General features: G+C 45.6%; 56 protein-coding genes, 1 tRNA gene and 1 riboswitch (1 of these 58 running past the window's edge). Of the genes, 43 read left to right on the top strand and 14 right to left on the bottom strand.

Annotated features, from left to right (window positions below; all coding sequences use genetic code 11):
- A protein-coding gene (locus tag AC438_RS10790) for a glycoside hydrolase family 26 protein (RefSeq protein ID WP_053981267.1) crosses the window boundary here: on the top strand, positions 1 to 994 show its 3' portion. It extends 26 nt beyond the left edge of the window; only the last 994 of its 1,020 coding nucleotides appear in the window; its start codon lies off the left edge, out of view; the stop codon is at positions 992 to 994.
- Between the two features lie 242 nt (positions 995 to 1,236).
- Positions 1,237 to 1,914: a class I SAM-dependent methyltransferase gene (locus AC438_RS10785; protein ID WP_053981266.1), complete on the top strand. Its 678-nt coding sequence runs from the start codon at positions 1,237 to 1,239 to the stop codon at positions 1,912 to 1,914.
- 57 nt (positions 1,915 to 1,971) lie between these two features.
- On the opposite strand, the gene AC438_RS10780 is transcribed toward AC438_RS10785, so the two are convergent.
- Together AC438_RS10780 and AC438_RS10775 are read right to left on the bottom strand one after the other, a co-directional pair.
- The gene (locus AC438_RS10780; RefSeq protein WP_053981265.1) at positions 1,972 to 3,429 is read right to left on the bottom strand and encodes a DUF3482 domain-containing protein; all 1,458 of its coding nucleotides are present in this window, start codon (positions 3,427 to 3,429) and stop codon (positions 1,972 to 1,974) included.
- A complete protein-coding gene (locus AC438_RS10775; protein ID WP_053981264.1) occupies positions 3,426 to 4,814 on the bottom strand; it encodes a DUF2868 domain-containing protein in 1,389 nt (462 codons plus the stop codon). Before AC438_RS10775 ends, AC438_RS10780 begins: the two co-directional genes overlap by 4 nt.
- 135 nt (positions 4,815 to 4,949) lie before the next feature.
- On the opposite strand from AC438_RS10775, the gene prmB reads away from it, so the two are divergent.
- The 8 genes from prmB (at position 4,950) to ilvA (ending at position 13,799) form a co-directional block, all read left to right on the top strand.
- Positions 4,950 to 5,873 (top strand): 50S ribosomal protein L3 N(5)-glutamine methyltransferase, encoded by a 924-nt coding sequence (gene prmB / locus AC438_RS10770; protein ID WP_053981263.1) that lies wholly within the window; start codon positions 4,950 to 4,952, stop codon positions 5,871 to 5,873.
- Between the two features lie 4 nt (positions 5,874 to 5,877).
- A complete protein-coding gene (locus AC438_RS10765; RefSeq protein WP_053981262.1) occupies positions 5,878 to 6,168 on the top strand; it encodes a SemiSWEET transporter in 291 nt (96 codons plus the stop codon).
- A 65-nt stretch (positions 6,169 to 6,233) separates the two neighbouring features.
- On the top strand, positions 6,234 to 7,961 hold the full coding sequence (locus AC438_RS10760; protein WP_053981261.1) for a monovalent cation:proton antiporter-2 (CPA2) family protein: 1,728 nt from the start codon (positions 6,234 to 6,236) through the stop codon (positions 7,959 to 7,961).
- 228 nt (positions 7,962 to 8,189) lie between these two features.
- The gene (locus tag AC438_RS10755) at positions 8,190 to 8,771 is read left to right on the top strand and encodes a prepilin-type N-terminal cleavage/methylation domain-containing protein (protein WP_082354107.1); all 582 of its coding nucleotides are present in this window, start codon (positions 8,190 to 8,192) and stop codon (positions 8,769 to 8,771) included.
- A gap of 447 nt (positions 8,772 to 9,218) precedes the next feature.
- Positions 9,219 to 10,328 (top strand): OmpA family protein, encoded by a 1,110-nt coding sequence (locus AC438_RS10750; RefSeq protein ID WP_053981259.1) that lies wholly within the window; start codon positions 9,219 to 9,221, stop codon positions 10,326 to 10,328.
- 253 nt (positions 10,329 to 10,581) lie between these two features.
- Positions 10,582 to 11,046, top strand: coding sequence for a TIGR02444 family protein (locus AC438_RS10745; RefSeq protein WP_053981258.1), 465 nt, complete (start codon positions 10,582 to 10,584; stop codon positions 11,044 to 11,046).
- A gap of 296 nt (positions 11,047 to 11,342) precedes the next feature.
- Positions 11,343 to 12,146, top strand: coding sequence for a BamJ family beta-barrel-assembly machinery protein (locus tag AC438_RS10740; protein WP_053981257.1), 804 nt, complete (start codon positions 11,343 to 11,345; stop codon positions 12,144 to 12,146).
- A gap of 123 nt (positions 12,147 to 12,269) precedes the next feature.
- Entirely contained in the window at positions 12,270 to 13,799 is a 1,530-nt protein-coding gene (gene ilvA / locus AC438_RS10735) for a threonine ammonia-lyase, biosynthetic (RefSeq protein WP_053981256.1), read from the top strand.
- Positions 13,800 to 13,892: 93 nt separating this feature from the next.
- Here ilvA and AC438_RS10730 read toward each other — a convergent pair whose 3' ends face one another.
- The gene (locus tag AC438_RS10730; protein ID WP_053981255.1) at positions 13,893 to 14,630 is read right to left on the bottom strand and encodes a phosphoadenylyl-sulfate reductase; all 738 of its coding nucleotides are present in this window, start codon (positions 14,628 to 14,630) and stop codon (positions 13,893 to 13,895) included.
- Positions 14,631 to 14,902: 272 nt separating this feature from the next.
- Between AC438_RS10730 and AC438_RS10725 the strand changes: the two genes are divergently transcribed.
- The 12 genes from AC438_RS10725 to flhB all read left to right on the top strand — a co-directional run bounded on the left by AC438_RS10725 (position 14,903) and on the right by flhB (position 25,216).
- Complete coding sequence (locus AC438_RS10725) at positions 14,903 to 15,208, top strand: STAS domain-containing protein (RefSeq protein WP_053981254.1); 306 nt, start codon at positions 14,903 to 14,905, stop codon at positions 15,206 to 15,208.
- Between the two features lie 149 nt (positions 15,209 to 15,357).
- A complete protein-coding gene (locus AC438_RS10720; RefSeq protein WP_053981253.1) occupies positions 15,358 to 17,106 on the top strand; it encodes an ATP-binding SpoIIE family protein phosphatase in 1,749 nt (582 codons plus the stop codon).
- 115 nt (positions 17,107 to 17,221) lie between these two features.
- Positions 17,222 to 17,554 carry an Hpt domain-containing protein gene (locus AC438_RS10715; RefSeq protein WP_053981252.1) on the top strand — a complete coding sequence of 111 codons (333 nt, stop codon included), beginning with the start codon at positions 17,222 to 17,224 and terminating at the stop codon, positions 17,552 to 17,554.
- Positions 17,555 to 17,830: 276 nt separating this feature from the next.
- The gene (locus AC438_RS10710; protein ID WP_053981251.1) at positions 17,831 to 19,291 is read left to right on the top strand and encodes a flagellar hook-length control protein FliK; all 1,461 of its coding nucleotides are present in this window, start codon (positions 17,831 to 17,833) and stop codon (positions 19,289 to 19,291) included.
- Between the two features lie 128 nt (positions 19,292 to 19,419).
- Entirely contained in the window at positions 19,420 to 19,932 is a 513-nt protein-coding gene (locus AC438_RS10705; RefSeq protein WP_053981250.1) for a flagellar basal body-associated FliL family protein, read from the top strand.
- A gap of 14 nt (positions 19,933 to 19,946) precedes the next feature.
- Positions 19,947 to 20,948 carry a flagellar motor switch protein FliM gene (fliM, locus tag AC438_RS10700; RefSeq protein WP_172676681.1) on the top strand — a complete coding sequence of 334 codons (1,002 nt, stop codon included), beginning with the start codon at positions 19,947 to 19,949 and terminating at the stop codon, positions 20,946 to 20,948.
- Positions 20,941 to 21,375 (top strand): flagellar motor switch protein FliN, encoded by a 435-nt coding sequence (gene fliN / locus AC438_RS10695; protein ID WP_053981248.1) that lies wholly within the window; start codon positions 20,941 to 20,943, stop codon positions 21,373 to 21,375. The genes fliM and fliN overlap by 8 nt, the downstream gene beginning before the upstream one ends.
- Positions 21,376 to 21,379: 4 nt before the next feature.
- Positions 21,380 to 22,102 (top strand): FliO/MopB family protein, encoded by a 723-nt coding sequence (locus AC438_RS10690; protein WP_082354106.1) that lies wholly within the window; start codon positions 21,380 to 21,382, stop codon positions 22,100 to 22,102.
- Positions 22,103 to 22,107: 5 nt separating this feature from the next.
- Positions 22,108 to 22,998, top strand: a complete 891-nt coding sequence (gene fliP / locus AC438_RS10685; protein ID WP_394202224.1) for a flagellar type III secretion system pore protein FliP — start codon at positions 22,108 to 22,110, stop codon at positions 22,996 to 22,998.
- A 31-nt stretch (positions 22,999 to 23,029) separates the two neighbouring features.
- Complete coding sequence (gene fliQ / locus AC438_RS10680) at positions 23,030 to 23,299, top strand: flagellar biosynthesis protein FliQ (protein WP_053981246.1); 270 nt, start codon at positions 23,030 to 23,032, stop codon at positions 23,297 to 23,299.
- Between the two features lie 2 nt (positions 23,300 to 23,301).
- On the top strand, positions 23,302 to 24,066 hold the full coding sequence (fliR, locus tag AC438_RS10675) for a flagellar biosynthetic protein FliR (RefSeq protein WP_053981245.1): 765 nt from the start codon (positions 23,302 to 23,304) through the stop codon (positions 24,064 to 24,066).
- Between the two features lie 16 nt (positions 24,067 to 24,082).
- Positions 24,083 to 25,216 carry a flagellar biosynthesis protein FlhB gene (flhB, locus tag AC438_RS10670; protein ID WP_053981244.1) on the top strand — a complete coding sequence of 378 codons (1,134 nt, stop codon included), beginning with the start codon at positions 24,083 to 24,085 and terminating at the stop codon, positions 25,214 to 25,216.
- Positions 25,217 to 25,393: 177 nt separating this feature from the next.
- Here flhB and ppnP read toward each other — a convergent pair whose 3' ends face one another.
- Entirely contained in the window at positions 25,394 to 25,678 is a 285-nt protein-coding gene (gene ppnP / locus AC438_RS10665; RefSeq protein WP_053981243.1) for a pyrimidine/purine nucleoside phosphorylase, read from the bottom strand.
- A gap of 240 nt (positions 25,679 to 25,918) precedes the next feature.
- Between ppnP and AC438_RS10660 the strand changes: the two genes are divergently transcribed.
- From AC438_RS10660 to cobM, 15 genes are all read left to right on the top strand, one after another.
- Positions 25,919 to 26,230: a hypothetical protein gene (locus AC438_RS10660; protein WP_053981242.1), complete on the top strand. Its 312-nt coding sequence runs from the start codon at positions 25,919 to 25,921 to the stop codon at positions 26,228 to 26,230.
- 36 nt (positions 26,231 to 26,266) lie between these two features.
- Positions 26,267 to 26,467: riboswitch (cobalamin riboswitch) on the top strand.
- Between the two features lie 34 nt (positions 26,468 to 26,501).
- Positions 26,502 to 26,687 carry a CbtB domain-containing protein gene (locus AC438_RS10655; protein WP_053981241.1) on the top strand — a complete coding sequence of 62 codons (186 nt, stop codon included), beginning with the start codon at positions 26,502 to 26,504 and terminating at the stop codon, positions 26,685 to 26,687.
- A gap of 96 nt (positions 26,688 to 26,783) precedes the next feature.
- Positions 26,784 to 27,554 (top strand): CbtA family protein, encoded by a 771-nt coding sequence (locus AC438_RS10650; RefSeq protein ID WP_053981240.1) that lies wholly within the window; start codon positions 26,784 to 26,786, stop codon positions 27,552 to 27,554.
- Between the two features lie 13 nt (positions 27,555 to 27,567).
- Positions 27,568 to 29,520, top strand: coding sequence for an ATP-binding protein (locus AC438_RS10645; RefSeq protein WP_053981280.1), 1,953 nt, complete (start codon positions 27,568 to 27,570; stop codon positions 29,518 to 29,520).
- A gap of 6 nt (positions 29,521 to 29,526) precedes the next feature.
- Positions 29,527 to 30,120, top strand: coding sequence for a cob(I)yrinic acid a,c-diamide adenosyltransferase (cobO, locus tag AC438_RS10640; protein ID WP_053981279.1), 594 nt, complete (start codon positions 29,527 to 29,529; stop codon positions 30,118 to 30,120).
- A complete protein-coding gene (locus tag AC438_RS10635; RefSeq protein ID WP_053981239.1) occupies positions 30,120 to 31,448 on the top strand; it encodes a cobyrinic acid a,c-diamide synthase CobB in 1,329 nt (442 codons plus the stop codon). Before cobO ends, AC438_RS10635 begins: the two co-directional genes overlap by 1 nt.
- 3 nt (positions 31,449 to 31,451) lie before the next feature.
- Entirely contained in the window at positions 31,452 to 32,123 is a 672-nt protein-coding gene (locus tag AC438_RS10630; RefSeq protein WP_053981238.1) for a HoxN/HupN/NixA family nickel/cobalt transporter, read from the top strand.
- Between the two features lie 3 nt (positions 32,124 to 32,126).
- Positions 32,127 to 33,419, top strand: coding sequence for a cobalt-precorrin-5B (C(1))-methyltransferase (locus tag AC438_RS10625; RefSeq protein ID WP_082354104.1), 1,293 nt, complete (start codon positions 32,127 to 32,129; stop codon positions 33,417 to 33,419).
- Positions 33,407 to 34,150 (top strand): precorrin-6A/cobalt-precorrin-6A reductase, encoded by a 744-nt coding sequence (locus AC438_RS10620; protein WP_053981237.1) that lies wholly within the window; start codon positions 33,407 to 33,409, stop codon positions 34,148 to 34,150. Before AC438_RS10625 ends, AC438_RS10620 begins: the two co-directional genes overlap by 13 nt.
- A 10-nt stretch (positions 34,151 to 34,160) precedes the next feature.
- Positions 34,161 to 34,802 (top strand): precorrin-8X methylmutase, encoded by a 642-nt coding sequence (locus AC438_RS10615; RefSeq protein WP_053981236.1) that lies wholly within the window; start codon positions 34,161 to 34,163, stop codon positions 34,800 to 34,802.
- Positions 34,765 to 36,258 (top strand): precorrin-6y C5,15-methyltransferase (decarboxylating) subunit CbiE, encoded by a 1,494-nt coding sequence (cbiE, locus tag AC438_RS10610; RefSeq protein WP_082354103.1) that lies wholly within the window; start codon positions 34,765 to 34,767, stop codon positions 36,256 to 36,258. The genes AC438_RS10615 and cbiE overlap by 38 nt, the downstream gene beginning before the upstream one ends.
- Positions 36,255 to 36,971 carry a precorrin-2 C(20)-methyltransferase gene (gene cobI, locus AC438_RS10605; RefSeq protein WP_053981234.1) on the top strand — a complete coding sequence of 239 codons (717 nt, stop codon included), beginning with the start codon at positions 36,255 to 36,257 and terminating at the stop codon, positions 36,969 to 36,971. The genes cbiE and cobI overlap by 4 nt, the downstream gene beginning before the upstream one ends.
- A 6-nt stretch (positions 36,972 to 36,977) precedes the next feature.
- Positions 36,978 to 37,781 carry a cobalamin biosynthesis protein gene (locus AC438_RS10600; RefSeq protein ID WP_053981233.1) on the top strand — a complete coding sequence of 268 codons (804 nt, stop codon included), beginning with the start codon at positions 36,978 to 36,980 and terminating at the stop codon, positions 37,779 to 37,781.
- Between the two features lies 1 nt (position 37,782).
- The gene (cobJ, locus tag AC438_RS10595; protein ID WP_053981232.1) at positions 37,783 to 38,559 is read left to right on the top strand and encodes a precorrin-3B C(17)-methyltransferase; all 777 of its coding nucleotides are present in this window, start codon (positions 37,783 to 37,785) and stop codon (positions 38,557 to 38,559) included.
- Positions 38,556 to 39,371 (top strand): precorrin-4 C(11)-methyltransferase, encoded by an 816-nt coding sequence (gene cobM, locus AC438_RS10590; RefSeq protein ID WP_053981231.1) that lies wholly within the window; start codon positions 38,556 to 38,558, stop codon positions 39,369 to 39,371. Before cobJ ends, cobM begins: the two co-directional genes overlap by 4 nt.
- A 93-nt stretch (positions 39,372 to 39,464) precedes the next feature.
- On the opposite strand, the gene AC438_RS10585 is transcribed toward cobM, so the two are convergent.
- Both AC438_RS10585 and AC438_RS10580 read right to left on the bottom strand, forming a co-directional pair.
- Complete coding sequence (locus AC438_RS10585) at positions 39,465 to 40,625, bottom strand: sirohydrochlorin chelatase (protein ID WP_053981230.1); 1,161 nt, start codon at positions 40,623 to 40,625, stop codon at positions 39,465 to 39,467.
- Between the two features lie 23 nt (positions 40,626 to 40,648).
- Complete coding sequence (locus AC438_RS10580) at positions 40,649 to 41,149, bottom strand: hypothetical protein (protein ID WP_053981229.1); 501 nt, start codon at positions 41,147 to 41,149, stop codon at positions 40,649 to 40,651.
- A 385-nt stretch (positions 41,150 to 41,534) separates the two neighbouring features.
- Between AC438_RS10580 and cobW the strand changes: the two genes are divergently transcribed.
- The 3 genes from cobW to bluB all read left to right on the top strand — a co-directional run bounded on the left by cobW (position 41,535) and on the right by bluB (position 47,550).
- Complete coding sequence (gene cobW, locus AC438_RS10575; protein ID WP_053981228.1) at positions 41,535 to 42,626, top strand: cobalamin biosynthesis protein CobW; 1,092 nt, start codon at positions 41,535 to 41,537, stop codon at positions 42,624 to 42,626.
- Positions 42,627 to 42,651: 25 nt separating this feature from the next.
- The gene (gene cobN, locus AC438_RS10570; RefSeq protein WP_053981227.1) at positions 42,652 to 46,632 is read left to right on the top strand and encodes a cobaltochelatase subunit CobN; all 3,981 of its coding nucleotides are present in this window, start codon (positions 42,652 to 42,654) and stop codon (positions 46,630 to 46,632) included.
- Between the two features lie 219 nt (positions 46,633 to 46,851).
- Positions 46,852 to 47,550 (top strand): 5,6-dimethylbenzimidazole synthase, encoded by a 699-nt coding sequence (bluB, locus tag AC438_RS10565; RefSeq protein WP_238376370.1) that lies wholly within the window; start codon positions 46,852 to 46,854, stop codon positions 47,548 to 47,550.
- A 151-nt stretch (positions 47,551 to 47,701) separates the two neighbouring features.
- Here the strand turns inward: bluB and AC438_RS10560 are convergent.
- From AC438_RS10560 to AC438_RS17350, 6 genes are all read right to left on the bottom strand, one after another.
- Positions 47,702 to 47,776: transfer RNA gene (locus AC438_RS10560), tRNA-Arg, on the bottom strand.
- A 117-nt stretch (positions 47,777 to 47,893) separates the two neighbouring features.
- Entirely contained in the window at positions 47,894 to 48,610 is a 717-nt protein-coding gene (gene hflD, locus AC438_RS10555; protein ID WP_053981226.1) for a high frequency lysogenization protein HflD, read from the bottom strand.
- A gap of 104 nt (positions 48,611 to 48,714) precedes the next feature.
- Positions 48,715 to 49,863: a tRNA 2-thiouridine(34) synthase MnmA gene (mnmA, locus tag AC438_RS10550; RefSeq protein ID WP_053981225.1), complete on the bottom strand. Its 1,149-nt coding sequence runs from the start codon at positions 49,861 to 49,863 to the stop codon at positions 48,715 to 48,717.
- A gap of 43 nt (positions 49,864 to 49,906) precedes the next feature.
- Positions 49,907 to 50,368, bottom strand: a complete 462-nt coding sequence (locus tag AC438_RS10545; protein ID WP_053981224.1) for an NUDIX hydrolase — start codon at positions 50,366 to 50,368, stop codon at positions 49,907 to 49,909.
- Positions 50,368 to 51,171: a pseudouridine synthase gene (locus tag AC438_RS10540; RefSeq protein WP_082354102.1), complete on the bottom strand. Its 804-nt coding sequence runs from the start codon at positions 51,169 to 51,171 to the stop codon at positions 50,368 to 50,370. The genes AC438_RS10545 and AC438_RS10540 overlap by 1 nt, the downstream gene beginning before the upstream one ends.
- A 92-nt stretch (positions 51,172 to 51,263) precedes the next feature.
- The gene (locus tag AC438_RS17350) at positions 51,264 to 51,626 is read right to left on the bottom strand and encodes a cold-shock protein (RefSeq protein WP_082354101.1); all 363 of its coding nucleotides are present in this window, start codon (positions 51,624 to 51,626) and stop codon (positions 51,264 to 51,266) included.
- A 249-nt stretch (positions 51,627 to 51,875) separates the two neighbouring features.
- On the opposite strand from AC438_RS17350, the gene clpS reads away from it, so the two are divergent.
- Positions 51,876 to 52,262: an ATP-dependent Clp protease adapter ClpS gene (gene clpS / locus AC438_RS10530; protein WP_082354100.1), complete on the top strand. Its 387-nt coding sequence runs from the start codon at positions 51,876 to 51,878 to the stop codon at positions 52,260 to 52,262.
- Positions 52,263 to 52,281: 19 nt separating this feature from the next.
- Positions 52,282 to 54,570 (top strand): ATP-dependent Clp protease ATP-binding subunit ClpA, encoded by a 2,289-nt coding sequence (gene clpA, locus AC438_RS10525; RefSeq protein ID WP_053981223.1) that lies wholly within the window; start codon positions 52,282 to 52,284, stop codon positions 54,568 to 54,570.
- Between the two features lie 221 nt (positions 54,571 to 54,791).
- On the opposite strand, the gene infA is transcribed toward clpA, so the two are convergent.
- The gene (gene infA, locus AC438_RS10520) at positions 54,792 to 55,010 is read right to left on the bottom strand and encodes a translation initiation factor IF-1 (RefSeq protein WP_053981222.1); all 219 of its coding nucleotides are present in this window, start codon (positions 55,008 to 55,010) and stop codon (positions 54,792 to 54,794) included.
- 695 nt (positions 55,011 to 55,705) lie between these two features.
- Between infA and AC438_RS10510 the strand changes: the two genes are divergently transcribed.
- A complete protein-coding gene (locus AC438_RS10510) occupies positions 55,706 to 57,097 on the top strand; it encodes an HD-GYP domain-containing protein (RefSeq protein WP_053981220.1) in 1,392 nt (463 codons plus the stop codon).
- A gap of 440 nt (positions 57,098 to 57,537) precedes the next feature.
- Here the strand turns inward: AC438_RS10510 and AC438_RS16600 are convergent.
- The coding region (locus AC438_RS16600) for a transposase domain-containing protein (RefSeq protein ID WP_156317064.1) at positions 57,538 to 57,671 on the bottom strand (134 nt) is incomplete at its 5' end.

Genomic DNA, 57,671 nt, shown 5'->3' with positions numbered 1-57,671 from the left:
TCTCTCAAAAAGGCTATTCGCCTGGGTTTTACTGTTACTTTTGCCTGTTAGCCATGCGGCACTGTCTTATGAAACACTGGATTTTTTAAAGTCAATTGAAGGCCGGCACACCATTGGCGCCATGCATAATCGCCAGCCCAACGCCGACCCCAATTATTACAGCCGGTGGTTTAATCGAGTGACCGGACAGTGGCCAGGCATGTACAGCAGTGACTTTCAATTTGAGCCCCAAGAGATTGCTCAGCGCCAGCGCATGACTGATCAGGTGATCACTGAGTGGAATAATGGTGCCATGGTTCACCTTATGTGGCACGCATGCAACCCCGCTAAAAGCACTCCTTGCCAGTGGAATAAAGAGGGTGTACTTAGCGCTATGACCGATGCGCAATGGAATCAATTGATTACCGATGGTACGCCAATTAATAAAAAGTGGAAGTCGATGATGGATGATATTGCGGTCCATCTTTTGCAAATGAAAAATGCTGGCGTAGAGGTTTTATTTAGGCCTCTGCATGAAATGAATCAAGATATTTTTTGGTGGGGCGGGCGTCCAGGCCCTAAGGGCACAGCAAGGTTGTACCAAATCACCCATGATTACCTAACCCACAAAAAAGGCCTGAGCAATATTATTTGGCTGTGGAATTTACAAGATTTTGCCACTCTAGAAGCTGATTTGCAAAGCTACGACCCAGGCGCTCAATACTGGGACATGTTAACAATGGATATGTACTGGAGCGACGGAACAGGTTATACGCAAAAAAAGTATAACGCGATTGTGAAAAAAGCCGCAGGTAAACCTATTGCGATTAGCGAGTGTGAAGATTTACCGTCACCTAATGTGTTGGCCAGCCAGCCTTTGTGGACCTTTATGATGCCGTGGTCAGAGCTGACGTTTGAAACCAACTCAAATGAAAAAATTCAACAAACCTATTTTTCTGAGCGCGTGTTGATTCTAAATGAGATGCCAGGCTGGCGTGGTTACCAGTTCCCTTAAGTGACGATGTTACTGGCCGAGACAGGCGGCCCGTAGGCTGTGTTTATGAGTCTGCCCGTGGCAGGAGCTACCTAAGGCGGTTATACAGCGCTGTGCGCTTGTAGAAAAACCCGCTTCAATAGCTTGAATGTTGCAGTATGATTGTATTTTTGGCTTTATGCTATTTGTTTTAAAATCATACTGCTTATTGCGGAGTCACACGACTGATTGCACAGCCATACTACCTGTTTTAGAGTCATACTATGAATCAATCACGCGAAATCAGTTCTTCGCAACAAGGGCTACATGAGCATCTTGAGTCTATTGTGCTTAAGCATATGGCGCACCCCTTTCAAAAGCCTGTACAGTTGCATAATCAGCAAGCGTTTGAGGCTTTTTTGCAAGTCAAGCAGCGACTCAATCTCGAGGGCATGCTGTTAGATTCTTGTTGTGGCACCGGCCTAAGTAGTTACCGACTGGCCTGCGCTAACCCCAATAAGCTGGTGGTAGGGCTCGATCAATCGCAAAGTCGCTTAACCCGCGACACTGAGCATTTACACAATTTACCCGCCAATTGCCTGTTGCTTAGGGCCAACTGTGAAGACTTTTGGCGGCTGTGTGTTGAGCATGGCATTACCTTTGATAAGCACTCTATTTTGTACCCCAACCCTTACCCAAAAGCGAAGCATTTTCAGCGGCGTTGGCATGGGCATGCGGCCTTTCCATTACTTAATGCATTGGCGCCTGTGATTGAGGTGCGCAGTAATTGGCTGATTTACATTGAAGAGTTTGCGGCTGCTTGGCAATTGCTGACAGGCCAAAAAGGCACAATAGCCGAAATACACCCCCGCAAAGCCCTGACTTTATTCGAAAAAAAATATGCCGCCAGTGGTCAGGCTTTATGGGGCTTTGGTAACGGTGCTTTTTACACCATAGACTAAGCCCTAGTGCCGCTTTTACGGCGTCTGTGTTGTTGTGTATTTTGTGGCTATGCGTTTTTAGTGGTCTTGCTCTTTGGGGTTGTTGCCATGGGGGCGGTTATGAGTGTTGGCATTGATATTATCGCTTGCATCGCTGATAAGTTGCGTAACTAGCATTTGGCATTGACTGATATCGGCGTCGGTTAATCTTTTGTGTGCCTTTTGCAGTATTTGGGTGAGCTTGAGCTGCTGGGTTTTATTGAGTCCGTTAAGCCAATGCTCGGTGTTATCGTTAACATGCAAGGCATTGCGGTTGGCGTGTGAATGAGTGGCGAGTGCATGCTGATAGTTGAGTGCGCGGCCCAGTAGCACAAAGGCAAATTGCAAGTGTGTAACCGGACCGATTTGCAATTGCTTGCCGCCGATAGGCAGGTTCTTAATGCGAACTTTCTCGGGGTTTTCGGTAAGCCATGTGGTGGCGGCTGCACTACTAATACCGCCTAACAAGGAGCCTGCCATGAGTGAGGCGCCGCCGACTCCCAAATCCAGTAGCGCCCCCGCAGCAGCACCGGCTGAGGCCGATAGTGCAATCAGTTTGGTGCGGCTTAAGCCAAATAAATACCAGTAGCTTTGGTCGAGCAGATCGGGGTAGTTGGTATCAATGGGGGTGTTATATGCATCAAGATTGTTGTGGGCATACAGGCTATGTAGGTCTTGTTGAAGCTGTTGCTCTTGGTTGGTGAGGTAGGCGCTATAGTGTTGGCTTAGGCTATTTTGCGTAACACTTTTGAGTGATTTGTCAATCAAGGGGATGCTGTGTTGGTACGCTAAAATAGTGGCTAAGTAGCGGGCAATTAAGGCGCCAGCTTGTTGCTTTTGTTGTTGGTTTTGGTTTTTGATGGCTTTGCTGGCGGCTTGCAATGCGGGTTGCCACAGTGGGTTGAGTAGCGCAAACGCCTGCAGTATACGCAGCTGCTCCTGCATGGCGGTTTGCATGGGGTTAAAGACTTGTACCACGCTAAAAAATTGCCCCAGCGCGTTGCGCCAATCATCGATATAGTGATCGCCATTAATCGGGTTGATTAGCGCCATACGAGGCTGGCCGGTCCACTGTAGTATTGTCATTTCGGCTTCGTACTCTGGACTATAGGGCACCGAGCCATCCACCACGTAAATAATATTGGCGCCCGCTAATATCGGCTTTAAAAGCTCTATTTCATCTTTAAAGCGGCCCGACTGAGTGGCCACGGGTGTAAAGGTGGTAATAAAGTGCTCAATAGCTGCTAAGCGCTCGGCGGCATTGGGGGTTTGCTGTTGTAGCCACTCGAGCATTTGTCTAGGCCTTTGGAAGCCGGGAGTATCGGTTAGGCTATAAAGTGCATCACCTTGTATGCGCAACTCAAACGCCTGCGATTGTGTCGTGGTACCAGACAATTCAGAAATAGCCACCTGGCCTTGTTGGGTCAGGGCGGCCACAATACTGGATTTCCCCTTATTGGGGTGGCCGACAATGGCAAAGCGGGGTAAGACATTCATAGCTGAGGCTCGGGTGGCGTTGGGCCGCTTGCGATGTGACTGGCGACCTGAAGGGTAAGGTGGTGTTCGCGAGCAAAGTATTGCCAGCTTTTGAGTTGAGAAGCCTGAGCTGCACCGCAGAGTAAGAGCAGTTGTGGTGGTGTTTTAATTAACGCGATTAGGTCGCTCAGCTCGGCGGTGGGTGTTTGTTCGGCGTGTACGACGATAATAATCGGTGTGCTCATGCCAGAGTCTTTCAAGGAAGCCGTATTAAAATCTTGTTGGCTAAGCCATTGCTCATCATGCTGCCAGCTTTGTGTGCCTAGCGTTTTGCTACTAAGGCCTGTGAGCTTCAGCGTGCGCTGCCAGACTAATAAGTGCGCATTTTGTGGCAGCGTAAACACGGCGTTAGGCTCAGTGTCGTGAGTTTGTGCATGAGTGGGCGAATGAGTGGGGGCATAGGATGTGCCGGATAAAACAGGCGTTGATGTGTGCGGGTTGGCTTCTAGGGCGCCAGCACTTTTAGCGTTATGGCTAGTGACTTGATGGCAGGCACGTAAAAAGCGCTGAATGTGAAGGTTATGGTCGAGTTCTAGGCGAAAGGCGCGTTGCGCACGATGCTTAAGCCAAGCACATAAAGCCAAGCGGGGCGCTAACCCATAAAAAAATAGGGCAAATAATAGATGTGGCCACCAGTGCTCGCTGCTGGCGCTTGGGCTGGCCTCTTGACTGTAAAAAAACTGAGTTTGCTCTAATAGCGCTAAAGAGGGCGAGAGGATCAGACCTTGCCACGGCAGACTGATTATATTAAAAAAGCCATGAATGGCCGCGGGGTCGCTAATCAGTGTTGATGACCAGCCAAAGGCAACATCGTTAAATAATAAAATAAGGCTAAAAGTGAGCATGGCGGCAATGTGAAAGCTAGCTGCGCCAAGCTGTAGACGCCACATGAGCCAAGGAGCCAGGGTCGGTGTATGAGGCAGTGGCGAGCTTAGACCAAAGTGCTTAATCATTGAATGGTTAAAATATTTTACCCACCAAGACTGCGCGCGATTGTGCGGGCCTGCCAGCACGTGTTTAACGGTCCATAGCATAGTGATTAATGGTAGCGCACAAAAAACACCCAGCATAAGCCAAATATTGACAGGTTTGGTACCACTGTAGGTGAGGGCGCCTGCCATACTCACTATGCCCAGCACAAAGCCCAATACTTGAGGCATGTGCAGCCACAAACCATGAGGGGTTTGAGTGTGCCGATCGAGCCATTGTGAGAAGGGCGCATTGCCGTGGAGCTGCGCCTGCGCCTGCCAACGGCTGCCGTGCAGCGAAGCAATAAAGGCTAGCCAAAGGGTATAACCTAGGCCTATCGGGTATTGTTTAAAGGTTGCCGCGGGGGTGTTATCCATGATATTTCCTTGGTTTATCGGGCTATTTTAACGCGATTTTGCCCGCTGGCTATGGATGAATGCTGGACTTATGCGGCAGGGTTATTAAGCTAGCGCGCATTATCAATACTTTTCATTTTATCGTTGTGAGTTCACATGCAAAAAGACACCCTTTTATCGCGCTTAGCGCAAGCAAAAACTGAATTATTCACCTTGCAAGACTGGCTGCGCTTTAGCGCTAAGTTACTCGCTGAGGCCGATCTGTTTTATGGTCATGGCACCGACAATGCGTGGGATGAAGCGGTGCAGCTGGTGCTGTGGCAAGCGGGTATTCCCTGGGGTAAGCATGAGCAAGTGATCGCGGCCAAGCTCATCGAAAGTGAGCGCAGTGCTTTATGCGAGGCACTAACCAAGCGTATTACCGAGCGCATGCCGTTACCGTATATTACCGGGCAAGCATATTTTGCCGAGCTGCCTTTTGAGGTGAGCCAAGATACCTTGATTCCTCGTTCGCCTTTTGCTGAGTTGATTGAAAATGGATTTCAGCCGTGGTTAACGCAAGCGCCGTTGAGTGTGCTTGATTTGTGTACCGGCAGTGGCTGTATTGGTATTGCCGCTGCGCTGTTATTTGAAGAGGCAGAAGTGGACTTAAGCGATATATCGGCACCGGCACTGGTGATTGCGCAGCGCAATATTGATCGTTATCAATTGGGCGAGCGCGTAAGCGCGATAGAGTCCGATTTGTTTGCCGGCTTGCAAGGCAAGCGTTATGACTTAATTATGAGTAACCCGCCTTATGTGGATGAGGGCGATCTAAGCACTATGCCAGCTGAGTTTCAGCACGAGCCTGCGCTGGCATTGGGTTCGGGCAGCGATGGCTTAGACTTTACCCGTCGTTTGTTACATGAGGCGCGCAATTATTTGACCGATGAGGGTGTGCTTATTGTCGAGGTGGGAAATAGCTGGAATGCACTCGAAAATGCCTTTGCTGAAGTGCCGTTTACTTGGATTGAATTTGAGCACGGCGGCCATGGTGTCTTTATGTTGACAGCCGCCGATTTAGATATGATGGGCGAGTGACTTTATGACTATAGCGCCCGACACGATAGGTTACTTGGCGGCATGTTTGACGACCTGCTCCTTTGCGCCGCAGGCTGTGCTCACCCTGAGAACGCGCGATACTAAAACGTTGTCGCTTGTCATGTATAGCATGTTTGTTGTGGGAGTTTTTTTCTGGTTGCTTTACGGCATCATTATTAAAGATTGGGTTATTATCGTGGCCAATATTTGCACTGAGCTATTCGCGTTACCTATTTTAGGTATGAAAGTGTTTAACCTACACTGGGGTAATGAATCGGGTAACGCAAAAACTTAACATCGCTATCGATTCCATATCGGCTCAATCGGTTATTGAAAACGCTTACTCTTAGGATCTTGTTTATGAGCACTGAAGCCCACCCTATTGTCGCTGTGCCCTACGTCTTAGAAATTGTTGCTTTTTTGGTGACAGTTGTTGTGTTGGTACCCATGATGAAGCGCATTAAGGTCAGCCCTGTATTAGGGTATTTGGCGGTAGGCGCGATTATTGGCCCTTATGCGTTGGGGTGGGTCAGTGATGTGGCGGGGGTGCAGCATGTTGCCGAGCTTGGAGTGATTTTTTTACTCTTTACCATTGGCTTAGAGTTGTCGTTTGAGCGTTTGCGCGCTTACAGTAAGCTTATTTTTGGGTTTGGTTCGCTACAAGTGGGGTTGACTGCGATTGTTATTGCAGTGGCGGCCTGGACTTGGGGCAATAGCGTGCAAGTGGCCATTATTATTGGCTTGTGTTTGGCGCTGTCGAGTACGGCGATGGTGATGCAATTATTAGCCGAGCGAGGCGAAAACGCTACCGTGCATGGCCGCACCTCCTTTGCCGCGTTACTGTTCCAAGATTTGGCGGTTGTGCCGATCCTGATTTTATTGGGCGTTTTTGGAGGTGATTCAGGCGATAGTTTGTGGGTGAATGTTGGTTTGGCGTTGGGCAAAGCTGTGTTAGTGGTTGCGGTGATTGTGATTATTGGCCGGTATGTACTGCGCTACTTATTCCGCGTGGCGTCAGCAACCCGGAGTGTGGATGTGTTTACGGCTATGATTTTGCTTGCAGTATTGGCTACCTCGGTGGCAACGGGTATGGCTGGCTTATCGATGGCACTAGGGGCTTTTTTGGCGGGTTTATTACTGGCCGAAACCGAGTTCAGACACCAAATAGAAAGTGAAATTGAGCCCTTCAAAGGTTTGTTACTAGGCCTATTTTTTATGGGTGTTGGTATGAATATCGACTTTGTGATGGCCTTTGATAAAGGCATTTGGGTGCTGTTGTCGGTGTTGGGTTTGCTGGGCATTAAAGCGGTTATTGCCAGCTGTATTGCGCGATTATTTTTGCCTACTTGGGGGGCGAGCATGCGCACCGGTTTAATTTTAGCTGAAGCTGGCGAGTTTGCGTTTGTGGTGATTGGCCAAGCCACATTAACTTACAGCCTGATGCCTGCTGATGTGGGTCAATTTATGGTGGTGGTTGCCGGTATATCAATGGCGTTAACCCCCGTACTTGCTTGGCTAGGGCAAAAAGTTGAAGAGGGATTACAAACACAAGAGCCGGCTCTTGAAGTCGCACAAGAAGATGCCGGTAGGATACACGGTCACGTGGTGATTTTGGGCTTTGGCCGCGTCGGACAGTCGGTGGCTTCGGTATTGGCGAGTCAGGGCATACCCTATATTGCCTTTGATGCCAATACCCAGCTGGTTAAAGCCATGCGACTTAAGGGCGAGCCGGTCTTTTTTGGTGACGGCAGTAAAGTCGATGTGCTAGAGCGTGCCGGGATCGCTGTCGCATCAGCACTGTTAATCACAACCGGTGACGTTACGACATCTGAAACAATGGTTAAGCGGGTGCATGCGCAGTGGCCAGCGTTATCTATTTTGGTGCGAGCTCGCGATGCAGTGCATTCTCATAACTTAATAGCCTCAGGAGCCACAAGTGTGGTGCCCGAAGCACTAGAGGCCAGCTTACAGTTGAGTGGGCATGTCTTGTGTGCATTGGGCTTGCCGCGCGAAGAGGCGAATGCGTGCATGGAGGTTATTCGGCGCAATAATTATGATGCACTGCCTAAATCTAAAATGAGCCTGTAGGTCATACCGGTCAAACCTGTAGTAATACCCGTCAAAACGGTCGGCTAAAGTCCTTTTGGCAGGGGACGTGTGCTTTTTTGTGCGCTAATGGGTTGGCACCTTTGGTGAGAGGCTTCCTTGACGGGCTTGTTTGTGGTATTTATCTTTAGTCGGCAAAGTGCTTCGATAAGTGCTCAGATAAGACGGCCGCTAATAAGTATCGATTCATCATAATAAAAAGAGCAAAATATGTCCTATCCCCTTTCTTATCGACACATGAAATCTGCGTTATATTCAAAAAAATCACGCGGGTTTACATTGATTGAATTACTTGTCACCGTTGTACTGGTAGGACTTTTGCTACTGGTGGCGCTACCTTTTACTAGCGAATGGGTGACTCGTACAGACATTGAGCAAACACAAAGTCGATTGCGCCAAGCAATGAGCATTGCGAAATCGCGAGCGATGCAAAACCCTAAAGGCATTGCGCAATCGTTACCCGTGGCAGTGGTCTGCGCCGGTAGCGACAGTCAAGGTAAACCTGAGCTCACAGTCAGGCAGATTCCGAAAGGTTTGGCACCTAATGTTGACCCTTGTACGCTGACTAATGATGACGATAAATTATGGGCAACCCATTACAGTCCAAAAGCCCAACTGCGACATATCGCTGGCGCGCAGGTGCTGAGCTACTTGTTTTTCGATAGTCGCGGCACAGTGATAGCTAGTCATTGTCCACAACCTAATCGTTGTGCGACGACCAATCAGTTACAAGTTGTCGATATAAAAGATCCAACCAATGCCGATAAAGCAATGATAATTGCGGCTTTTTAATTTGACGTTAAAGTGACTACTCAGAGGTACTCAAGTTTCGTGGCCCAGAAATAATCCATCACACCTTATCATGTAAAATTTTACAGCTTGGCTCAATCGTTACATCTTACGTTACCTCTTAAATAAGGCACTTAAATCATTTTATAGGCATTGTTAGGTATTGCCTTAATGTAATAACCTAGATTTAGAATATTTCTGTGTGTCTTATTGGTTTCTTTTTTGTGCCTTATTCGGTTTTTTTTTGAATCTCTAATGTGTTTATTTTTTCTGGCGCGCCGTTAAGCCTTTATTCAGGCGCTTGGCTCCTATAATGCAGCCGTGAAGATGGTCGTTTCGACTTTAAATGCGTGGCGACTCAGTAAGTGACGGCTCAACACCGTGTTCATCTTTTTGTTGAATTTTAAAAATGATAATTTAAAGATCCGATAGGACGATTAGGAGTCAACCATGAAAAAAATGAGTATGTTAAAAGCTGCCGTATCAGCAGTGACTTTAGGTGCAATGAGCCATGTTGCTGTTGCAAGCGATTTTGAAATTGGTATTGGCGCGCCTTACTACGGTTTTGATAAAGAGCTTAACTTAGAAGATAAAGTCGGCGTTAACCTCAATGCTGGCTACCGTTTTAATAAGCCTTTTGGTTTAGAGCTTTCTTATTCTCAAGTGGCGACGGATATTAACGGCATCGATACAGACGTTGCTGATTTGCGTTTGGATGGTTTGTGGTACTTGGCCAACGAAGGCAAAATTTTACCTTATGCCGCCTTTGGTGTAGGTATGCTCGAAACTGAAGTCGATGGCTTTGATGCTGAAGACGAAGAGACCGTTAACTTTGGTTTAGGTGTAAAAACACATTTAAGTCAGCGCATTCGTGCGCGTATCGACGGCCGCTGGTTACACGGTCTAGATTCGCATTCCAACCACAGTGTGATTACCCTAGGTTTAGGCTATGTCTTTGGTGCTTCTACACCGGCGCCTAAAATTGTTGCTGCTGAGTTTACCGATAATGATAAAGATGGTGTAGAAGACTCAGCCGATATGTGTGCCAATACCCCAGCGGGTGTTAATGTTGACGCAAAAGGTTGTGCATTGGATACTGACCGTGACGGCGTTGCTGATCATTTAGATAACTGTGCGGATACCGACAAAAAACTTAAAGTAGATGCTGTCGGTTGCCCTGTTGTATTAAGCGAAGATGTTTCTATTGATTTGAGTGTTAAATTCTCGAGTGGTAGCGATGTTGTTGATGCGGCGTACTTTAATGAAATTCGTGGTGTAGCGCGCTTTATGGAGCAGTACGAAAATAGCGAGGTTGTCATTGAAGGTCATACTGATACCAGCGGTTCTGCAGCCTTCAACAAAAAACTCTCGCAAAAACGTGCAGATGCAGTTGCGGCGCTTATTGTTGAGCAGTACGGTATTGAGTCTCATCGAGTGAAGGCGATGGGTTATGGTGAAGAGCAACCGCTTGTTGCTGAAAACTCAAAAGCCGATCAAGCCACTAACCGTCGTGTTGTTGCAAAAGTCAGCGCTAAAAAAGAAGTGCTTGAAGTTAAATAATTCAGCACTATATAAGCTCTGAATAAGTAGAATCCACCAAAGGCGCTTTTTAAGCGCCTTTTTTGTCTCTGTGGATTATCTACGCCTGTTGTTTCAGATGGATAGTGTTATCTTACAGGCGAGCTTGCTTGGCTGGTGATTAGGGTGCCTATCTGTATGGTCCTGCGCGCGCATGAGTTGTGCAATAAGCTCTTCGTGATTGCAGCGCCCATTGCAAGAACAATGGGCGGGTAAATGATGAAATCGGTAAATTATGAAACTTTGGCCCTTTTGTGAGCGCTTCTATAGTCGTAAGCCCGTAGAAGCTTTATGCTTGCAGTTGCAAGATAACCATAATATTTGTGTGGGCTTAGTGATTTGGCTATGTTGGCATGCGGCATATGGTCGTTTTTTGAATGAGGCGACCTTTGCTATCGCTAAGCGTGAGTTCCTAGGGGCTGATCACGGCATGATTGAGCAACTGCGTAGCGTGCGAAAGATATTAAAATCATCTGCGCTGGCTGACGGTGCTGCCATCAAAAGTCACATATTAGCCGCTGAAATATTGCTAGAAAAGGCAATTTTGGAGCGATTAGAGTCATATATTCAGTTGCAGGAACTAACTCCTGATTCCGCTGCCTTTGGGTTGTTGGATTATTTGCGTCAGCATCAGGTGCCAGAGGCTGACCGAAGTGCACAGTTTTTGTATGCTAACGCTTTGGCATGTATCACACAATGATTGATATTTATTGCGCGTAAGGGTTGGCAGTGCGGCCACTTAATGCGTTAATATGCCGCGCAATTACCAATTATGCATTGTGCTAACGATGCACAGCATAGCCACGATTCAAAGATGCCTAAAGTGGGTCTTATGAATCTTGACTGGATGCTCAAGTCATTCGTTAGCCTTCTATTGGGTGACATTGTTGGCTCAATAGTGATTTTTTATATTAGATGTTGTTTTAATTGAGTTCACTTATTTTTAATTTGGTTTAACAGCCAGTTAGTAATGTTAATAAAATACAGGATAGATTTATGAAGACGTTGTTTTCTTGCAAGAACACCCTCCTTGCGGCGGCGGTATCGGCTGCATTAATTACCACCGGTTGTAATAAGCCTGCTGCGCAAGCTGCTGCCCCCTCAGAAGTTGAACTCACGACTATTGAGCAAAAAGTAACATACATTGTGGGCTACCGCATGGCTAAGCAAGCTCAGCAAGGTGAGTTTGCGTTGGATAAAACCGTCATGGGCATGGCAATTCAAGATGTGGCTAGCGAGAAAGAACCTCGCATTGCTCAAGAAGAGCAACAAAAAATCATGATGGAGTTCCAGACTCAGCAAGAAGAAAAGCGTGCTGCTGAAGCGAAGAAGCTTGGTGCAGAAAACTTAGCGAAAGGTAAAGCCTTCTTGGACGCAAATGCCAAGAAAGATGGCGTTAAAGTCACAGAGTCTGGCTTGCAATACAAAGTGATTAGCGCAGCCGAAGAAGGCGCAGCTTCACCTAAAGCGGAAGATACTGTAAAAGTACATTACCATGGTACCTTAATAGACGGCACTGTTTTTGATAGCTCTAAAGATCGCGGCGAGCCTGTTAGCTTCCCTGTTTCAGGTGTTATTCAGGGCTGGGTTGAAGGCTTACAGTTGATGAAGGTAGGTGAAAAATTTGAGCTTTATATTCCAGCTGAGCTTGCCTATGGCGAAAATGGTACAGGTCCTATTGGTCCTAATTCAGCATTGGTGTTTGAAGTTGAATTGTTAGAAATCAACCCAGAAGCACCTGCGGGTCATGGCGGTGCTCATGGCGCAGCGCACGGTGGTGATGATCCACACGCCCACTAAGAGACTCAGTCAATAAAAAAGCCCGATTTATCGGGCTTTTTTATGCGTGTCTATTTTGTAGCCCATGACTTAGCAGCGCTCATCCAGTAGTATGAGGGTTTTCACTTTAAGTCATCCTGTTTTATGCCACAGTCTTATATCAAGCGCATATTAGATGCGCGTATTTATGATCTTGCCGTAGAAACCCCGCTCGATTACGCACCCTTGTTGTGTGAAAAAACACGTAATAAAGTGTATTTGAAGCGTGAAGATCTACAACCTGTTTTCTCGTTTAAGCTTCGTGGTGCATATAACAAGCTACTTAAGCTACCCAAATCGCTGCGCGAGCGCGGTGTTATTGCGGCATCGGCGGGTAATCATGCTCAAGGTTTGGCTTACTCGGCCCGTCATATGGGCGTACCTGCGACCATTGTGATGCCGCAAACAACGCCCGCTATTAAGGTGAGTGCTGTTAAGCGCCATGGTGCGAATGTTGTATTGCATGGTGATACTTATGATGAGGCCTCTAATTTAGCCAAGCAGTTAGTTAAGGAAAAAGCACTGACGTATATTGCTCCGTATGATGACCCAGATGTGATCGCAGGCCAAGGAACAGTTGCTATGGAACTGTTGCGCCAGCATACCTCCGATATTCATGCTGTTTTTATCCCCGTAGGTGGGGGTGGATTGTGCGCCGGTATGGCCGCTTATATTAAATATGTTCGCCCTGAAATCAAAGTGTATGCGGTAGAGCCCGAAGATGCCGCTTGCCTTAAGTTGGCCATCAAGCAAAAAAAACGCGCTATTTTACCGCAAGTGGGGATTTTTGCCGATGGCGTTGCCGTGGCGCAAATAGGGGAAGAAAATTATCGAGTTTTAAAAGATACCATTGATGGCGTGATTACAGTAACCACCGATGAAATTTGTGCGGCCATTAAAGATATTTTTGAAGATACTCGATCAATTGCTGAGCCTGCTGGGGCGTGCGCACTTGCAGGCCTCAAAAAATACGCACAAGAGAGCGGTTGTGAAAACGAAACCCTGATTGCTGTACACAGTGGCGCCAATACTAACTTTGATCGGTTACGTTATATCTCTGAGCGAACCGAAATTGGTGAACGCCGAGAGGCGGTCCTACTTGTAACCATCCCTGAAAAGCCCGGAGCCTACCTCAAATTTTGTGAATTGCTGGGTAAGCGCAATATTACAGAGTTTAACTATCGCTATGCAGGTGGCGCTAAGGCAACGATTTTTGTGGGCTTGCAAATCACACCTGCGAGTGACGATAAAGAGGCGTTACTGGCACTGTTGACGCGCCAAGGTTATGGCGTTATCGATATGACCGATAATGAAATGGCTAAATTGCATATTCGCCATCTTGTTGGCGGGCATGCGCCAGCGACTTTAAAAGATGAAGTTGTCTATCGTTTTGAATTTCCTGAGCGACCAGGCGCACTGTTAAAGTTTTTAACTTTATTAGCCAATCGCTGGAATATATCGCTTTTCCACTATCGCAACCATGGCGCAGCTTATGGTCGGGTATTGATTGGTTTGCAAGTTGCCCCATTGCAGCGTCCCGATGTAGAAAAAGCCCTAAAAGCGCTAAATTATGCTTTTTGGGAAGAGACGAATAACCCCGCGTACCAACAATTCCTGGCGTCACTTAATCAATAAGTATGGCATGCGGGGTTATATTGATGCCTGAGGGTTAGGTCGCTGATAAACATCAGGTGATGTGGGCAAAAATCAGCATGCCCTGCGGTTTACTTATCCGCCATTGAGGTTGGTATTGTGCAATCCGCATTCTTTTTTGGTGGCATCTTCCCACCACCAGCGACCCTCGCGCTCATGCTGGTTGGGCCCTACAGGGCGAGTGCACGGCTGGCAACCGATTGAAATAAAGCCTTGGTCATGCAGTGTATTATAAGGTACTTCTAGTGCGCGAATGTGTGTCCATACATCATCCGAAGACCAGTTGGCGAGTGGGTTGTATTTGGTTAGCGTGCGTTTGGGTCCTGCAAAATTCTCATCGGTTTGAATCACTGGGATTCCTAGGCGTGTTCCTGGGCTTTGATCTTTGCGCTGGCCTGTTATCCAAGCATCCATATTCGCGAGTTTTCGCTTGAGTGGTTCTATTTTTCGAATACCGCAACACTCCTGATGGTTGTCCTGATAAAAGCTAAAAAAGCCTTTTTCGGTGGTGAGTGCTTGTACCGCAGCAGCTTGTGGTGCAAGTACGTCGATATTGATTTTATAGTGATCGCGTACGCGATCAATAAATTGGTAGGTTTCGGGGTGCAGGCGACCAGTATCTAGGGTAAAAACCTGCACATCTGGGCGCAGTTTACTGGCTATATCAATCAATGCGACGTCTTCGGCGCCACTAAAAGAGATAGCGATATTTTCGTGTTGTGAAAAAGCATATTCAATAATTTGACGCGGGCTTTTGCTTTGGAGTTGCGTGTCGAGCTCACTAAAATCTGGGCTTTTATCTGTAGCAATCATAAAGGTCTCTCGCTGGTTGCGTTAAAAGGTAGAGCATACCAAATTACCAGAGCTCACCCAAATGTTGCTTTAGGCGTCATTTTGTCGGATCTATTTCATTGCTCATCAAAAGTTCAAGCATTCTCTCGCGCAAAGTAGGTTTTGGGCTATTCTTGTTTTATGGCGCAACAGGCGGGTTCATTGAAAGGCGGTTTTCGCCGAATCAGTGCCCATGTATTGTTGAATCAAGTCATTACATTTTTTGATTGAGTCTTTAAAGGTGGATATAACTCATGGCAATAAATTCTTCTGTTTCTGGTGACGGTAAAACATTAATGATTGAAGTTGACGGTCGCTTTGATGCAAGTTCTTTAGATGAGTTTCGCAGTTGCTACGAAAGCGGGCAAAGTGCGCTGGCAGGTTATGAGGTGAATTTACGTAAAGCCGAATATTTAGATAGCTCAGCATTAGGCATGTTACTGGTTTTACGTGATTATGCTGGCGGAGATAAAGCAGAAATCACAATTTCAAATTGTTCGCCAGAGGTGAAAAAGATATTTGCCATTTCAAGTTTTGAAAAATTATTCAGTATTCAATAGGCAGTGCCTTCTAAGTGATGCGTCATGACTGAGCATCTGCTCAAAGTTGAGCTTTGCTAACTATCTAGATGTTCAATATGTCTTAAGGGTGATGCATCAATCACTTGATGCATCACCGCCTTATAATAAAAATATCTAAGGGCTGATGCATGAATTCTGTGAAAACTACAGAGGCTATTATTAGTAAATCTAAAATAAAAATATTGGTGGCAGAAGACTCTGCTGTTGACCGTATGATTTTAGAGTGCATGCTAAAAAAAGATGGTTACAACGTAATATTAGCAGAAGACGGCGTTGAGGCAGTCGAAAAATTTGAGCAAGAAAATCCTGACCTTGTTTTTTTGGATGTACTGATGCCGAACCTCAATGGCATGGAAGCGGCTAAAAAAATACGGGCGTTATCGGGAGATTTATTTACTCCAATTGTCTTTTTGACTTCGCTGGCCGATACCGAATCGTTAGTAACCTGTCTTGAATCTGGTGGCGATGATTTTTTACCGAAGCCTTATAACGCCATTATTATTGAAGCTAAAATAAAAGCTTTTTATCGTATGCGTGAGATGAACCAAACCATGGTGCGTCAGCGAGATCAAATTGAATTAAATAATAAGCATCTCATGCAAGAGCAAGAAGTTGCTAAGCAGGTATTTGATAAAATCACTCATGCAGGTACCTTAGATTTGCCCATTATTAAATATTACATGTCGGCACTGGCGGTATTTAATGGGGATGTTTTGTTGGCTGACCTTAGTCCTACAGGTAGCTTATTAATGCTTTTGGGGGATTTTACAGGTCATGGTCTGCCAGCGGCTATTGGTTCTATGCCATTGGCTTCTATATTTCATGGAATGGCGAGAAAGGGCTTTAGTATTGGTGATATTATTCGTGAGATCAACGGTAAGCTTTATCATACCTTGCCTGTTGGTTTGTTTTGTTGTGCTACAGCCGTCGATCTCAGTTTCCATAAAAAGCGGGCCTTAATATGGTCGGGTGGATTACCTGAAGGTGGAATTTATCGGGCAGCGTCCCAGCGTTTTGATATGCTTAAATCAGGTAATTTACCGCTAGGTGTATTATCGAATCGGGAGTTTAACCATACGCCTACACGGTACGAAATGCATGAGGGTGATGAATTATTTTTGTGGTCAGATGGCATTATTGAAGCCCGAAAGCCCGAAGGTGAAATGTTTGGTGAGGAGCGACTGAATGCATTATTGAATGCTCAGAGCCCTGTGGCCGATGTGTTTGGTAACATATTAAAGCAGGTCCAAGAGCATATCGGCGATAGTGATGGTGATGACGATGTTTCTATGGTGTCTTTGGCGATGCCCGATGACAGTATTGCTCAAAAAATATTATTGAATGCTCCCAAGTCAAGAGGTAGTTTGGCAGATTGGGCAATGACATTGCGGCTAAATACCTCGTCATTAAAAACCTTTGACCCTTTACCTTTATTGCTAAATGTGATTTCTGAAGTTCCACACCTGCGTCAAAGTAGTTCTGTGTTATATACGGTATTGTCTGAGCTATTTAATAATGCGGTGGAACACGGCGTATTGAATTTATCATCACAGCTTAAATCATCGCCAGAGGGGTTTGTGGAATATTATCGCTTACGTAAAGAGGGGCTAGCTGAACTAGTTGAGGGTTGGGTGACTATTGACTTTGAGCACCAGCTAGAGGCGTGTGCAGATGGTGGCGTGTTAACTATTCGCTTTACCGATAGTGGTAGTGGCTTTGTTAAAGAAAATGACATTGAGCGTACTGCCGATGGTAATTTACACCCTAATTATTATGGTCGTGGATTACAGCTCATAGAATCTATTTGTGAAAAATTAACCATCAATGTGCCAGGTAACAAAGTGGAAGCTATTTTTAGGTGGAGTACCGATGATTAATGTGACACCGATACGCTCTAGTATCGATAAAACGTCAGCAATAATTTGTCTGATTTTATACGCCGAAAGAGATCATATTAAAGCCTATACATTTAATAGCGATGAGGGTTAATTGATGAGCGAAGCAGTAAATTTAGATGTTTTAGATGAGCTTAAAGAGCTATTAGACGATGGTTTTCCATTGTTGGTTGAACGATTTGTGGCGGATGGCCAAGAGCGCGTAGATAAAATATTATTAGCCCTTGAAGAACAAAATCCACAATTGCTGTATACCGAAGCGCATGGCTTAAAAGGCAGTAGTCGCAATATAGGGGCTGGCCCTTTAGCTGATCTTTGTGGGCAGTTAGAGGCAATGGGACATGCGAATGACTTAACCGCTGCAGAGACAATTGTTGCCGCTTTAAAGACAGAGTTTTCCGCTGCTTGCCAAGTCATTATTGATCACTAAGTAATGATTTAATCATCGTTGAAAAATAAAAAAATCACAGAGATTCGGTATTAGTAATATCCCACACTAATTAGTTCATTGACTTGTACTTGATAACTTAAAGCCTATATAGGCTGGCCTGATACTCATCGATGATGTAATTGAGCATAGATATTCATGATGAAATTATCGCCGTGATTTAACGTGATCCCCCTTTGCCTGGTTGGCTTAAAACCTGCTACATAAAACACTTGATCTAGACAGCTTGGCTGTTGTTATTTAAATTACAGGTGAATTATGCGGTCAGAATCCCCTTCAAGTCTCGATATCCCCTCTAGCAAATCTACAATTAAGCAGGCTCACAAAGCACGCCAAATAGTTGACCGCTCAACTCAAGAAGCCCCTAGAGAAAAACCTTTTAAGGCATCTTTTGACGAGTCGTCAGTAAAAGCCAAAGGGCAGGCTATTAGCCATAAGGTATCTGATGCCGAAAAAAGTCCTCAGAGTCATGAGCTAGAGCATAAGCAAATATTAATCGCTGATGACGAGAGTGCGTTATTATCGGAAGCGGCATTAAGCGTGGTTGCGAGTCATATTGATCAGGCAATCGATGTCTCTGCTAATGAGCAGGGCTTAATATTGGTCAGTCAAGAAATCGCACTAACACCAAACGTTGGCATGAGTGGCGCAATGCTTGAAGGCAGCGCTTTTGGTGATGACGCTTTGAAACTATTACCATCAGATACCAATAGTGATAACTTTGGTGGTGGTGCGTTGTTGGGCCGATTCGAATTTAACGCTAAGCATGAAAAAGCGTTAACAGCCAGTACGCTTCAAATGAGTACTGACGAGATTAATAAGACAGGGATGATGACTGGAGGGCTGCCAGTTGTTGAGGTGAAATATTCGAGTACTTCAGTATTAGCGCAAAGCAATGACACGCTCGATGCCCGCGGTGCCAGCGCAAAACTTAGCCAAGCAATGGCGGCTATTACCGCTACGGGTCGCGAGAGTGCGAACGTTACAGTTAAAGGACCTGAGGTCGATCTCGGATCAGCCATGCCAAGCGATAAATCGATTGCCCAGCTGGCGATGAATTCGGCTGGAAAACTCGCAGCCTCTCACGGGCAAGGTGAGGCGGTATTGACCCATCAAAAAATTAATTTTCAGCTCAATAACATGCTCGGGCGCAGTGTATCCGAGAGCACAATAATAGATACGTCAGCGCAAGAGACACTTACAGAAGCGGATGCTCATCTTGATATAAAATCTGTAAGTACGCTAGCGATCGAGCGTACGGAGCCAAAAACATTGGCCTCCGGTGCTGAGAAAGTCACGCTAACGGCGCAGATGCGTGTGGGGATGCCTGGCTGGGCAGATCAAATTGCTGAGCGCACGGCGAGCTTAGTGTCGCAAAATATTAAGCAGGCTGAAATTCAATTAAATCCACAAGAAATGGGCCCGATCAATATCAAAATATCTGTCAATCAAGATCAGGTTGCTGTGATCTTTTCGGCACAAAATGCAGGTGTACGTGAGGCTTTAGATCAAGGTGTACAGCGCTTGCGCGATACACTGGAATCCGAGGGTATGGCGTTGATTCAAGCGGACGTGGATGATCAACAGGCAGCGCCTGATCAAGACTCTCAAAATCATGATGAGCACACGCCAATAGTGGCCGATGAGATATCTGATGATATAGATACTCAAACGATCGAGATAGCACTACCATCGTCAGGTATTGATCAATTTGCTTAGCCTGAATGATTACGCCTTTGTCATGACATTTTTATTTGTGCTTATATTTTATCTAAGGGTCTTATGGCATTTATTTTGCAATTTTTTTCTTCAAGGTTGTTTAGTCTTAACATTGACGGAATATTGACATGGCAGAAGATGATGCGCCAGTAGAAGAAGGTTCTGGCGGAGGTAAAAAAAAGTTAATTTTTTTAATAATCTTAGCTGTAGTTTTAGTTGGCTTATCGGTTGGTGGAACGATTGTGGCACTTAAAGTGTTGTCGCCTCCCCCTGAAGCTGTCGATAGTGAGGCTATTGAAGAAGCGGTCGAAGAAGTCAAGGCGCCCGCTATTTACTACCCTATAAAACCCTCTGTTGTAGTTAATTATGATCATAAAGGTCGCCAGCGTTATGCTCAAGTTGATGTCACATTATTGATTCGTGATCCAGCTATTGTGTCAGCTATCGAATTACATGCCCCTACCATTGCGAATGCTTTGGTATTGACGATTGGAGGGCAAAACTATGAAGAGGTGCAAACCGCCGAAGGAAAAGAATTATTGCGCCAAGAGTGCTTGCAGGAAATTCAAAAAATATTGGAAGAGGAAGTCGGTAGTGTCGGTGTAGAGCAAGTTCTTTTTACTAATTTTGTCATGCAGTAATATTAGGAATAAACATGCAAGATTTACTTTCGCAGGACGAAATTGATGCGCTATTGCATGGCGTTGATGATGGTGATGTTGATACTGAAGATGACAGTGATCCGCTGGCGGTTAGTAATTATGATTTAACTAGTCAAGATCGTATTGTACGCGGGCGAATGCCTACGCTGGAAATGATTAATGAGCGTTTTGCCCGCTATACCCGGATTAGCATGTTTAACTTATTGCGTCGTACTGCCGATGTATCAGTAGGTGGAATACAAATTCAAAAATTCGGTGAGTATGTTCACACGCTGTATGTTCCAACCAGTTTGAACATGGTGAAATTTCGGCCCTTGCGTGGTACAGGGCTGGTTATTTTAGATGCTAAATTGGTTTTTAAGCTGGTAGATAATTTTTTTGGAGGCGATGGGAGACACGCAAAAATTGAAGGGCGTGAATTTACACCAACAGAATTGCGTGTTGTGCAAATGGTCTTAGAGCAGGCATTTATCGATTTACGCGAAGCTTGGCGTGCAATAAAGCCCATTGAATTTGAGTTTGTTAATTCCGAGGTCAACCCCTCAATGGCTAATATTGTAAGCCCTAGTGAGGTAGTGGTAGTGAGCACTTTTCATGTCGAGCTTGATGGTGGTGGTGGCGAGTTACATATCACAATGCCATATTCGATGGTTGAGCCGATTCGTGAAATTTTAGATGCTGGTTTGCAATCAGACACCGATGAAAGAGATGACCGCTGGATTAATGCTTTGCGTGAAGATGTTATGGATGCAGAGGTTGAATTGGAGTGCGATGTTGCACGACGTGAAGTGAGTTTGAGGGATATCGTCGAGTTACGCCCTGGTGATATTATTCCAATTAACTTATCAGAGTATCAAATATTAACGGCCAATGGCGTCCCTATGTTTAAGACAATACTCGGGCAGCGCGAAGAGCACTTGGCGTTAAAAGTCTGTGAGAAAATAGCACGACCGATGACTAATACCTCCGCGACAGCAGGAGAAAAAAATGAGTGATGATGATAATGATAATGTTGACCAAGGCAATATGGCTGACGAGTGGGCGGCAGCCATGGAAGAGCAAGTCACCGAGGAATCTTCAGAAGCAGGAGGGGAGGCAGCACCTATTGATTTAGAAGATTTTGGTGAAACTGGAGAGGCTATCCCCACGGGGGTTGAAGGTCGTCCTGATTTGGATGTTATTTTAGATATTCCTGTGAGTATCTCTATGGAGGTAGGCTCTACAGCCATTACTATTCGCAATTTATTACAGCTTAATCAAGGTTCAGTGATTGAGTTGGATAGACTTGCTGGTGAACCGTTAGATGTTTTAGTCAATGGGACGCTTATTGCTCATGGCGAGGTTGTGGTTGTCAATGAAAAATTTGGTATTCGAATGACAGATGTGATTAGCCCTTCTGAAAGAATTAAAAAATTGAGATAAAGCGATGAGTTCCAAAAAATCAGTTTTCACATATAGCATGGGCTATTTTTTTAATTTTTATTGCCTGGTAGTCAGTCCATTAATGTTGGCGCAAGATCATTCGACATCGCTGGATGATGCTGCAATAACGACTCCAGATACAGTATTTAATCAGACGATAAAATCGACTCAGCTTGTTCCGATGCTCCAATCGAAGTACATTAGCCAGCCAATAGCCAATCTTCAAACTGTAGCGCCTACACCAATATCTTCTGTTGCTCCCACATCTTCTAATGCGAGTATTGACAGTACAAGCGCGAGTGACTCTTCTCTTTCGGGCAGTCATTCGGGTGGTCATGTTGGCTATTCTCGCAGGGAATCTTATGCATCGATATCAAAAGCAGAGCTTTTAATGAAGGTCGTTTTAGGTTTAGTGTTTGTGTTGGGGGTTATTGGATTACTTGCTTGGCTGTCTAAAAAAACTGGTATTTATCGCTTAGCTAATCATAAAAAAATTTGCTTGCGTGAAAGTGTTAATTTATCGAATAAAGAAAAATTAATATTGGTTGATTTTGCTGGTGAAAGTTTATTGTTGGGTGTAGGTGGGGGGCGTATTACACTAATAAAAAGTATACCTGAACTACCTACAGCAAAAGCAGAATCCGTAAAAACCTCACTAGGAGCGAATAATGCATTGGATTTTCAGCATAAATTAAATTCGTTTTTACTCAAAGGAGGACAGTCATAATGCCTTTGCGCTGTTGGCATTTTATTAGACAGCAAGGCGTTACGATTTTTGGGTTTTTATTAATTGCAATATTATTTTGGGGTGCTTATCAGGCTGAAGCTCAAGTATTAGAAGAAAATATTACGACAAAAAATAGTGACCTAGCTTCGTCATCGGATACAGTACAGCGCATGGATGAGTTAACACGCCCCACGGCCCCGCAAGGTTTTGCACCACTACCAGCAATGCCAATATTGACCGTTACTGAAATGCAAAATGGTACGCAAGACTATAGCGTGACCTTGCAGGTGTTGATGTTGATGACGGCATTATCCTTTTTGCCGGCCATGCTTATGACCATGACATCCTTCACACGTATTATTATTGTATTTTCAATACTTAGGCAAGCCTTAGGGCTGCAGCAATCACCTTCAAATCAAATTTTAATAGGTTTAGCATTATTTCTAACTTTTTTTATTATGAGTCCTATTTTAGAAAAAATTTATAAAGAAGCTTATTTACCTTATGCTCATGAGCAAATCACCGCGCCTGAAGCCTTAACTATAGCCCAAGCCCCCATTCGGGATTTTATGATTGGGCAAACCAGAGAGTCGGATCTAGCTTTGTTTTTCCGAATATCTAAGCGCGATAGTGTAGCAAGTGCTGATGAGATACCTTTATCTATACTAATGCCTGCATTCATTACTTCAGAACTTAAAACAGCATTCCAGATAGGCTTTGTTATATTCATTCCTTTCCTCGTAATTGATATTGTAGTGGCGAGTATTTTAATGGCAATGGGAATGATGATGTTGTCGCCTTTAATTATTTCATTGCCTTTTAAAATAATGTTGTTTGTTTTAGTCGATGGCTGGGCATTAATTATTGGTACTTTAGCTGCTAGTTTTGGGGTTTAAATTTTTTATTTACGTACCATTGAGGTATATTATGACGCCGCAAGTCGTTTTAGATATTTTGGGTAATGCCTTTTTTCTTACTATCACCATTGTTTTAGTTATTGTTGGTCCTAGCTTGGCGGTTGGGTTAATTGTGAGTGTTTTTCAGGCGGCGACACAAATTAACGAGCAAACATTAAGTTTTTTACCTCGCTTGGTGATGACGTTGACGACAATTATGTTGACAGGACCTTGGTTGTTAAGCCAGCTAACGGATCTCTTTAATCGTTTGATTTATGATATTCCTCATATAATCGGATAATTATGGAGTTCTCTTTTTTTGAAATTAGCGAATATTTTCAATCGTTATTGATGCCGTTTTTTAGAATAGGGGCTTTTTTTTTAACTATGCCCGTTATTGGAACTCGCGTAGTGCCTGCGCGAGTTCGAATTATTGCAGCCTTTTTAGTGACTTGTGTTATTGCCTCTGTTGTGCCTATACAGTCTGCGCCTGATTTACTTTCTTTACCCATGCTAGGCACTATTGGCGCTGAACTGTTAATCGGCGGTACGGTCGGTTTTGTTTTTCAAATTGTTTTCCAGTGCTTTGTTTTGGCGGGGCAAATCATTGCAGTAAAAATTGGTTTGGGTTTTGCCTCAATGAATGATCCAGTGAATGGTGTGCAAACAACCATTATATCGCAATTTTATTTGGTAGCTGCGACCTTGCTATTTATTGTCTATGATGGCCATTTAGTATTGATAGAGTTAGTTGTAGAAAGTTTTTGGCGTATTCCATTTGGTGATTATTCAGCAATTGAATTTAATGCAGTAGTAGGGTTAGGTTCATGGCTTTTTACAACTGCATTACTGATGTGTGTATCGCTATTGACCGCCTTGCTGTTAGTTAATTTAGCTTTTGGTGTGATGAGCCGTGCTGCACCACAACTAAATATATTTGCTGTGGGTTTTCCTTTTACTTTGACGCTAGGCATGATTTTAATTTTTATAGGCTTAGATAGTATGCTGGCTTACTTCGAGCGTATTGCAAGTGATGGTTTTATGTTTGTAAGAAATTTAATAGGGTGATAAAGAGTATTTTCCTATGTCAGCTAATGATAGCGCACAAGAAAAAACGGAGGAACCCACATCTAAGCGTCTAGAAAAAGCACGTGAAGATGGTACTGTTCCGCGCTCAAAAGAATTAACAACCAGTGCGCTATTGATTTTAGGCACTATTGCATTGATGGTTACTGGCGGTCATATTTCTGCGACCATAATGAGGGTAATGGTGGCTTGTTTTGGTGCTTCTAGGGAGGTAGTTTTTGATGCTCAAAAGTTACTAGGTTTATTTACTTCTGCAATTTATGAGTCTTTTTATGCTTTAATTCCTTTTTTTGCAACAGTGCTCTTTGCTTGCATTGCTGGCCCAACAGCTTTAGGTGGATTTTTGTGGAGTACTAAAGCTTTGGCACCCAAGCTTAATCGCATGGATCCATTAGCAGGGCTAAAGCGCATGTTTTCGATGAATGCTTTGGTCGAGTTATTCAAATCGATCGCCAAGGTGCTGGTCGTCGTTTTTTCGGCGTATTTCACATTGAGTTATATGCGTAATGATGTGTTAGCATTGGTTAATCAGCCGATAGATGAGGCAATTTATAATGCCGCGTATTTAAGCGCTATTGCAACATTAATTATTTGCGCCTCTACCTTAATTGTTGCTGCTATTGATATTCCCTATCAAATTTATGCGCATGTTAAAAAGCTAAAAATGTCAATGCAAGACATCAAAGATGAGATGAAAGATAGTGAAGGTAAGCCCGAGGTAAAAGGGCGCATAAGGCAGTTACAAAGAGAAATGTCACAAAAAAGAATGATGGCAGAAGTCCCTAATGCGGATGTTGTGATTACTAACCCTACACATTATTCGGTGGCATTAAAGTATGACCCTACCAATATGGCAACACCGATTTGTGTGGCGAAAGGGGTTGATTTTTCTGCGATGAAAATTCGCGAAATTGCTCGCGCACATCATGTTGAGCTTGTCCAGGCGCCGGCATTAACGCGGGCTATTTATCATACGACCGGCTTAAGTGAAGAAATTCCTTCGGGTTTGTATGTTGCTGTTGCACAAATATTGGCTTATATTTTTCAGTTGCGAGAATACCGCAGTGGTCGAGGTGAGCGACCATCGCGGCCTAATAATATTAACGTACCTCGCGATATGCGATATGACTAAGTACGTAGTGACCATTTTAATAACGGCTAACTCAAAAAAGAATATCGTCGATCACCATAACGTGCAGTTTTAACAGGCTAAACCAGTCGTCTATGAGTGAAGAGACTGCGGATTTAGCGCTTGTTTTTGAGGTATCCTGACCCTGCGATATTCTAGTTGTGACAATCGTTATGTGCTTTATTCACAGTATTGGCATAAGTAGGCAGTATCAATAACCACTGTGACATCAAATTTTGAGTTTGCGGGCACCTCAAAAACTTGTCCATTTTTAAAGGTTTGTTTGATATTTTCGCCGGGTAGCTTAACTATAAGCTCACCCTGTACAACGGTCATGACCTCTCGTTTATCGGTACCAAAGGTATAATCACCAGCGAGCATTACGCCTATAGTAGCGGGCAGTACACCTGAGTTAATGGCCATAGATTTTACTTGACCATCGAAATATTCATTGATTGTAATCATAAGTTTTTCCTAGTAAATAATCTATTGTAGAATAATTGCATTGCGAGTCCAATAATGACCCACAAATAGGCTGTAATACTGCAGTTTGCATATGCCATGTGCTGTTATAAAAATATTTAACAATTTGCCCTGGGCAGCCAAATTTTGCAATTTTTTACGATTAGGTGCTCATATGCTCGGTCAATCATCCGCCACCGCTCTATGAGGCGATACTGATTTATTCACATAATAAAAGAACTAATGATAGAAGCTGTTTTACTAAGCAAGTTTAATCAACTTATTCGCCAAGATCCTCACTTGCAAGGCACTTTACAATGCAGCATTTACGGGTGTCTTACTATTGCTGAGGGCTATTGTGTGTTTACACTTGAGCAATTATTTGAATGGGTTAAAGCCGAGGTTGCGATGGATTACCCCGAATTTCGCTGTGCAGTTTACAAAAGCACACTAAATCAAAAGCTAGCAATTTTAGGTTATAAAATAGAAGTACGGCAATCCAAGGGGCATATAGATACCAATACCTATCAGCTTATTCGCTTGTTATCTATGTAGTTTATGCGTTTCTTTTTGGGCAAGATACTGATAGTATCGCGGTTCGAATCAGGTGCTTTGCGGTGTAAATCCGTAGAGATAATCGGGAAGTATGGTCGACCCCATCGCTGCCCCCGCATCGGTAAAAAGAGTAGTTTACGACCACTGGCGATAGCTTATTGCTGGGAAGGTGTAAACGATGGCAAATACCCTTTGCCCTCTCGGAGCCCGAATACCGGCCTGTCAATTCTTTCATATATTATGCACGGTGGGTGCATATTTAGGAATATTTATGACAATGCATACAATAGTTGATTCACAAGTTTACAGTAAGCCCATTACTGCAGTACTAATACAAAATGCCGCCGTTTTTACATTTGGCGCCATCATGGTGCTGGCGGTTGGCTTTATGCCAATGAGTGCTGCACACAATGCTGCGCACGATACTCGGCACGCATTGGCATTTCCTTGCCACTAAGCTTTCGCGTCCCATTTTATAATATAAAAATATAGGGTACCGCCTTTTTTGGCTGTCCCTGTACTGTGTTGCCTGCACATTAAGAAATTAATTATTATGCTATTTAGACGCACGATTATTGCCGCCTTATTAGTAGGGCTGGCTGCTGGGCTTGTCTTGAGTTTGGCGCAAGTTTTATCGGTTAATCCTATTATTTTTGCTGCAGAAGCCTTTGAAGTTGACGCCCCTCATGATCATGCCACTCATCAACACGAGAGTGGGTTATTCGATAATGAGTATGGTGAGCCGTGGGCACCGCAAGATGGCTCCGAGCGTACAGGTTATACCATAGCGGCTAATGTACTGGTGGGTATTGGTTTCGCCGCTATGTTGCTGTCGGTCATGTCGCAGTTGCAACAGCAAGGCGCCGCCCGTATTAACGCTTTAACAGGTGTTATGTGGGGCGCTGCGGGTTTTATCGCATTTTTTGTGGCGCCAGCCATTGGTTTACCACCAGAAATCCCCGGTGTTGAAGCGGCGCCTATCAATAATAGGCAAGCTTGGTGGATACTCGCAGTTGTTTGTGTGGGGCTAGGGTTAATGGTATTGAGTTTTGCACGGCTTAAATATAAGTTGGCCGGCATTGCACTGACTGTACTGCCTTATACTGTGACTATCACTCATCATGATGGCCCCATGTTTACCCATCCTGACCCTGAGTCTGTTATTGCGCTTACCCAATTACACCAACAGTTTATTATGGCAAGTGGCTTGAGCAACCTAGCTTTTTGGCTGGCGCTTGGCGTGTGCTCGGCTTGGGCTTTGAATGGCTGGGTATTAAAAGCTGCCGTGTTGAACGCCGCATTAAAGCCTGTAAAGCATGATTAAGCGGTCTCTACAGATGCCTAGCATTGCGTACAATTTCCCTTTTTCGGCTGTTGCATCGCAAGCCTCTTTTAAGTTGGCGTTACGATTAGTCGCTGTTAATCCTTTAGTGGGTGGGGTATTAATTAGTGGGCCGAGAGGCTCTGCTAAATCGACTCTTGCGAAAGGTTTGATTGATATTTTGCCGAGATCAGTTAATGCAGTAAATAAGGCTGAGCTCCAAGATGATCAATTAGGCCGCTGCCAAGCCCCCCCGTTTGTTACTTTGCCATTAGGTGCCTCCGAAGAGATGCTCATAGGCTCACTGAATTTGCAGCAAGTATTAAACGAAAAAACTGTCGAGTTTCAGCCGGGTTTACTCGCGAAAGCACATAACGGTGTACTGTATATAGATGAAGTGAATCTGTTACCCGATAATTTAGTAGACCAACTTTTAGATGTCGCTGCTAGTGGTGTTAATACTGTAGAGCGCGATGGAATTAGTCATCAGCATTTGGCCAACTTTATCTTACTGGGTACAATGAACCCAGACGAGGGGGAGTTGCGAGAACAGTTGACTGACCGCTTTGGTTTGTTTGTCTCGTTAACTAATCAGTATGATTTAGATGAGCGCATAGAAATTGTTCAACGGCGTGAGCAGTTTGATAAAAACCCCGCCGCTTTTGTGCAGCATTATGCCAAACAGCAACAGCTGTTAATGATATCTATCGCCCAAGCCCAAGCGTTATTACCTCGTGTTGAGTGTCCTATGATATGCCGCCGGTTAATTGCCGAGCGTGCCAGCGCTGCCTATGTTGATGGTTTGCGCGCCGATATTGTCTGGATTCAAGCGGCTTTAGCCCATGCTGCCCTTGCGCAACGAACTTGTGTTACCCGTGAGGATGTATTCGCGGTAGAGGAATTAGTATTAGGCCACAGGCGCAATAACAGTACGAGCAATTCGCCGAATAATGACCATAACGATAATAATAATAGCAAGGACTCAGGCAATGGCGGCTGCGCTAATCAACCGACTGAGTTGCAAAGCCAAAAGCCTTTTACCCGACCCGATAATACACGGGCTAATTATTCGGAGGCTAATAGTTCGGGTACTAATAGCCCCGATAATAATAACCCAAATACCAGTGACCCAACGGCAGCAAACGCAGGCCAGCAGCAAAACACTAAGGGCAATAGCGGGCAAGGTGATTGGGGGGCGATGCCGGCGCAACGCCAACAAACACAATTAATATCAATCGCTTTAGCCCCTCGTTTTAAAAAAACAGTGCCCATTAAGCCGATTGCTTGGCTGCCAGGGGCTTTAGCGCAATACGGCGCAGCTACTCAATACTCACCCCCTCACACACGCAATGCTCACCAAGCGACGAGTGCCTTTGTTAATGGGCGGGCATTTTGTCAGGGCGCCAATACAAAAATCCACTGGGTCAATACGCTCATGGTAAACCTTGGGCAATGGCCTTTAAAAACCTTGCGCTTTTGTCAGCCTAAGCGGCGGCAAAGTATTATTCATTTGGTTTTACTCGATACATCGGGCTCGATTTTGGCGAATCAAGGTTTCGCCAAAGCCAAGGGGCTTATTCTTCAAATTGCCGAGCAGGCTTATTTGCATCGCGAGCAATTTTCTTTGTTGGGTTTTGGCGCTGAGCAAGTGCGTACTGTTATGGGCTTACGCCGCGCACCTAAGGCTATGGGTGATGTATTAGATGCTATTACGGCAGGCGGCGGCACACCCTTGCATAGTGCTATTGATGAGGCCGCTAAAATACAGCGCGCACAACTCAAAAAAAACCCATCGGTTATCTTCAAGAATTATATTTTCACCGATGGCCGAATCCGTCATTTTGAGTGCACACAGCAACTAAGCGGTGAGGTGATTGTGGTGGATATCGAACAATCGCAAGTCAAGCGCGGCAAAGCCAAGCATATTGCAGCCTTATTTAATGCGCAATATCTTCCCTTAATGGTGTGAATGATAATGACTGACTCAATACATAAAACCCGTATGGCCAATAAAAAAGCCGCGGTAGATGCCAAAATTGCCAAGGCCACCCAAGAGCGCGGTGTACTTATTTTGTTGAAAGGTAATGGCAAAGGTAAAAGCAGCTCTGCTTTTGGGACCATGACGCGTTCGGTTGGGCACGGTAAACGCTGCGCTGTTATCCAGTTTATTAAAGGCCGGATGGAGACGGGTGAATTTAAATTCTTTAAAGATCACCCTTTAATAGATTGGCACGTGATGGGGCATGGCTTTACTTGGGAGACACAAAATAAATCACTGGATATTATTGCCGCCCAAAAAGCGTGGGCATTAGCCGAAGAGCTTTTACAAAATGAGCGCTATGACATGTTAGTGTTTGATGAATTAAGTTACATGTTTAAATATCAGTACCTTGACGTTGAGCCTGTTGTTGCGGCACTTAAAAAGCGCCCAGCGATGCAAAATGTCATAATTACAGGCAGAACCATGGCGCTACCATTACAAGAAATCGCCGATACTATTTCGTCGGTACAAGATGAGCGCCATGCGTTTAGGCAAGGCGTAAAAGCACAAGCGGGTATTGAGTTTTAATGACTAACATTGCGTGCCCAGCCTTATTTTTAACAGCGCCTGCCTCAGGCCAAGGTAAAACAACTGTCACCGCAGCCTTTGCGCGCCTGCTTAAGCGCCAAGGCAAAGACGTTCGTATTTTCAAAACAGGCCCTGATTATTTAGACCCGCAAATTTTAGCGCAAGCCTCAGGTCAACCGGTGGTGCAAATCGATTTATGGATGGCCGGTGACCCATGGTGCCAGCATCAGTTTTATCTGGCGGCACAACAGGCCGATTTAATTTTAGTTGAAGGTGCAATGGGGATGTTTGATGGCGAGCCATCCAGCGCCGATTTGGCTACGCGTTTTAATATACCGCTGGCAATAGTGATGGATGTGAAAGGTATGGCGCAAACTGCTGCTGCCATTGCAGTAGGTTTAGCATCTTTTCGCGAAGATATTAACGTCATCGGTTTAATTGCCAACAATTGCGGCTCTGAGCGGCACCGTCAACTTATTGAAGGTGCGTTACCGCCTTCGCTGCCTATGCTCGCGAATGTGGCGCGCTCAGAAGCCATTGCATTACCCGAGCGGCATTTGGGTTTGGTGCAAGCGCACGAAGTACGCGATGAGCTAGAAAAACGTTTTGAAGCTGGCGCTGATGCACTCGATGCGGCAGGTTTTATCGATATTCTTCGTTATATAACACCGGTTAACTTTGAGGCAATTACCGTCGATCAAAGCACGCAAGGCATACCGGCACAATGGCTTACAGGTACAACAGTTGCCCTTGCAAAAGATGAAGCTTTTACTTTTATTTATGAGGCCAATGTTGCCCTGCTCGAAACCATGGGCGCCACAATCGTGTATTTTTCACCTTTGCATGACCAACACTTACCTGTCGCGGATGCCCTATGGTTGCCTGGCGGCTACCCCGAGTTACACGCTAAAAAATTGGCCGAAAATCACGCGATGATTGCAGATGTTAAAGCCTTTTATATCGCTAATAAACCTATTTTAGCCGAATGCGGGGGCTTTTTATATTGCCTGCAAACCTTGAGCGACTTAAACGGTGACAGCCATGTTATGGCAGGTTTAATCGCAGGGCAGGGCGTTATGCGCGGTAAGCGCGGTTGCCAAGGCATGCAAGTGGCCCCTTTGCCCGAAGGGGATATCCGTGGTCATGCGCATCATCGTTCACGGAGCGCTCAAACCCCAGTGCCTATTGCACATGGTGTGCGCCAACGACACCCAGCCCCAGGCGAAGCTATTTACCGCGAGCGGCAATTAACCGCAAGTTACTTACATTTATTTTTTCCGTCTAATGCGAAAGCCATCGCGGATCTCTTTTTAGGCCAAGCGGGGTGAGTTATGTCAATTGATACTTTTTTATTATTATTGGTGGGTTTTGGTTTGGGGCTAATGCACGCACTAGATGCCGATCATATTATGGCGGTATCGGTTTTAAACAGCCAAAAAACCAGTATTAAACGAACCTTGGTGCAAAGCGGCCGCTGGGCGCTGGGGCATGGTGGCATGCTCTTGTGCTGCGGTATATTACTGTTTGGTGTGGGGGTGCCCATTCCCGAGAGCATACAAAAAACGGCCGAAATGAGCGTGGGTGTCTTGTTAATTGTATTGGGGGTGATGTGCGTTATACGTATCCGCAAAGACAAGCTCACCTTTGAGCGACACAGTCACGGCGATATTGTGCATGCTCATTGGTACGAAAATACTCATGCGCATACTACCAAGCACAGTCACAAACCCGTATTTGTAGGTATGTTACATGGTTTGGCAGGCAGTGCACCGGCGTTGGCGTTGATTCCTGCTGTGGCAAATGGCCAGTTTATGCCAGCTATGCTGTACCTTGTTATTTTTTCATTGGGCGTGATGCTGTCTATGTTATTTTTTGGTTTAGGGTTTGCGCATATTCAACAATTTTTAAGTCGTCGCTCTCATGTGATCTTTCAGTTAAGTCGTCATGGCTTAGCGCTGTCGTCTATCGCATTGGGCAGTTATTGGTTATTGCAGGCAAGTTGAATCATGTGGGAAGAGAGCACAGAAAAACCAAAGCCTCTTCGCACAGGGTTAACGACAGGTACGTGCGCTACGGCCTGTACACTCGCATCGGCGCGTTATTTATTGTCGTACCGGGTTACAGCCGCCGCTAATACGCCCTTATGTGCATCGTCGGTCAAAAAAAGCCGCGATCAAGCGGCTCAAACACCGTGTGCACAAACCTCTTCGGTGGTGAGTGTCACACTCCCTAAAGGCAAAACAGTTGAGTTAAAGGTAGTGAGTTATCCGCTGGGTGATAAAGCCCAATTATTAACCGGCGTACGTTCGACAACCATTAAAGATGCTGGCGATGACCCTGATGTGACGCACGGCGCAACAGTGTTTGCCGATGTTGTTTTGCAAGAGGCTCAAGGCATTGTATTTTGTGCCGGCACTGGTGTGGGTACGGTAACGCGAGAGGGCTTGGTTTTATCGGTAGGTGAGCCCGCTATTAATCCGGTACCACGCCAAATGATGACTGATAATTTATTAGCCCTTGCGCAAGAGCTTAATTACCACGGCGGCTTTAAAGTCACCATAGGTGTCGAAAAAGGCGAAGTCATTGCACAAAAAACCATGAACGCACGATTAGGTATTGTAGGAGGGTTATCCATTTTGGGTACCACCGGTATTGTGCGGCCCTTTTCATGTGCCGCGTGGATCGCCTCTATCCATCAAAGCATTGATGTCGCAAAAGCCAATGGTATTGAGCATATTGCCGCGAGTACGGGCAACCGCAGCGAGCAGGCTATACAAGCCAAATACCAACTTGACGATATTGCATTAATAGAAATGGGTGATTTTGCCGGTGCGGTATTAAAGCATATCAAAAAACACCCCATCGCAATACTAAGCTTATGTGGTGGGTTTGGTAAAATCACCAAGCTAGCCAATGGCCATATGGATTTAAATAGTCGAGTATCGACTATGGACTTTGACCATATCGCAGAAGTTGCCGGCGCTGCCGGCGCTGATCTCTCTTTACAAACGGCGATAAAAACGGCCAATACCAGCATTGAGGCATTAAAGTTTTGTATGCAACAAGGGGTTCCACTCGCCCACGCCATGTGCCAGAGGGCCTTGGCGGTTGCGCGTAGAGTGGTGCCTGCAAGTGTGCATATGGAAGTATTAGCGACTAATCGCCAAGGTGACTTTATAGGTCATGCCGGTGTTGTTTTAGAGCGAGTCTCAAAGGCTTCTGTCGATACAGCAGCCACCAGCGTTTCAAATAAAAATACAAATACGCATAGGTTGGATAAACATTTATGCGCTTATTAATTTTGGGCGGCACGGCCGATGGCCGTAAACTGGCGGCGCGTTTACATGCACGGGGCATCACGGTTATTTACAGTGTGGCGGGCCTTGTGCGTATGCCAAAGATTGATTGTCAAATTATCAGTGGTGGCTTTACACGCTTTGGCGGTTTGCCGACGTTTATTCAGCGCAACAGCATTAGTGCTATTTTAGATGTCACTCACCCTTATGCCGCTACTATGAGCGCCAAAGCGGTGAATGCCGCAGCGCAGTGTTTGATTCCTTGTTGGCGTTTTCACAGGCCAGCATGGCGCCAAAGTACAGATGACCGCTGGCAGTTATTTAATACTTGGGAGTCATTGGCCACCGCGCTTAGTGGGTATCGCTCGGTGTTTTTAACCTGTGGCCAAATTAACCAACAGCAAATCAATGATTTGGCAGCCAATACACAACAACAAATAGTATTGCGCACAGCCGTACAGCCCAAGTATCACTTGCCACCTAATATACGATGGATTAAAGCAATTGGCCCGTTTACCTTAGAGGGCGAGTGCGAAGTGATGCATAAGTATCATATTGATGTCGTCGTCAGTAAAAATAGCGGGGGCAACTCTACTGTTGCTAAGTTGTTTGTTGCACGCGAATTGAATATTCCGGTTTTTATGTTAACACGCCCCAAGCTACCGGCTGTTGTCCATCAATTTAGTACACAGGATGATTGCCTTATTCATGTGTTATCCGTTTTTAGCTCGTAAGGTGACAGCCATGCCCTTTGATTATGTTATTGACCCGCAAGCGATCGAGCAAGAAAGCTTTCGCCAAATTCGCGCGTTAACCGATTTATCGCGTTTTGATCAATATCAACAGCAAGTTGTCATGCGTATTGTGCACAGCTTAGGTTTACCACATTTATCGGAGCAGGTGCACTTTAGTCAAAATGCATGTACTGCAGGCATGCAGGCATTAGCCCATAACGCTAATATTTTGTGCGATGTCGAGATGGTCAAGCAAGGCATTACCAAGCGCATGATCCAAAAAAATCCGTTGTGTTTTTTAAATGATGAACGCACACAAAGCCTAGCCAAACAACATGCCCAAACACGCTCTATGGCTGCCGTATCGCTATGGCAGTCGCAGCTAAAAGGGAGTGTCGTTGTCATTGGTAATGCACCAACGGCGTTATACCGATTATTAGAAATACTCGAAACAGGTGCCGACAAACCCGCCTTAATCATCGGTATGCCGGTAGGTTTTGTAGGCGCAGCCGAATCTAAGCAAGCCTTATGGGATAACCATGCGGCACTAGGCATAGAGTGCATTACCTTGCTGGGTCGTGAAGGCGGTAGTGCGGTATCGGCGGCCAGCTGTAATGCGTTATTACGCTGTAATATGGGTGAATATTATTAATATCTCGCATACTGTAAGCAGTCATTATGGCGCTGATGAAAATACGTCGATAAATATCACTATCCACATCATAGGCTTAGGTGTCGCGCAAACGGCCGTTTTAAATACCACCGCTATACAGGCCTTGCGCACTGCTAACACGGTCATTGGTGCTGCACGTCAGCTGGCGACTGTGGGCCATGTTATTAATGATAAAAAGCCTCGCTGTATCGAGTTACCTAGGCTTTGTGAGCTTACAGCGCTCATCGAATCTTTAGCGGGCAACGTGGTGGTATTGGCCTCTGGCGATCCATTGTATTACGGTATTGGCCGTTGGTTTACGCAGCGTTTTGCTGCGGTGCAATTACGATTTTACCCCGCGGTATCCAGTGTGCAGGCGGCATGCCACCGTTTAGGCTTGGCTCTGCAAGATGTCGAAGTCCTGAGTTTACACGGCCGCCCCGTCGAAAAGCTGCGCACTAAACTTAAAGCTAATAAACACTTATTAATACTGACCGATAAAAACAGCCACCCTCAGCGCTTAGCGCAAGAGTGCTTAGCGGCTAACTACCCAGACACACAAATATCGATCTGTGAGAACTTAGGTTATAACGACATAGGTTGTAACGACATAGATAATAACGACTTAACAAATAAAGAGACAAGTTCAAAAAAAACAAGCTCTCAAAACCAAGCCCCGGATAATATACAGTGCAAACAAGAGCGCGTGAGTACTTGGCCGGCCCAAGCGCTGGCCAATAGTACGCAAGTGTTTTCTGACTTACACGTTACTCATTTACACGTGCGCGGTCATGGCGGGGTTTTACCGGAGTTTCCGGGTATTCCCGATCACCACTTCCAAACTGGCGCCGCGCCAGGCAAGGGTATGATCAGTAAGCGCGAAGTGCGGTTGGCCATACTATCGATGATGGGCGTGTGTGCACAAGATGTTGTGTGGGATATCGGTGCAGGCTGTGGCGGTGTGGCGATTGAATTGGCGCTATGGAATGAGCAGGCCAATATTTACGCCATAGAGTGCCACACCCAGCGACTAGCTTTTTTGCGGCAAAACCAACAGCACTTTGGTGTTGTGCAAAACCTACATGTTATTGCTGGGCGCGCGCCGGCAGTTTTAGTCAATTTACCCGCCCCTAATAAAGTATTTATTGGTGGTAGTGATGGCGAGCTCGAAGCTTTATTACATAGCGCCTGGGCAGTATTACCAGATCACGGTGTGTTGGTGGCTAGTGGCGTCATTGAGAGAACCAAGCATATATTACAGCGCTTTGCCGATGATATTTTGAATGCTCAAATTAACAGTGCGCCAGTTAAGAGTCCCAAGTCATCAGTTGCATCGCAAGTCGAAAGTATTGAGCTGGGTGTAAAGCGTGGTGAAAAAGTCGATGGCCGTATGCAATATGTCGCAAAGCTGCCAATAGAAATTTTTAAATTTACAAAAAAAACAGGTGAGCGATGAAGGCGACATTTATCGGTGTGGGTGTTGGACCCGGCGATCCAGAGCTAATGACATTAAAGGCGGCGCGTTATATCGAGCAGGCCGATATTATTAGCTATATTGCGAACGCTAAAGGCGTATCGCAAGCCAAAACCATCGCGCGCGAGGCGCTATTACGACGCAAATCAACACAAGAAATACCCGTTATTATGCCCATGAGCGAAGACCGGTATATTGCAAACAAGGCTTATGATGCGGCAGCTGCGAGTATTGGACAATCGTTACAGGCTGGTTTAACCGTTGTGTTTTTGTGTGAAGGTGATCCATTATTTTTTGGCTCGTTTGCTTACTTGTTAGAACGCTTGCAAGGCTTGGTGATCTGTGAAGTTGTACCCGGTATTTCGTCGGTACATGCCGCCTCATCTGCTTTACAATTACCGCTAACCATGCAAAAAGAATCTTTTGCAGTTATTAGCGGGCGCCATAGCCAACAAAAAATGATCGATACACTCAATAATCATGACTCGGTTGTTATTCTTAAAGCAGGGCGCTCGCGGCAATCTATTTTAGATGCCATTAGTGCGGCAAACCGTACGGATGATGCTAATTACTTAGAGTACATTAGCCGCGATAACCAAAAAATACAGCGAGATATTTGCGCTTTAGAAGGCGAAGCTGGGCCGTACTTTTCATTGTTTATCATTACTAAAACAACACAAGGCCGGGGCCAATAATTAGGTATGAATAAACCCATACGAATTATTGCACTCACTGATGCAGGCTTGCGCCTTGCGACAAGGTTACAGCACTTTATGCCTGTTGCAACGGTGCACTTTAAACCTAAGCCCTTTAGCCAAAGTGTGCAGCAGGCTTTTACCCAGGGCGATGCGCTCATTATGATTTGTGCCACAGGGATTGCTGTGCGTAGTTTGGCGCCGGTGCTCAATACAAAACACAGTGACCCGCCCGTGCTCGTACTCGATGAACTTGGCGAGTACGTTATTCCTTTATTATCGGGTCACGAAGGCGGGGCAAATAATTGGGCGCATACTATTGCCGCTTATTTGCAGGCGCAACTAGTCATGACGACAGCTAAGCCTTATTTAAAACCGGTGTATACCGTGGGCATGGGGTGTGAGCGATATTGCCCGCAACAAGAGTTAGCCGCTTTATTCGCCCAAGCGTTACAGCAAACGGGCCTCACCGAAGCACAAATACACAGTATTAATAGCATCGACATAAAAGCGGATGAACAAGGTTTAATAGCATTAGCGCAGGCCAAAGATAAACCCTACGGCACTTACGGGACTGTTGCATTGGGTAAAATGGAGCATTTGCTCAGTACTAAATCAGAGTATGTGTTTGGTGTGGTGGGCGTATACGGCGTTGCCGAATCGGCCGCGCTGTGGGCAGCGCAACAACACACCGGGCAAGCACCGGAGCTAGTGTTAAATAAAATAAAAACGGCAAAGGCGACCTGTGCCATTGCGCGTTCATATCCGGCAGGCCCCAAACTGCCATTAAACTCATTGATAAATAAATAATATGAAACAATTATATGTAGTTGGTACCGGACCCGGTGCAATGGACTTAGTTGCCCCCCGCGCTATCGAAGCGATCAAGCTAAGTACCGATCTCGTTGCTTATGGTTTGTACCTCGATTTATTGGGCTCAGTCTGCGAAGGTAAAAACCGCCACGACTTACCCTTGGGTGAAGAAATTGAACGTGCAAGATTGGCGTTAAATTTAGCCGCCCAAGGTAAAATAACCGCATTAGTATCCAGTGGCGATATTGGTATTTATGCAATGGCCACGTTGGTCTTTGAATTACTGGATCAACAATTATCTGGCAAAGAAGACTCACCACAATGGCTAGAGGTTGATATCGAAGTGGTGCCAGGTATTTCCGCGATGCAAGCAGGCGCGGCTAAAATTGGCGCCATGCTAGGCCATGATTTTTGTACCATATCACTGTCCGATCTATTAACCCCTTGGCAAACTATTGAAAAACGTTTGCATGCCTGCGGTCAAGGTGATTTTGTCGTATCGTTTTATAATCCACGCTCCAAAAAACGTGATTGGCAAATTAATACTGCACGCGATATTCTTTTGCAATATCGCCCACACTCTACGCCGGTATTATTAGGGCGCCAATTAACCCGCGAAGACGAGAGCGTGACTATCACCACACTCGATAAGCTACACAGTGACGATGTCGATATGTTTACGTTAGTGTCGGTAGGTAACAGCGAGTCACGCCATATTATGAATAACGATAAGCAATGGGTTTATACTCCCAGAGGTTACAGTAAAAAATTATGACTGTATATTTTATTGGCGCAGGCCCAGGCGATCCAGAACTCATTACTGTCAAAGCGCTTAAATATATTAAGCAATGTCCCATTATTTTATATGCGGGCTCATTGGTGCCCCGTGAAATATTTGCCGAGGTAGAGGGTAGTGCCGAAAAAATCATCGACACAGCCTCTCTCGACTTAGAGCAAATTATGGCGCATATTAATGACGCACATAAAGCTGGCAAAGATGTAGCGCGCGTGCACTCTGGTGACCCGTCATTATATGGTGCAATTGGCGAGCAAATACGGCGTTTAGATGCGCTGAGTATTGATTTTGAAATTGTTGCTGGCGTCACCGCAACCTCTGCTTCAGCGGCTTGGTTAGGTAAAGAGTTGACGTTATCGGGAGTGTCGCAAACCATTATTATGACACGCTATGAAGGTAAAACGCCGTTTCCTGAGCGCGAGCGCTTGCCAGCATTGGCGGCCAGTGGTGCAACCTTAGCGATTCATTTGGGTGTTACACGCATTCATAAAATTGTGGAAGAGCTCATTCCGCATTATGGTGAAGACTGCCCAGTTGCGGTATGCTACCGCACATCATGGCCCGATCAAGATAAAGTCATTGGAACGCTTAGCGATATTGTCGCCAAAGTGCGCGCAAAAAAATTCACACGAACGTCGTTAATTTTAGTGGGGCATGTATTAGGTGCCGATAATTTCCGTGACTCGTATTTGTACGACGAAGCGCAAGCCCATGTGTATCGGCCTAAAGTCAAAAGCGAAAAATCCAGAAGTGTTGATACAGCAATAGCACATCCGCCGTTGCATCAATAAAGATAACACCCTCAATATTTAAATAAACAGCATTTAAATAAACAATGCAGCATGAGTATCAGTCATTCAATATTGAGAGTATTAGTACAGCGGTTAGTTTTTCTTGCAGCTAGGTGTGCCGGGTATTTCTACTTTATTGGCCATTTCTTCGTCAATAATATGCTGCGGGAATTGCCCCATAAAACAACAGCATACATTTTCATGAATCATCGTTCTAGGGCCATGCGGATGCCCTATATGTTTATACGGTGCATGTGAGTGTCCATGGCTGTGTGAATGACCATGGCCGTGCTCATGACCGCCTTCATGCTTATGTTCGTGAGGATGTGCATGCTCGTGTTTTTCATCGGCGTGCTTATGTGCCTCGGCTGCAGATTCTGGTTGGAACTCGGCATGATGGTGATGTACATCCACCTCGCCCAATGCTAAGCGCCGCTTAAAGTTTTGCATTAAGTTTAATGCCGGTGCAGGGCCTGCAATGGTTTCTTCTATGCGCTGTGTAAAGGTATTAATTACATGTGCCTGGTCTTTTAAATAACCGGCTTTCATAAAAGTAATATCGGGGTTTTCGGCGGCAACTTTATCGGTGTAAGCATAAATGCGATCAATAAGCTTGCCTCCAAATAAAAAGTAGGGCGCAACCACAATTTTTTTAAAGCCTAACTTTACGGCCATCTCTAAACCGCGGCCCACCGAGGGGTAAGTGACACCCGAGTACACAGTCTCTGACCAGCCAAAGCCTAAATTTTCTGAGACGATACGGGTAAGCTTAGCCGCCTCCGCATTGGCTTCGCTGACCGACGTTCCACGGCCTACAACTACTAACATCGTGTCGTAAAGGTCGCCGTCATGTACATGCTCTAGGCCTAGCGCTTCTAGTATACGTATTTGAAAAGCTTGAACCATTTCGGTGTGTAAGCCAAGCTCTTGGCCATACTCGATCGTTAAACCTAGGTGTTTTTCTTGATAGGTGGTCAATACCGAGGGGATATCATTTTGTGCGTGAGTGGCCGCAAATAACATGCCTGGTACCGCGTAAATTTTTTCCACACCTTGTGCCATTAAGCGGTCTAAAGCCATATGCATATTGGGTGAAGAGTATTCTAGAAATCCATACTCTACTTTGAGTGATGGATGGCGATCGCGTAGCCCTTTAGCTAATAAGCTGAATTCTCTTTCAGCAATTTTTGCACGGCTACCGTGCCCGCAAATTAGTACGCCAGCGTTATCTGGCAATTGTTCGAGTGTGCTCATCTTATGTACCGCAGTGTGATGTGTTAATGCTGAATAATAGGGTGTGTGGCGCTAATTATTTTTTGTTCATGACTCCAGTTTTCGTGACTATTAGAATTAAGGTTAATGCGCACTTCGTGGTTGCCCGGTGTTAATGCTTTAAGGTGAAACCAATGGCTGTAAATACGCGCTATTTTATAGCCATCCACAAAAATATGAGCATGCCCTTCACCTAATGTTGCTGGAGTATTGATCTTTTCGGGTGTAAAGGTAAAGTTTTGTGTGTGTATCTGTATGTTCCAGCCACTCATGCTATCGGCTTTAATGGTGAAGCTAATGGACGGTACCGCAGCATCGGCACCAAAATCAGTGATATCCACATTGCCATGTTTGTGTTGGCTATGGTCGTGCATGCTTGAGGAGGCTGTATTAATGGTTGTATTCATTTGTGCGGCAGTCAAACTACCGTCGGTATTTCGGCAGGCGCTTAATGTGGCTGCAAGAGATAAAAAACTTAATATGTTATAACAATGTTTAATTTTCATGCCGGTTATTATCGCGGATTTAACAAATCTGTGAAAGTAGCGAGACTACATGCGAGGCTTATTTCCGTGAAAAAGACTAACAAATGTTGATAAGGTTTGCGCTTTTTTTATCGTCAATAAGAAATACCTTGTTTTACGATGGCAATAGCAGGTTTAAGCGCGGCTATTGAGTCTGTATACTCAGTGCTATCTTATGTTGGTGGTTGTTTTAATACACTTGGCACACAAAAATTACAGGATGTTAGTTAGCAGTGAGTTTGGCTGAGGTACACTTTAAGCACTCGCTTGGCATCCGGTTTTTTATGCACACAGCGTATGGTAATCATCAATCATTTTTAACCTCAATGGAGCCTTGCTCCTTATTTGTATTTTTAAGGCATATTTCATGCAACTGAATAAAATTCCTGCCACAATAGTTACCGGCTTTTTAGGTAGCGGTAAAACGACGCTATTGTCTAATGTTTTAAAGCAAGCGGCGGGTAAGCGTATTGCTGTTATTGTGAATGAGTTTGGTGAATTAGATATTGATGCCGATTTGTTGCGCAGTTGCCCGCTAGATTGCGAAGAGGGTGAGCAAGCGACAACCGTTGCCGAGAGTCAAAACGGTATTTATGAATTGGCTAATGGGTGTATTTGCTGCACCGTAGAAGAAGAATTTTTACCCGTCATGAAAGAACTCGTTGCGCGCCGCGATGACATTGACCATATTTTAATTGAAACATCGGGCCTCGCGTTACCTAAGCCATTAGTGCAGGCCTTTAATTGGCCAGAAATCAAACAATATTGCACCGTTGATGCCGTTATTACCGTCATTGATGGGCCGGCTGTTGCCGCAGGCCGCTTTGCCGATAACGAAGCGCACATTGAAGCGCAGCGTTTGGCTGATGACAGCCTAGATCACGACCCTAGTTTACAAGAGCTACTAGAAGATCAATTAAGCGCGGCCGACTTAGTTGTCGTGAGTAAAAATGATTTACTGGACCGGGCCTCGCGCGACAAAGTTAAAGCCATTATCGATGCTAAAGTCCCCGCCGCGGTTAAAACCACATATATTGATAACGGCAAAGCCGAACTTGATGTGTTAATGGGTATCCAATCTGCGGCAGAAGATAGCATTGATGATGTGCATAATCATCATGACCACCACCATGTGCATGGTCACCATCACGACCATGCCCACGATCACTTTGACTCTTTTGTTATTACTTTGGGTGAGGTCGATGGGGATAAATTACAAAATATCCTTAAAAATTTACTGGCGCAATACAATATATTCCGTGCAAAAGGTTTTGCTGCATTACCAGACAAACCTATGAGGCAAGTATTGCAAGCGGTAGGCAAACGTTTAGATGTACATTTTGATCGATTATGGCAAGCCGATGATGTACGCCAAACACACTTGGTGTTTATTGGCAAAGGGATTACTCAAACTCAAATCACCACAGCCTTAAAAGAAGCCGAACGGGCCACCGCTTAAATTTTATTGTCGGCAATGGTTTATTATGCATTTATTCGCAGCACAACCCGGTGGTTTTACTGATGATGAAGGGATTGTTGATCTCGATCAGTCGCCGGGTAATATCGTTATACTATCGGCCGCTGACAGCGCTTTAGCAGCACTTGCTACAAGCGCCGATGCTTTGCCCAGCACCTTTCCCACTCTTCGTCTCGCCAATTGGATGAACGTATTAAAACCAGCCGCCTTTGATTTATACCGCGACAAAACCTTAGATCATGCAAAAGTGGTTGTGGTATCGATGCTCGGTGGCGCAAGCTATTGGCAATATGGTTTTGATCAATTAATTGAGTGGCAAGCACAAGGTGCTGGCCGCACATTAATTTTAGTGCCTGGCGACGATACTGAAGATAAAGCATTAATGCAGTGCTCAAGTGTGCCTTTTGATGAGGCCACTCGTGTTTGGCGTTATTTACGCCAAGGCGGTGCGCTCAATAACCGCCAGTTACTCACATTTTTAGCCGCACACTATTTTGGACAGTCTTATCCGTGGCATGAGCCTCAGCCTTTACCGCATTGCATGATGTATATGCCTGACTCGTCACTCAAACATTCACAAGCGAGCTTGAGTGACTGGCAGCAGCGATGGCGTAATACAACACCCAACTTACCCTCACAAATTATGCCGCGCGACAGCGGTGCAGTTAAGGGCAACACCGCTAAGGAAAATACAGTTGATCAGGGCAGTGCAATACACCTAAAAGTGTGTGTTGTCTTGTTTTATCGTAGTCATTTACAAAGCGCTAATACCGGCATGTTTGATCAACTCATTGCCACTTTAGAGCGCGAGGGCTTACAGCCGCTGCCCATTGCTATCGCCTCGTTAAAAGATGCCGAATCATTGGCGTTAGTTAATGCATTAATTGATAGGACCGATGCTAAGTTAATTATCAATACTACAGGTTTTGCGTGCAATACTGTATCTAGCCCCGATTTGGCCTCGCAACCGACTGATTTTATTTCACCGTTTTACCGCGCCATTCCAGTGTTTCAGTTAGTTTTATCCAGTAGTACCCAAAACGATTGGCAAAGTTATAGCCAAGGTTTACGTGCTCGTGATATTGCCATGCAAGTGGTATTACCCGAAATGGACGGTCGCATTATTACCCGTGCCGTCAGCTTTAAAGCCGAAGCTTTTTGGAGTGAGCGCTGCCAAATAGCAGTGGTGTGTTATACCTTACATCAAGAGCGTGCAAGCTTTGTTGCGCAGTTGGCTGCACGCTATATTCAGCTGTCATTTAAGCCCAATTCACAAAAGCGCCTAGCATTAATACTGGCTAATTACCCAACAAAAGACGGTCGTATTGGTAATGGGGTAGGGTTAGATACACCAGCGTCCACCTTAAATATTTTACAGGCCTTAGCCGATAATAATTATCCGGTAGGCGATTTACCCGCCGATGGCACCGCGTTAATTCACGCGTTATTAGGCGCGGTTACCAACAACCCCAATACCCTGCATCACTTGCCGTGCTGGCAAAGTATTAGCCTTGAAAATTACCAGCGCCACTTTGCCCGCTTACCACAGGCCAACCAAAAAGCCATACGCGAGCGCTGGGGCGACCCATGGCAAGATCCTAAGTGCCGTAATGGACGCATTATGCTGGCAGGTATTCGTTTGGGCGAAACTTTTGTGGGTATTCAACCTGCGCGTGGTTTTAATATGGATCTAGCCGCTAACTATCACGACCCCGATTTAATTCCGCCGCACAGTTATTTAGCCTTTTACTTTTGGATGCGCTTTGAGTATGGCGTAGATGCCATTGTACATGTCGGCAAACATGGCAACTTAGAGTGGTTGCCCGGCAAAGGTTCGGCATTAAGTGAATGCTGCTGGTCCGATATTGCCCTTGGGCCCACGCCGCATTTTTACCCGTTTATTGTCAATGATCCCGGCGAAGGTGCGCAGGCAAAGCGCCGCACCCAAGCGGTGATTATTGATCACCTTATGCCGCCTATGACACGTGCCGAGGTGTACGGTGATTTAGCCGAACTTGAAGGATTAGTGGATGAATATTATCAAGCAATGGGCATGGATATACGCCGCGAAACTTGGCTCAAAGAGCAAATATTAGAGCACGTTAAGCGCACCAATATTTTGCAAGAACTCGCCCGTTCATCCCAAGGTGCTAACAAAACGCCACATAATAATACTGGGGCTGCCAGTATTAACCCGGCCAACACCGATGAGGTCTTACTCAACGATATCGACAGCTATCTTTGTGATATTAAAGAAGCCCAAATTCGTCATGGTCTCCATATATTGGGGATGCTGCCCGAAGCCGATAAACTCAGCGATACTTTAGTCGCCTTGTTGCGTTTGCCGCGAGGCTCGGCTGTCACCGAGCAAGGCATTTTGCATAATTTAGCAGCCGATATGGCTTTGCTGCATAAGGGTCAAATATTCGATCCACTGCAAGAGCCTATAGAGCAATGGCAAGGCGCACAGCCTCCTGAATTAAAGGCTGTCGACTCTCGCCCGTGGCGCACCACCGCCGATACCCGCGAGCGGTTAGAGCTATTGGCCATGCAATGGATCGAGCAATATATTATTAGCGGTACAATACCTACCGTGTTTAGTCAGCGCTTTCCTAAAACAGCCGAGCAATGTGCGTATGCCAAAACCGTTATACACATGGCCTTACAAAAAAGCGTAGTCCTCGAAATTCAATCCTTAATGCGAGGCTTATCGGGTTTATTTGTAGAGCCTGGTCCAAGCGGTGCACCGACGCGTGGCCGTTTAGATACCTTGCCTACAGGGCGCAATTTTTATTCGGTCGATAGTCGTTCTATTCCTTCGCCTGCGGCTTGGGCCATTGGCGAGCGCTCGGCTAATGCATTAATTGAGCGGCACTTGCAAGAGCACGGCGATTACCCTAAGCAACTGGGTTTATCGGTATGGGGCACGGCCACCATGCGTACAGGTGGCGACGATATTGCCCAAGCCTTTTCGTTAATGGGCATTAAGCCTTTGTGGGCAATTGGTTCACATCGCGTTATTGATTTTGAAATTGTGCCCACCATGTTATTAAACCGCCCGCGAGTCGATGTGACTTTACGGGTGTCCGGTTTCTTTCGTGATGCCTTTCCCAATGTCATGCGCTTATACGATACTGCCGTACAAGCCATTGCCGATTATGAAGAGCCGGGTAATGGCAATACCATTAGGCAGAATATTCGATGTCGTCAGCGCGAATTATTGGCCCAAGGCATAGATGAGCAAACCGCAAAGCGCGAGGCAAGCTACCGTGTTTTTGGCAGTAAGCCCGGCGCCTATGGTGCCGGTTTGCAAGGCCTCATTGATGAGCGCTGCTGGGAGAGTCGCGATGACCTCGCCGAAGCGTATTTAAATTGGGGCGGTTATGCTTACGGGGCAGATAAAGACTCGCAAGAGGGTAAGCAAGCTAAAGCAAGTTTCCAATATCGTTTAAGCCATCTTGAAACTGTGGTGCAAAACCAAGATAACCGCGAACATGATCTACTAGACTCCGATGATTATTATCAGTTTCAAGGGGGTATGACCAACGCTATTGCAACGTTTTCTGGCAGCGAGCCGGTGGTTTATCACAACGACCATTCCAACCCTTCGCAACCTAAAATAAGGCTGCTCAAAGAAGAGCTTAATCGTGTTATTCGCTCACGAGTATTAAACCCCAAATGGATTGCCGGTATGCAAGAGCATGGCTATAAAGGCGCTTTCGAAATGGCCGCCAGTGTCGATTATTTGTTTGCCTACGATGCCACCACCAACTTAATTGACGATTACCAATACGCCAGCGTTGCCGAGGCTTTAGTTTTTGACCCCGCCAATCAAGCCTTTATGACACAGCACAATCGAGCTGCCCTAGAAGAAATGGCCGAGCGACTACTAGAAGCCGCGCAACGTGGCCTATGGCAAGAACCCGGCGAATATGCAGGCCGCCTGCAAAATTTATTGTTAGACATTGATGCATCACAAGAGTGTTAGTGAATACTGATGACCCAGAGCGATGAATTTAAAGAGCGCTGACGTAATTGTCTTTATTGTACTCTGCCCAATCCAATCCAATCCTGCCCAAGCTTTGTTATCATTATCTACATCTACTGTTCGAGATGAATTGGGTCATGAGGAAAGTCACTGGAGTGGGGTTTAGCGCAAAAATAGTGAGAGAAAGTGTGCTTGAAGGCATTTTGTAAGGGGGGGTGGTTGATCAAAACAGTATGGAATAAAAAGTTAATGAACGAATCGTATAGTTTTACTGAGGCAGAAAAGCGCGCTGTTTATAAAGCGATAGCGCAGCGGCGCGACATGCGTCACTTTAATGGGCGGGCGTTAGATGCCGCTATTTTACAGCGTATTTTATCGGCTGCGCACAGAGCACCAAGTGTAGGGCTCATGCAGCCATGGCGTTTTATACGCATAACCGATTATGATATTCGGCGCGACCTTTACGCTATTGTTGAAAAAGAGCGTGGCTTAACGGCTGAAGCTTTGGGGGAGCAAAAGGCAGCTTTTTTAAAGCTTAAAGTGGAAGGCGTAATGCAGTGCTCGGAGTTGTTGGTTGCTGCACTGCCTGATAAACGCGATCAACATATTTTTGGCCGTCGAACGATGCCTGAAATGGATTTGGCTTCTTTGTCGTGCGCGATTCAAAATATGTGGTTGGCGGCAAGAGTTGAGGGTGTTGGCATGGGCTGGGTGTCTTTGTTTGATCCTGAAGATATTAAGGTGTTATTGCGTATGCCAAAGCACAGCCATCCGGTGGCTATTTTGTGCATCGGTCCTGTGGATGCGTTTTATGAAAAGTCGATGCTAGTGTCAGAGGGTTGGGCGCAAGAGAAGCCACTGGCGCAGATGTTGTTTGAAAACAAATGGGTGTACGGTCATAAGTCAAGTGACAAATAAATAGTATGTTATCAGCGTGCGTCGGCCATTATTCAATGATATTTCGCTCAATGATAGTGGCTAAGTTGGCTAAGTGAAGAGTTGGTGAGTTTGATTGAGTGGCGTGGGAGGTTTTTTAGGCGGTGTGGCTTACACCTCTATGGTCAAGCTATGGCGTCCCCAGCTGGAATCGAACCAACATCTAAGCCTTAGGAGGGCCTCGTTTTATCCATTAAACTATGGGGACGTAGGTATAAGCCTTTGTGCGATACAGTGCTCGGCTAATGTGAGTGGCTTATTTGAGTACGTAAGTTTACCAACGTTTGGCGTGTTCGCCAAACGAAACATGCAGTAATTGGCAATTCTAAGGGTTGTTTTCGTGTTTACTGAGTGTGAGCAGCTTATGTGTTTCACTGTGTAGCTTGGTACGGCTAAATAATAATTTAAAAACACCGCCCCCGTTCTGGCGCCATAAAATGCTGGCCCGAATACCGCTGAGTAATAAGCTGCGTATTTGATTGGCAACACGCTTTTGCTGTAAGTACGTGTATTCGCCTTTTACTTGAATGCGATAGCTAAGCGTGCTGATTGTTTGGGTGTAACACTCGGCAATACTCGCAATGACATTGTCGTGGGATAAACCAAAATGTCCAATTTGGTGCTGGCAGGCCTCGAGCTTTTTGGCGATGGTATTGAGCATGGCACCATTTTTATTGAGCTGCGCCGCTAAGTTGTTGACTCCAACAGCGTAGGGAATAATACTTTTATGCTGGCTGTTGATTTTACTGCTTAGTAGTGAATCTAAGCGAGTTAGTCCTCGCTCAATATGCCCAAGGCTACCATAAACCTCTAACGTATTAGTTGGGTTGGTGACAAACAAACTGTTTATACAGGCTTCAAAATCATGACTGTTAAGGTAGCCTGTTGTCGCTAGCTCTTTGACCAAATCGACAGCTTGTAGTGTGCCAGCTAAGGCAATCGCTTGATTTTGAATACTGTTAAAGTTGGCTCCTGTACTATTGTTGTTATTGTTGTGGCCAGTGTTATTGTTGTGGTCATTGTTATTACTGTGTGTGCTCATGCGGTATGCTTTTTTAATGCGATTAACGTTATCGCTGTTATTTTGATGTGCGTTAGCATTGTGGACTTATTAGCCCTGCGCTTATTACCGTGCTTCCAATCTTGCTACATGGCTTCCAATCCTGGCTGGCTATTGCAAGCGCGGTTAATAATGGCCCCGCCTAGGCAGTGGTCTTGTAAGTAAAAGACGGCGTATTGACCGGGTGTAATGGCGCGTTGAGGTTCATCAAACACAACTTTTAAGCCTTGGTTGTGCTGTGTGATGGTGCAGGCTTGATCGGGCTGGCGGTAGCGGGTTTTGGCGTGGCAGCGTAAACCTTGGATTAGGTCAATGCCGCCAACGGTTTCGAGGGGGTTGATCCAGTGACACTGTTCGGTATACAGCGTGTCGGCCATTAATAGGGGGTGATACTTACCTTGCACAACAACCAGTTGATTGTTGTCGAGGTCTTTAACAGCGACATACCAAGGCTCTTCGGGGGCGCCGGCCACGCCGCCAATACCCAGGCCTTGGCGTTGGCCAATGGTGTGGTACATCAAGCCTTGGTGCTCACCAATAACGCGACCATCTTCGGTGACAATGGCGCCTGGCTGTGCCGGCAAATACTGGGCTAAAAAATCTTTAAAGCGACGTTCGCCAATAAAGCAAATGCCAGTACTGTCTTTTTTATTATGAGTAATTAGACCGTGTTGCTCAGCCAGTGCGCGCACCAGTGGTTTTTCGATGTCGCCAATAGGGAATAGCGTTTTGGCAAATTCTTGGCCTGCAACTGCATGTAAAAAATACGACTGGTCTTTGTTGGGGTCTAGCCCTTTGAGTAATTGCGTATGTCCACCTACGGTGTGTGTTTTGGCATAGTGGCCGGTGGCAATATGGTTAGCGCCTAGAGCCTCGGCATATTGCAAAAACACTTTAAATTTGATTTCGCGGTTACATAGAATGTCGGGGTTAGGGGTTCGGCCGGCTTTGTACTCGGTTAAAAAATATTCAAAGACATTATCCCAGTATTCGGCCGCAAAGTTGGCGGTATGTAGGGTAATACCGAGCTTGTCGCATACAGCTTGCGCATCGACCAAATCTTCTTTGGCGGTGCAATACTCGGTGCCATCATCTTCATCCCAGTTTTTCATAAACAGCCCTTCCACATCAAAGCCTTGCTGCTGAAGCAGTAGGGCCGATACAGAGGAGTCAACACCGCCAGACATACCGACAATGACTTTAGTGTTTGAACGAGAGGTGGCTGTGGTGCTCATTAAATATTAGGCTCGCAATGTTAGGAGGCTGCAAACGCGCAGCTTATAAATGGTTGTAAATCGTATGTAAAGGTAAGGTTTCGCCCTGCTCGTAACGAGCAATATCGTTAAGAATTAGCGGGCTGCGTAGAGCATCTTGCTTAGCGATGGCTTGCGCTTTGGTTAACCACTGGGCGGCAATAATACCTTGATCAAGCTTTGCCGTCAGGTTTTGCTTAAGTAAAGTGCCAATAAAGGTAAATCGGATATAAGTTTGTGCATTGCTCGGTGCGACATAATGGCTTATGCCTAGCAAGGCATCAATGGCAATATGGCAGCCAGTTTCTTCTAATGTTTCGCGGATGGCGGCCTGCATCAGGGTTTCGTTGTTTTCTAAATGCCCAGCGGGCTGGTTGTACACCACGCGACCTTCTGCGTGCTCTTTGACGAAAAGATACAAGGTTTCATGGTTGGCTGATGGCTGGGTCACAATGGTTGCAACGGTAACATGCGGTGCAAATGACATTAGCGAGGCCTCTTTTTTGCCAGTCTTGCGGTAGGCTTTTGATAGCTGGGCGATTTTGTACGGCCTGTGGTGTTGGCTGGCGTACTTGTGCGGGATGCGTTTTTGTGAGGCGTGCTTTTATCAGGTGTACCTTTATATGCACCTTTCTTAGATGTACCTTCATTGGATGCGCTGTGGCGCCTAGAGGCTGTTTTGGCGCCCGCACTTGCTTTGCCTTTGGGTTTACGGTTTTTGTTTGGTGCCTCGTGGGTAACATTTACCTGTACTTCGCGGCTTTGCCCCGGCGTTAAATGCTCCAATCCCCAAGGGCCAATTTGACTGCGTATCAGTCGTAATGTGGGTAGGCCTACGGCGGCAGTCATTCGGCGTACTTGGCGGTTACGACCTTCTTTTAATACAATTTCTAGCCAATGTGTTGGGCTGTTTTCGCGCTGGCGAATAGGGGGGGTACGCGCCCAAATATTGGGCTCATCAATAATTTTGGCTGTGCAAGGTTTAGTGGGGCCGTCTTTTAATGTGATCCCTTGCGCTAGCTGTGCAATAGCCTCGGGGTTAGGCGCTCCTTCAACCTGTACCCAATAGGTTTTAGGGAGCTTAAATTGTGGGTTGGCCAGTTGATTTTGCAAGCGGCCGTTATTGGTGAGTGCCAGCAGGCCTTCAGAGTCATAATCTAGGCGCCCGGCGGTATAAAACTTGGGATATCGCCGAGTATCGACAATATGGCTCAAGGTGGCGCGGCCTTCGTTGTCGGTAAATTGGCATAGGGTTTGGAAAGGTTTATTAACTAGTAGCAAGATGGGCATAAATAAGGCGCATAAGAAATTTGGCACTATTGTAGCGGGCAATAGTGCCAGTGCCAAAAAATTAAATGGCCGTGCCTGTGAGCTGTTGTAGGCTAAACAGGCTCGGTTTCGGTGTGAATTTGATGCTTGGCCGTCGACGCGTAATGGGCGGGCTCATTGGTTGAGAGGCGGCTCTGAAGGCGCTGCTCAATGCTGTTTTGTGCGTTATTGCTGGGCTGGACTGGGGTGGCTGGCATCGAGTGTTGGGTATCATTAGGTATTCGAATATTCAAAGCGTGCCAGCCTTTATCACCCGACTCAAGTTCAAATTCAACCTGTTGTCCTGTTTTTAGCGTACGAAACCCGTCCATATTGATAGCCGAGTAGTGTGCAAATATATCAACGGGAGCGTCTTCACTCACAATAAAGCCAAAGCCCTTGGCATTATTAAACCACTTCACTATACCTTTTGGCATTTTGAGACCTTTTGGTTATTTGTGCGGTATTGCACGGCACAACAGATGCGACATTTTTTTATTATTTTATGCATTGCCATCACGAAAAATTATTTGTAATTATCGAAACAGGTAATGTCTGTACGTTTTGTAATCAACTTCACTGTAACTGTCAAGTTTTCGTTGTTAAATTCGTTTGTAGATGCACAACTTGATGAGAACTGAGGTAATATTGACAACGTTTTTTCTTAATTAAGACGTGTGTGAATCATGGGTAATCTAGAAATACTTCAGCTACCATTAGGTAGAAGGTGTGAAATAAAGGCAGCTTTAGATCACGAAGGTCAAGACGGTGATGTTGCGGTTGAATTAGAAAAACCGAAGCTTAAGCGTCCTCCAATGTATCGCGTACTCATGCTCAATGATGATTATACGCCCATGGACTTTGTGGTCGAGGTACTGGCGCTTTTTTTTGGGATGGACTCAGAAAAGGCGACTCGCATTATGTTAACTGTACATACCGAAGGCAAAGCGTGTTGCGGCATCTTTTCGAAAGATGTGGCAGAAACTAAAGCCATGATGGTGAACAAATATGCACGGGAAAATCAGCACCCGCTGCTGTGCGAAATAGACGTTGTAGAGGATGGTGATCCTTAGAACATAAGGTAGAGCGATTATGTTGAGCAAAGAACTGGAAATGACGTTAAATACGGCTTTTAAGGGCGCACGCTCTAAGCGGCACGAATTTATGACCGTCGAACACTTATTACTAGCGTTACTCGATAACGAGTCAGCGGCTGCGGTTTTGCGCTCTTGTGGCGCTAATTTAAATATATTGCGGCAGGAGCTGCTCGAATTTGTAGACTCAACAACGCCTCTAATTCCCGAAACGGATGACCAGCGTGAAACGCAGCCTACCTTAGGTTTTCAGCGTGTGCTTCAGCGCGCTGTATTTCATGTGCAATCTTCGGGTAAAAATGAAGTGACCGGTGCCAACGTGCTGGTGGCAATTTTTAGCGAGCAAGAAAGTCAAGCGGTCTACTATCTTAAGCAGCAAAGCATTGCGCGTATTGATGTGGTGAATTACATCACTCATGGTATTACCAAAGTTTCCGGTGGGGGGCAGTCTGACCACAGTGGAGAAGGCCATCAGGAGCATCAAGATGATGAAACCATGGGAGCAACTGGTGAAGGGGCGGCAACGGATCCGCTCGACTCTTACTCGACGAACTTAAACGAGCAAGCGCGCAATGGCCGAATTGACCCGCTTGTTGGGCGCGATCAAGAAGTTGAGCGCGTAGTGCAAGTGCTATCGCGTCGCCGCAAAAATAATCCGTTATTAGTGGGTGAGAGTGGTGTGGGTAAAACGGCAATTGCCGAAGGTTTAGCCAAAAAAATTATCGATGGAGAAGTACCAGAGGTGTTGGCCAATAGCGTGGTATATTCACTCGATTTGGGTGCGTTATTAGCCGGAACTAAATACCGCGGTGATTTTGAAAAGCGTTTTAAAGCGCTGCTTGCCGAGCTTAAAAAACGCGATAATGCGGTATTATTTATTGATGAGATTCATACCATTATTGGCGCGGGTGCTGCTTCGGGCGGTGTTATGGATGCTTCAAACCTCCTTAAGCCATTGTTAACTAATGGCGACTTGCGGTGTATCGGTTCGACGACCTTCCAAGAGTACCGTGGCATTTTTGATAAAGATCGCGCACTGTCGCGTCGCTTCCAAAAAATTGATGTTGAAGAGCCTTCTGTCGATGACACGTACAAAATCTTAAAAGGCTTAAAAAGTCGATTTGAAGATCATCATCACCTTAAATACACTGACGCTGCTTTGCGCGCAGCCTCTGAGCTGGCGAGTAAATACATTACAGATCGCTTTATGCCCGATAAAGCGATTGATGTAATTGATGAAGCCGGTGCTTATCAGCAATTATTGGCACCGAGCAAGCGCAAAAAGCAAATTGGCGTAAAAGATGTTGAAGATGTGATCGCTAAAATTGCGCGCATACCGCCCAAGACGGTTTCCTCTTCAGATAAGGACGTTTTGCGCAAGCTTGAAGATAATTTACGCATGACGGTATTTGGCCAATCTGATGCGGTAGACGCTGTATCATCGGCAATTAAGCTATCGCGTGCAGGGCTGGTGTCAGGTGATAAACCTGTTGGTTCTTTCTTGTTTGCAGGCCCTACCGGCGTTGGTAAAACCGAATTGTGTAAGCAGTTAGCTAAGGCGCTAGGCGTTGAGTTATTGCGTTTTGACATGTCCGAGTATATGGAGCGTCATACCGTATCGCGCTTGATTGGTGCACCGCCTGGCTATGTGGGCTTTGATCAAGGTGGTTTGTTAACCGATGCAGTCACGAAACACCCTTATTGTGTTGTGCTATTGGATGAGATCGAAAAAGCGCACCCTGATGTTTTTAACTTGCTGTTGCAGGTAATGGATCATGGTACTTTGACCGATAATAATGGGCGCTCAGCGGATTTTCGCAATGTAATTGTGATCATGACTACGAATGCCGGGGCTGAAGTAGCCAGTCGTGCATCGATTGGTTTCTCTCATCAAGATCATACAACCGACGCGATGGAGGCGATTAAAAAAGGTTTTTCGCCTGAATTTAGAAACCGTTTGGATGCAATTATTCAGTTTGGTGCGCTCAGTTTAGATGTTATTGAGACGGTGGTTGATAAATTTTTGGTCGAGCTACAAACGCAACTTGATGATAAAAAAGTATCGTTGATTGTAAGCGACGAAGCGCGTAAGTGGTTGGCGCTTAATGGGTATGATGAGAAAATGGGTGCTCGGCCAATGGCTAGAATTATTCAAGAGCAAATTAAAAAGCCTTTAGCTGAAATGGTGCTTTTTGGTAAGCTCTCTGATAAAGGCGGGGTCGTACATGCGGATATGAAAGATGGTGCAATTGTCCTTGATACAGATAAAGCACTAGAGCCGGCTTAAAAATAAGTCGATGTTCAATCAAGCCTGTGTTCAGTCAAGTCGGTGTTCAATTAATCTTTACCGGTAAACTTGGGAGGGGGGTAAAGCACCGAGAATAGTCATATAAAAAAGGGCGCGTAAAGCGCCCTTTTTTGGGGGTAAAACTCAAGTCAGGTATTACCTCGGTACGTAGGGCGGCCAGTCGGTCGCAATTCGTAGTGATGACTGGCGCATTTTACGTACTAGCGAGCGCGGTAGGTAATACGGCCTTTGCTTAGGTCGTAAGGTGTCATTTCTACTTTGACTTTGTCGCCGGTCAAAATGCGAATGTAGTTTTTACGCATTTTTCCAGAAATATGAGCGGTTACCACGTGATCGTTTTCGAGCTTAACGCGGAACATGGTATTGGGAAGGGTATCAACCACTTCACCTTCTAGTTCAAAATTTTCTTCTTTTGCCATTCGGCGGAGTCCTCTATTAATCGCTAATTGGCGCTATGAGACTGCGCCGCTACCTCAACCGCTATAGGCGGTTTTGTCGGAGCGCGCAATTCTGCCTTAAGTTGAGCTTATAGCCAAGCACTAAGGGTGAAAAACGCGCAATTTTATGCGAATTGTCATTATTTTTATGAAATCAAGTCTTTTTGCCTATAAAAACATCGGTTTAAGGGCTGGTAGTATTCTACGCTGCCTGCTCCCGCACGTCGATGCGCATGTGAGTCGCGCGCCGGCGACATGCCTAGCGGGTGCTACTTTAAAGCGAATTTTAGGACTTTGCTGGGGCGCTCTTGAGGATGTATTAAGCGCTTTACCCCCAGCCAGTACCACATACAAGTGCGGCCTGAGTAAAATAATGACCGCTATGGCAGTTAACATGCTGTTTGTGCCAACCAAGATGACAACATATTGAGATCCTTTTGATACTGCTGGCCTTATGATCACAGCGTTGGCTCGGGTCGTTGTGCCGTGGATGTTTGTATTGTTGCGCACAAAGGCTGTGCTGGCGAAAAGTATGGCGGCTAAATAAATGATGAGAGGGGCGCCGACAAGGCTAGTGCGGTCTATACTGACTGGCAGTGGTACTTTTTACTGTATTACCGATGACCATTTTAAACGCCCCCAGCATGTAAGGCCGCTTATGTCTACAAAGGTAATTTATGTCTACAGTTAATGCTTCTATGTCTGAGTTTTCGGGTGGCTCGCACAGTCACCTTACCTATTTTGCTGAGCACCTTGTGCAATTTAATGAGCATAGTCCGGTGACTTTCAAGCGCCCCGTAGTAGTTAATGGCAAAGCGATGATGAGGGCGGGTCAGCGCTTTGATGTGAATGTGGTCAATAGTCTATGCACTGGTGAGGCGCCCGTTGATTATCTGGATGCGATTACATTAGCGCGACCGCTCAGTGCCGAGCTTATACAGATAGACTTTAGTACATTGATCGACGATGACCCTGCAATTGCCGAATTTGCCGACAGATACGGTGATTGGGCTGAGCTTAAGCGCTGCATTGCGCAGGTCGCGTCAATGAGCGGCTTAATGTTGCAGCTGACGGTGCTTAAGCAGCAGTTGCCGGCGGTGTATCAGCAAGCGTTATTTGGTGCTTGGCTAGGTGCTACATTGATGGGGCTACTTAAACGTGGCGCAAGCGATGTGCTCAATATTTTTATTGCCGCTATGAGCCATGATATAGGCCTTTTACATATTCCTATGGATTATGTGAAAAGCGATAGACACTTTAATTATCGGCAGTTACGGGTGTTGCGTACGCACAGTGTAGTGGGCTTTTATGTGTTAAAGCGCGTAGCCAGCTTGCCCGATGATGTATTGCGTGCAGTTGCCGAACATCACGAAAACCTCGACGGCACCGGTTACCCCGCGGGCAAGGTGGGTAATACGATTAGTCGGTTGGGGCAGTGTTTAATTTTTTTAGATGCTATCAACGCGATGTATATCAAGCGTTTAAAGCCCGGTAAGCGACCATTGCGCGACCTTATCCCTATGATTCAAATGAATGGGCATAGTCGCTTTGGGGTGCTGGGTAAAAAGTGCATTAAATGGCTCCAAGCCTTGCCCACCTCGCAGGTGCGTGCGGTCCCTGATAGCTTAATGCCACTATTAATTGAAGCCGTACGCGAGCGCAATACCTACATTGGCGGTTGTGTTGATGTGATCGATCAGCTCGCCAAAGACGTTGGCTTTAGGCACGGTGACCAGCGAGTATTTGCGCTACAAAACAGTATTATTCACATTAATATTTCAATTACACAATCAGGAATCATTAATTCGGCATATATGCGCTGGCTAGACCAAGTCGAAACCGAAGCGCTAACGCATGCGTATCGCGAAGTAGAAGATGTTTTTTTGATGATGCAAGAAGTGATTTACCACATAGGTAAGTTGCATGATCAAATTGAACTGTTTCTGAGTACTCCATGCGATAGTGATGAAGCCTTTAAGCTTAAAAAAGGCCTAGAGCGCCTAGAGCGCATTCACCAACCTACCCCCCCCCTGCACTTAAAAGCATTGTGGATTGCCAATGTGCAGTAATTGCAGCATGTAGGCACACTAAAGCTTGCTCACTTGAATGCGTTTGTAAACTAAGAATGAGTCATCGGCATTGTGACGAATATTCATTGATAGGCCTTGATAGTGCTCACCAACAATAACATTGCCGCTTTCGAGCGAGGTCTCTTACACGCCTCGATCAATAGGGTGGGGGTGAGTGGTATAAATATGTTTGTAGCATTCATGATGGAGGCCAAGCTACGATTTTTTTCATAGCATGACTTTGATGCTTAGAGTGATGATAAAGATACAGGAAGCGCACGCGGTAGATTGGTACTGACTTGAGCGTTCTCTGTACAAAATTATGAATAAACGGAATGTTGATGATAAGCAGTATTTTGAGAATATTTTAGAAATCATAGTTGAGCCACCGATAATGCATGAAAAGATGGTAAGCGTCCAGCCAACCACACCTAGCGCAATTATGCTTGCTTAAAGCACCAAGGCATCAGCGCTTCAATATCGCAATTATTTCTCGGCAGCTCAGTGAGTAAATGCTCTAAATAGGCATAGCAGTCGAGACCATTGGCTTTGGCCGTTTCAATTAATGAATACC

Source organism: Marinagarivorans algicola (assembly GCF_001292705.1).
GTDB classification, from domain to species: domain Bacteria; phylum Pseudomonadota; class Gammaproteobacteria; order Pseudomonadales; family Cellvibrionaceae; genus Marinagarivorans; species Marinagarivorans algicola.
The sequence above is the reverse complement of the archived record's forward strand: the minus strand, read 5'-3'. Positions and strand labels throughout refer to the sequence as shown.

Coding starts and splice junctions, on each gene's coding strand:
- AC438_RS10740 (WP_053981257.1), top strand. CDS start 11,343: ATGAAGACGTTGTTTTCTTGCAAGAACACCCTCCTTGCGGCGGCGGTA.
- AC438_RS10690 (WP_082354106.1), top strand. CDS start 21,380: ATGAGTTCCAAAAAATCAGTTTTCACATATAGCATGGGCTATTTTTTT.
- AC438_RS10755 (WP_082354107.1), top strand. CDS start 8,190: ATGTCCTATCCCCTTTCTTATCGACACATGAAATCTGCGTTATATTCA.
- AC438_RS10720 (WP_053981253.1), top strand. CDS start 15,358: ATGAATTCTGTGAAAACTACAGAGGCTATTATTAGTAAATCTAAAATA.
- prmB (WP_053981263.1), top strand. CDS start 4,950: ATGCAAAAAGACACCCTTTTATCGCGCTTAGCGCAAGCAAAAACTGAA.
- AC438_RS10585 (WP_053981230.1), bottom strand. CDS start 40,625: ATGAGCACACTCGAACAATTGCCAGATAACGCTGGCGTACTAATTTGC.
- AC438_RS10645 (WP_053981280.1), top strand. CDS start 27,568: ATGCCTAGCATTGCGTACAATTTCCCTTTTTCGGCTGTTGCATCGCAA.
- AC438_RS10715 (WP_053981252.1), top strand. CDS start 17,222: ATGAGCGAAGCAGTAAATTTAGATGTTTTAGATGAGCTTAAAGAGCTA.
- AC438_RS10615 (WP_053981236.1), top strand. CDS start 34,161: ATGCCCTTTGATTATGTTATTGACCCGCAAGCGATCGAGCAAGAAAGC.
- cobM (WP_053981231.1), top strand. CDS start 38,556: ATGACTGTATATTTTATTGGCGCAGGCCCAGGCGATCCAGAACTCATT.
- mnmA (WP_053981225.1), bottom strand. CDS start 49,863: ATGAGCACCACAGCCACCTCTCGTTCAAACACTAAAGTCATTGTCGGT.
- AC438_RS10545 (WP_053981224.1), bottom strand. CDS start 50,368: ATGTCATTTGCACCGCATGTTACCGTTGCAACCATTGTGACCCAGCCA.
- AC438_RS10765 (WP_053981262.1), top strand. CDS start 5,878: ATGACTATAGCGCCCGACACGATAGGTTACTTGGCGGCATGTTTGACG.
- AC438_RS10630 (WP_053981238.1), top strand. CDS start 31,452: ATGTCAATTGATACTTTTTTATTATTATTGGTGGGTTTTGGTTTGGGG.
- AC438_RS10780 (WP_053981265.1), bottom strand. CDS start 3,429: ATGAATGTCTTACCCCGCTTTGCCATTGTCGGCCACCCCAATAAGGGG.
- infA (WP_053981222.1), bottom strand. CDS start 55,010: ATGGCAAAAGAAGAAAATTTTGAACTAGAAGGTGAAGTGGTTGATACC.
- fliN (WP_053981248.1), top strand. CDS start 20,941: ATGAGTGATGATGATAATGATAATGTTGACCAAGGCAATATGGCTGAC.
- AC438_RS10745 (WP_053981258.1), top strand. CDS start 10,582: ATGAAACTTTGGCCCTTTTGTGAGCGCTTCTATAGTCGTAAGCCCGTA.
- AC438_RS10705 (WP_053981250.1), top strand. CDS start 19,420: ATGGCAGAAGATGATGCGCCAGTAGAAGAAGGTTCTGGCGGAGGTAAA.
- ppnP (WP_053981243.1), bottom strand. CDS start 25,678: ATGATTACAATCAATGAATATTTCGATGGTCAAGTAAAATCTATGGCC.
- AC438_RS10540 (WP_082354102.1), bottom strand. CDS start 51,171: ATGCCCATCTTGCTACTAGTTAATAAACCTTTCCAAACCCTATGCCAA.
- cbiE (WP_082354103.1), top strand. CDS start 34,765: ATGCGTTATTACGCTGTAATATGGGTGAATATTATTAATATCTCGCAT.
- flhB (WP_053981244.1), top strand. CDS start 24,083: ATGTCAGCTAATGATAGCGCACAAGAAAAAACGGAGGAACCCACATCT.
- cobN (WP_053981227.1), top strand. CDS start 42,652: ATGCATTTATTCGCAGCACAACCCGGTGGTTTTACTGATGATGAAGGG.
- AC438_RS17350 (WP_082354101.1), bottom strand. CDS start 51,626: ATGCCAAAAGGTATAGTGAAGTGGTTTAATAATGCCAAGGGCTTTGGC.
- AC438_RS10760 (WP_053981261.1), top strand. CDS start 6,234: ATGAGCACTGAAGCCCACCCTATTGTCGCTGTGCCCTACGTCTTAGAA.
- AC438_RS10725 (WP_053981254.1), top strand. CDS start 14,903: ATGGCAATAAATTCTTCTGTTTCTGGTGACGGTAAAACATTAATGATT.
- AC438_RS10750 (WP_053981259.1), top strand. CDS start 9,219: ATGAAAAAAATGAGTATGTTAAAAGCTGCCGTATCAGCAGTGACTTTA.
- AC438_RS10650 (WP_053981240.1), top strand. CDS start 26,784: ATGCTATTTAGACGCACGATTATTGCCGCCTTATTAGTAGGGCTGGCT.
- clpA (WP_053981223.1), top strand. CDS start 52,282: ATGTTGAGCAAAGAACTGGAAATGACGTTAAATACGGCTTTTAAGGGC.
- fliR (WP_053981245.1), top strand. CDS start 23,302: ATGGAGTTCTCTTTTTTTGAAATTAGCGAATATTTTCAATCGTTATTG.
- hflD (WP_053981226.1), bottom strand. CDS start 48,610: ATGAGCACACACAGTAATAACAATGACCACAACAATAACACTGGCCAC.
- cobI (WP_053981234.1), top strand. CDS start 36,255: ATGAAGGCGACATTTATCGGTGTGGGTGTTGGACCCGGCGATCCAGAG.
- AC438_RS10730 (WP_053981255.1), bottom strand. CDS start 14,630: ATGATTGCTACAGATAAAAGCCCAGATTTTAGTGAGCTCGACACGCAA.
- AC438_RS10775 (WP_053981264.1), bottom strand. CDS start 4,814: ATGGATAACACCCCCGCGGCAACCTTTAAACAATACCCGATAGGCCTA.
- cobO (WP_053981279.1), top strand. CDS start 29,527: ATGACTGACTCAATACATAAAACCCGTATGGCCAATAAAAAAGCCGCG.
- clpS (WP_082354100.1), top strand. CDS start 51,876: ATGGGTAATCTAGAAATACTTCAGCTACCATTAGGTAGAAGGTGTGAA.
- AC438_RS10625 (WP_082354104.1), top strand. CDS start 32,127: ATGTGGGAAGAGAGCACAGAAAAACCAAAGCCTCTTCGCACAGGGTTA.
- AC438_RS10600 (WP_053981233.1), top strand. CDS start 36,978: ATGAATAAACCCATACGAATTATTGCACTCACTGATGCAGGCTTGCGC.
- AC438_RS10660 (WP_053981242.1), top strand. CDS start 25,919: ATGATAGAAGCTGTTTTACTAAGCAAGTTTAATCAACTTATTCGCCAA.
- AC438_RS10580 (WP_053981229.1), bottom strand. CDS start 41,149: ATGAAAATTAAACATTGTTATAACATATTAAGTTTTTTATCTCTTGCA.
- AC438_RS10785 (WP_053981266.1), top strand. CDS start 1,237: ATGAATCAATCACGCGAAATCAGTTCTTCGCAACAAGGGCTACATGAG.
- AC438_RS10635 (WP_053981239.1), top strand. CDS start 30,120: ATGACTAACATTGCGTGCCCAGCCTTATTTTTAACAGCGCCTGCCTCA.
- ilvA (WP_053981256.1), top strand. CDS start 12,270: ATGCCACAGTCTTATATCAAGCGCATATTAGATGCGCGTATTTATGAT.
- AC438_RS10655 (WP_053981241.1), top strand. CDS start 26,502: ATGACAATGCATACAATAGTTGATTCACAAGTTTACAGTAAGCCCATT.
- AC438_RS10710 (WP_053981251.1), top strand. CDS start 17,831: ATGCGGTCAGAATCCCCTTCAAGTCTCGATATCCCCTCTAGCAAATCT.
- cobW (WP_053981228.1), top strand. CDS start 41,535: ATGCAACTGAATAAAATTCCTGCCACAATAGTTACCGGCTTTTTAGGT.
- cobJ (WP_053981232.1), top strand. CDS start 37,783: ATGAAACAATTATATGTAGTTGGTACCGGACCCGGTGCAATGGACTTA.
- AC438_RS10510 (WP_053981220.1), top strand. CDS start 55,706: ATGTCTACAGTTAATGCTTCTATGTCTGAGTTTTCGGGTGGCTCGCAC.
- fliQ (WP_053981246.1), top strand. CDS start 23,030: ATGACGCCGCAAGTCGTTTTAGATATTTTGGGTAATGCCTTTTTTCTT.
- AC438_RS10620 (WP_053981237.1), top strand. CDS start 33,407: ATGCGCTTATTAATTTTGGGCGGCACGGCCGATGGCCGTAAACTGGCG.
- fliM (WP_172676681.1), top strand. CDS start 19,947: ATGCAAGATTTACTTTCGCAGGACGAAATTGATGCGCTATTGCATGGC.